44 protein-coding genes (2 of these 44 cut by a window edge) are annotated in these 57,671 nt (G+C 58.0%); 23 read left to right on the top strand and 21 right to left on the bottom strand.

The annotated features are described in order from the left end of the window. The 10 genes from HUV30_RS04510 to gmd all read right to left on the bottom strand — a co-directional run. Window positions 1–167, bottom strand: the start of a protein-coding gene (locus tag HUV30_RS04510) for a GNAT family N-acetyltransferase (RefSeq protein ID WP_174404238.1). Its footprint begins 604 nt before the window's first position; only the first 167 of its 771 coding nucleotides appear in the window; it begins with the start codon at window positions 165–167; its stop codon lies beyond the left edge, outside the window. 5 nt (window positions 168–172) lie between these two features. Continuing rightward, the gene (locus HUV30_RS04505) at window positions 173–1,219 is read right to left on the bottom strand and encodes an NAD-dependent epimerase/dehydratase family protein (RefSeq protein WP_174404237.1); all 1,047 of its coding nucleotides are present in this window, start codon (window positions 1,217–1,219) and stop codon (window positions 173–175) included. Continuing rightward, window positions 1,216–2,364 carry a DegT/DnrJ/EryC1/StrS family aminotransferase gene (locus HUV30_RS04500; protein WP_174404236.1) on the bottom strand — a complete coding sequence of 383 codons (1,149 nt, stop codon included), beginning with the start codon at window positions 2,362–2,364 and terminating at the stop codon, window positions 1,216–1,218. The genes HUV30_RS04505 and HUV30_RS04500 overlap by 4 nt, the downstream gene beginning before the upstream one ends. 29 nt (window positions 2,365–2,393) lie before the next feature. Next, window positions 2,394–3,407, bottom strand: coding sequence for a Gfo/Idh/MocA family protein (locus HUV30_RS04495; RefSeq protein WP_174404235.1), 1,014 nt, complete (start codon window positions 3,405–3,407; stop codon window positions 2,394–2,396). Beyond that, window positions 3,404–4,090: a cytidylyltransferase domain-containing protein gene (locus tag HUV30_RS04490; protein WP_276512308.1), complete on the bottom strand. Its 687-nt coding sequence runs from the start codon at window positions 4,088–4,090 to the stop codon at window positions 3,404–3,406. Before HUV30_RS04490 ends, HUV30_RS04495 begins: the two co-directional genes overlap by 4 nt. 9 nt (window positions 4,091–4,099) lie before the next feature. After that, on the bottom strand, window positions 4,100–5,317 hold the full coding sequence (locus tag HUV30_RS04485; protein ID WP_174404233.1) for an NHL repeat-containing protein: 1,218 nt from the start codon (window positions 5,315–5,317) through the stop codon (window positions 4,100–4,102). 312 nt (window positions 5,318–5,629) lie between these two features. Beyond that, entirely contained in the window at window positions 5,630–7,030 is a 1,401-nt protein-coding gene (locus HUV30_RS04480) for a hypothetical protein (RefSeq protein ID WP_174404232.1), read from the bottom strand. Continuing rightward, window positions 7,027–7,728, bottom strand: a complete 702-nt coding sequence (locus HUV30_RS04475) for an acylneuraminate cytidylyltransferase family protein (protein WP_174404231.1) — start codon at window positions 7,726–7,728, stop codon at window positions 7,027–7,029. The genes HUV30_RS04480 and HUV30_RS04475 overlap by 4 nt, the downstream gene beginning before the upstream one ends. Window positions 7,729–7,752: 24 nt before the next feature. After that, window positions 7,753–8,688 carry a GDP-L-fucose synthase family protein gene (locus HUV30_RS04470; protein WP_174404230.1) on the bottom strand — a complete coding sequence of 312 codons (936 nt, stop codon included), beginning with the start codon at window positions 8,686–8,688 and terminating at the stop codon, window positions 7,753–7,755. A gap of 15 nt (window positions 8,689–8,703) precedes the next feature. After that, a complete protein-coding gene (gene gmd / locus HUV30_RS04465; protein ID WP_174404229.1) occupies window positions 8,704–9,795 on the bottom strand; it encodes a GDP-mannose 4,6-dehydratase in 1,092 nt (363 codons plus the stop codon). 320 nt (window positions 9,796–10,115) lie between these two features. Here gmd and HUV30_RS04460 point away from each other — a divergent pair, with 320 nt between their 5' ends. Then, on the top strand, window positions 10,116–11,285 hold the full coding sequence (locus HUV30_RS04460) for a class I SAM-dependent methyltransferase (RefSeq protein ID WP_174404228.1): 1,170 nt from the start codon (window positions 10,116–10,118) through the stop codon (window positions 11,283–11,285). Between the two features lie 93 nt (window positions 11,286–11,378). On the opposite strand, the gene icd is transcribed toward HUV30_RS04460, so the two are convergent. Beyond that, entirely contained in the window at window positions 11,379–12,527 is a 1,149-nt protein-coding gene (icd, locus tag HUV30_RS04455; RefSeq protein ID WP_174404227.1) for an NADP-dependent isocitrate dehydrogenase, read from the bottom strand. A gap of 428 nt (window positions 12,528–12,955) precedes the next feature. On the opposite strand from icd, the gene HUV30_RS18455 reads away from it, so the two are divergent. The 7 genes from HUV30_RS18455 to HUV30_RS04420 all read left to right on the top strand — a co-directional run bounded on the left by HUV30_RS18455 (window position 12,956) and on the right by HUV30_RS04420 (window position 21,275). Then, window positions 12,956–14,956 (top strand): sugar transferase, encoded by a 2,001-nt coding sequence (locus HUV30_RS18455; protein WP_174404226.1) that lies wholly within the window; start codon window positions 12,956–12,958, stop codon window positions 14,954–14,956. Between the two features lie 102 nt (window positions 14,957–15,058). Next, a complete protein-coding gene (locus tag HUV30_RS04445) occupies window positions 15,059–16,201 on the top strand; it encodes a DegT/DnrJ/EryC1/StrS family aminotransferase (RefSeq protein WP_276512307.1) in 1,143 nt (380 codons plus the stop codon). Beyond that, window positions 16,201–18,090, top strand: a complete 1,890-nt coding sequence (locus HUV30_RS04440) for a polysaccharide biosynthesis protein (protein ID WP_243452069.1) — start codon at window positions 16,201–16,203, stop codon at window positions 18,088–18,090. The genes HUV30_RS04445 and HUV30_RS04440 overlap by 1 nt, the downstream gene beginning before the upstream one ends. A gap of 154 nt (window positions 18,091–18,244) precedes the next feature. Next, entirely contained in the window at window positions 18,245–18,811 is a 567-nt protein-coding gene (locus HUV30_RS04435) for an XRE family transcriptional regulator (protein ID WP_174404225.1), read from the top strand. 9 nt (window positions 18,812–18,820) lie between these two features. Further along, a complete protein-coding gene (locus tag HUV30_RS04430; RefSeq protein ID WP_174404224.1) occupies window positions 18,821–20,473 on the top strand; it encodes an AMP-binding protein in 1,653 nt (550 codons plus the stop codon). Between the two features lie 137 nt (window positions 20,474–20,610). Further along, window positions 20,611–20,769: a hypothetical protein gene (locus HUV30_RS04425; protein ID WP_174404223.1), complete on the top strand. Its 159-nt coding sequence runs from the start codon at window positions 20,611–20,613 to the stop codon at window positions 20,767–20,769. Next, window positions 20,766–21,275, top strand: a complete 510-nt coding sequence (locus HUV30_RS04420) for a class I SAM-dependent methyltransferase (RefSeq protein ID WP_174404222.1) — start codon at window positions 20,766–20,768, stop codon at window positions 21,273–21,275. The genes HUV30_RS04425 and HUV30_RS04420 overlap by 4 nt, the downstream gene beginning before the upstream one ends. Window positions 21,276–21,323: 48 nt before the next feature. On the opposite strand, the gene HUV30_RS04415 is transcribed toward HUV30_RS04420, so the two are convergent. Next, the gene (locus HUV30_RS04415; RefSeq protein ID WP_174404221.1) at window positions 21,324–23,630 is read right to left on the bottom strand and encodes a PAS domain-containing sensor histidine kinase; all 2,307 of its coding nucleotides are present in this window, start codon (window positions 23,628–23,630) and stop codon (window positions 21,324–21,326) included. 333 nt (window positions 23,631–23,963) lie between these two features. On the opposite strand from HUV30_RS04415, the gene ftsY reads away from it, so the two are divergent. Continuing rightward, window positions 23,964–25,472 carry a signal recognition particle-docking protein FtsY gene (gene ftsY, locus HUV30_RS04410; RefSeq protein ID WP_174404220.1) on the top strand — a complete coding sequence of 503 codons (1,509 nt, stop codon included), beginning with the start codon at window positions 23,964–23,966 and terminating at the stop codon, window positions 25,470–25,472. A 284-nt stretch (window positions 25,473–25,756) separates the two neighbouring features. Here the strand turns inward: ftsY and HUV30_RS04405 are convergent, their stop codons facing one another. After that, the gene (locus HUV30_RS04405; RefSeq protein ID WP_174404219.1) at window positions 25,757–26,647 is read right to left on the bottom strand and encodes a pirin family protein; all 891 of its coding nucleotides are present in this window, start codon (window positions 26,645–26,647) and stop codon (window positions 25,757–25,759) included. A gap of 257 nt (window positions 26,648–26,904) precedes the next feature. On the opposite strand from HUV30_RS04405, the gene HUV30_RS04400 reads away from it, so the two are divergent. Then, entirely contained in the window at window positions 26,905–27,237 is a 333-nt protein-coding gene (locus HUV30_RS04400; RefSeq protein WP_174404218.1) for a TraR/DksA family transcriptional regulator, read from the top strand. 129 nt (window positions 27,238–27,366) lie between these two features. Here the strand turns inward: HUV30_RS04400 and HUV30_RS04395 are convergent, their stop codons facing one another. Next, the gene (locus tag HUV30_RS04395; protein ID WP_174404217.1) at window positions 27,367–27,921 is read right to left on the bottom strand and encodes an acetate uptake transporter; all 555 of its coding nucleotides are present in this window, start codon (window positions 27,919–27,921) and stop codon (window positions 27,367–27,369) included. 84 nt (window positions 27,922–28,005) lie between these two features. Between HUV30_RS04395 and HUV30_RS04390 the strand changes: the two genes are divergently transcribed. Further along, window positions 28,006–28,230: a hypothetical protein gene (locus HUV30_RS04390; protein ID WP_174404216.1), complete on the top strand. Its 225-nt coding sequence runs from the start codon at window positions 28,006–28,008 to the stop codon at window positions 28,228–28,230. Between the two features lie 642 nt (window positions 28,231–28,872). Here HUV30_RS04390 and HUV30_RS04385 read toward each other — a convergent pair. Beyond that, the gene (locus tag HUV30_RS04385; RefSeq protein ID WP_174404215.1) at window positions 28,873–30,645 is read right to left on the bottom strand and encodes an AMP-binding protein; all 1,773 of its coding nucleotides are present in this window, start codon (window positions 30,643–30,645) and stop codon (window positions 28,873–28,875) included. A 271-nt stretch (window positions 30,646–30,916) separates the two neighbouring features. Here HUV30_RS04385 and HUV30_RS04380 point away from each other — a divergent pair, with 271 nt between their 5' ends. Beyond that, on the top strand, window positions 30,917–31,225 hold the full coding sequence (locus HUV30_RS04380) for a Dabb family protein (protein ID WP_174404214.1): 309 nt from the start codon (window positions 30,917–30,919) through the stop codon (window positions 31,223–31,225). A 190-nt stretch (window positions 31,226–31,415) separates the two neighbouring features. Here the strand turns inward: HUV30_RS04380 and HUV30_RS04375 are convergent, their stop codons facing one another. The 3 genes from HUV30_RS04375 to HUV30_RS04365 form a co-directional block, all read right to left on the bottom strand. Further along, window positions 31,416–31,616, bottom strand: coding sequence for a ribbon-helix-helix domain-containing protein (locus tag HUV30_RS04375; RefSeq protein ID WP_174404213.1), 201 nt, complete (start codon window positions 31,614–31,616; stop codon window positions 31,416–31,418). 139 nt (window positions 31,617–31,755) lie between these two features. After that, the gene (gene ahcY, locus HUV30_RS04370; protein WP_174404212.1) at window positions 31,756–33,195 is read right to left on the bottom strand and encodes an adenosylhomocysteinase; all 1,440 of its coding nucleotides are present in this window, start codon (window positions 33,193–33,195) and stop codon (window positions 31,756–31,758) included. Between the two features lie 16 nt (window positions 33,196–33,211). Next, a complete protein-coding gene (locus tag HUV30_RS04365) occupies window positions 33,212–34,135 on the bottom strand; it encodes an ArsR/SmtB family transcription factor (protein WP_174404211.1) in 924 nt (307 codons plus the stop codon). A 229-nt stretch (window positions 34,136–34,364) separates the two neighbouring features. Between HUV30_RS04365 and HUV30_RS04360 the strand changes: the two genes are divergently transcribed. Together HUV30_RS04360 and HUV30_RS04355 are read left to right on the top strand one after the other, a co-directional pair. Further along, the gene (locus HUV30_RS04360) at window positions 34,365–35,960 is read left to right on the top strand and encodes a response regulator (protein ID WP_174404210.1); all 1,596 of its coding nucleotides are present in this window, start codon (window positions 34,365–34,367) and stop codon (window positions 35,958–35,960) included. Continuing rightward, window positions 35,957–37,900, top strand: coding sequence for a cache domain-containing protein (locus tag HUV30_RS04355; RefSeq protein WP_174404209.1), 1,944 nt, complete (start codon window positions 35,957–35,959; stop codon window positions 37,898–37,900). The genes HUV30_RS04360 and HUV30_RS04355 overlap by 4 nt, the downstream gene beginning before the upstream one ends. Before the next feature lie 111 nt (window positions 37,901–38,011). Here HUV30_RS04355 and HUV30_RS04350 read toward each other — a convergent pair whose 3' ends face one another. After that, entirely contained in the window at window positions 38,012–38,968 is a 957-nt protein-coding gene (locus HUV30_RS04350) for a hypothetical protein (protein WP_174404208.1), read from the bottom strand. 197 nt (window positions 38,969–39,165) lie between these two features. Beyond that, window positions 39,166–40,458 carry a phenylacetate--CoA ligase gene (locus HUV30_RS04345; RefSeq protein ID WP_174404207.1) on the bottom strand — a complete coding sequence of 431 codons (1,293 nt, stop codon included), beginning with the start codon at window positions 40,456–40,458 and terminating at the stop codon, window positions 39,166–39,168. Between the two features lie 164 nt (window positions 40,459–40,622). On the opposite strand from HUV30_RS04345, the gene purD reads away from it, so the two are divergent. From purD to HUV30_RS04300, 9 genes are all read left to right on the top strand, one after another. Further along, the gene (gene purD / locus HUV30_RS04340; protein ID WP_174404206.1) at window positions 40,623–41,891 is read left to right on the top strand and encodes a phosphoribosylamine--glycine ligase; all 1,269 of its coding nucleotides are present in this window, start codon (window positions 40,623–40,625) and stop codon (window positions 41,889–41,891) included. A 197-nt stretch (window positions 41,892–42,088) separates the two neighbouring features. Continuing rightward, complete coding sequence (gene purE, locus HUV30_RS04335) at window positions 42,089–42,589, top strand: 5-(carboxyamino)imidazole ribonucleotide mutase (RefSeq protein ID WP_174404205.1); 501 nt, start codon at window positions 42,089–42,091, stop codon at window positions 42,587–42,589. Between the two features lie 374 nt (window positions 42,590–42,963). Then, window positions 42,964–45,747, top strand: coding sequence for an ATP-dependent DNA helicase (locus tag HUV30_RS04330; protein ID WP_174404204.1), 2,784 nt, complete (start codon window positions 42,964–42,966; stop codon window positions 45,745–45,747). Window positions 45,748–46,074: 327 nt separating this feature from the next. Next, a complete protein-coding gene (locus tag HUV30_RS04325; RefSeq protein ID WP_174404203.1) occupies window positions 46,075–47,541 on the top strand; it encodes a TolC family protein in 1,467 nt (488 codons plus the stop codon). A 43-nt stretch (window positions 47,542–47,584) separates the two neighbouring features. Continuing rightward, entirely contained in the window at window positions 47,585–48,016 is a 432-nt protein-coding gene (locus tag HUV30_RS04320) for a hypothetical protein (protein ID WP_174404202.1), read from the top strand. Window positions 48,017–48,049: 33 nt separating this feature from the next. Beyond that, window positions 48,050–48,325 (top strand): TRASH domain-containing protein, encoded by a 276-nt coding sequence (locus HUV30_RS04315; protein WP_243452068.1) that lies wholly within the window; start codon window positions 48,050–48,052, stop codon window positions 48,323–48,325. A 107-nt stretch (window positions 48,326–48,432) separates the two neighbouring features. Continuing rightward, window positions 48,433–50,685 carry an efflux RND transporter periplasmic adaptor subunit gene (locus HUV30_RS04310; protein WP_174404201.1) on the top strand — a complete coding sequence of 751 codons (2,253 nt, stop codon included), beginning with the start codon at window positions 48,433–48,435 and terminating at the stop codon, window positions 50,683–50,685. Between the two features lie 19 nt (window positions 50,686–50,704). Next, window positions 50,705–54,727: an efflux RND transporter permease subunit gene (locus tag HUV30_RS04305; protein WP_243452067.1), complete on the top strand. Its 4,023-nt coding sequence runs from the start codon at window positions 50,705–50,707 to the stop codon at window positions 54,725–54,727. A gap of 326 nt (window positions 54,728–55,053) precedes the next feature. Continuing rightward, window positions 55,054–57,195 (top strand): diguanylate cyclase, encoded by a 2,142-nt coding sequence (locus HUV30_RS04300; protein WP_174404200.1) that lies wholly within the window; start codon window positions 55,054–55,056, stop codon window positions 57,193–57,195. A gap of 56 nt (window positions 57,196–57,251) precedes the next feature. Here HUV30_RS04300 and HUV30_RS04295 read toward each other — a convergent pair whose 3' ends face one another. After that, a protein-coding gene (locus HUV30_RS04295) for a DUF401 family protein (RefSeq protein ID WP_174404199.1) crosses the window boundary here: on the bottom strand, window positions 57,252–57,671 show its 3' portion. The gene runs 858 nt beyond the window's last position; only the last 420 of its 1,278 coding nucleotides appear in the window; its start codon lies beyond the right edge, outside the window — the gene reads right to left on this strand; the stop codon is at window positions 57,252–57,254.

The following is a 57,671-nucleotide window of genomic DNA, read 5'->3' as shown; positions in this document are numbered from 1 at the left end:
CCGCCCGCCATGTGAGGGTGCAGGGCAGCCTGAACATCCTGCGCGCACAGGGAACAGGCACTCCCGTCATCAGTGGCCAGCTTCACGCAGTACGAGGGAACGCCCAGCATGCCGGACATCCACGCATCGCGTGCGACGCTCACTCCGGAACCGGCGACATCCTGCATGGCCGCTACCCGTACATGACCGACTTGCTGCCGGTGCTGAAGAGTTCCGCAGGCAGCGACTTGTACCACTTGATGTACTCGGGAAAGCCGCGCTCAAGGGGCCACGAGGGGGTGAAGTCGAGCAGCTTCTTCGCCTTGTCCATGCACAGGGTGCCGCGGTCGGGCATGAGTTTGTCCTTGGGCACGTATTTCGCCTGCACGCCGGGGAAGTGCTCTTCAATGAGGTCGGCCATGGTCTTCAGACTGCAGGCGGCGCCGTAGGTCATGTTGAAGACCTCGTTACGGGCGTTGGGTGATTCGATAACCCGCGTCATGCCTGCCACCAGATCGTCGATGCAGGTGAAGTCCAGCTTGTCGGAACCGTCGCCCTGAATGGATATTTCCGTCCCGCGCAGCGCGTTTTCGATGAACACCTGTCCCACGCGGCGGCTCACGCAGCGGGGGCCGTACAGAGCCGAGGGGCGGATGATGGTGTAATCCATGCCGAATGCCTGATTGTAGGCAATGACGAGCTTTTCGCCGCCGAACTTGAGGGCACCGTAGATGCCGAGGGGCTCGCAGTGGGAGTCCTCGGAAACCATGCCGCCCTCGAAATGCCCGTATACAAGCGAAGATGAGAAATAGATGAAATGCTCAACCGTCTTGCGGCAGGCATCAAGGGCGTTTTCCAGCGTGCGGAAGGAATGGTCGAAGGTGGAATACGGGTCCTTGTTCGACTTGTTGGCATGCGAAACTGCCGCCAGATGCACCACAACCTGCGGATTAACCAGCGCCACAAGACGGGAGAGCGCGTGATAATCACGGGCATCCTGAATGAGCACCTGAATGCCTGCCCTGCGCAGCATTTCCTGCCGCTGGTTGAGGAAGTGCAGATAGAGCTCGCGGTTGACCACATCGTGCTCCATGGACGAGAAGGCGAGCACGTTGTTGATGGACAGGCCGTCAATGACGCTCACTTCCGCCCCAAGCTCCTTGAGGCGCAGCGCCATGTTGTGTCCGATGAATCCGCAGCCGCCGATGAGAAGGATTCTTCTGCCCTTGATCTGGTTCATTTTTCCTCCGAAATAGCTTTCTTGAGAGAGTCAACAATGTACCGCATGTCGTCAGGTGTAAGATGAGGCCCCACGGGAAGCGCCACCGAGCCGTAGCTGATGGACGCGGCCACCGGACAGCAGGAACGATCGTAACCGTATTTTTCTCTGTAATATGTCATGTGCGGAACAGGCGCGGGGTAATAGACGCTGGTTCCCACTCCCATTTCGCCAAGGCGCTGCATGAGTTGCGGGCGCTTTTGTGCAAGCCCGTCGCCCAGCATGACCGACATGCAGTAATAACTGCTCTGATACCCGCCCTGGGTGGAGAGGAACAGGCCAACCTCTTCAATGGTCTGCAGGCCGCTGTGCAGGGTTTCGTAGTTTTCACGCCGCCGTTCAAGGATCATGGGCACCTTCTTGAGCTGCTCTTCACCTATGGCGGCCTGAATTTCGTTCATGCGGTAGTTGTAGCCGAGCATGGTCACGTCATACACGCCGGGAACCTTGCGCTCGCCCACCACGCGGTCCACGCCGAAGGCCTTCATGCGGTTTACCTTTTCCGCAAGCTCCGCATGGCGGGTTGTCACCATGCCGCCTTCGGCCGTGGTCATGTGCTTTACGGGATAAAAGGAGAACGATCCGGCATCTCCCAGCAGACCGGCATGTGTGCCGTTCAGGGTGGTACCCACGGCAAGGGCGCAGTCTTCCATCACGAACAGGCTGTGGCGCGCGGCAATGGCGTTCACACGATCCATGTCCACGGGCAGGCCGAGATAATGCACAATGCAGATGGCGCGGGTGCGTTCCGTAATCAGGCCTTCCAGCAGGTCGATATCGATGTTGCCTGTCTTCGGGTCCGCATCGCAGAATACCGGAGTTGCGCCGACAAATTCCACGGCATGGGCCGTTGCCGCATGCGTCTGGGCCGGAACGATGATCTCGTCGCCCGGGCCGTAGCCAAGGGCGAACCAGACCAGATGCATGCCCGCAGTGCAGGAAGAGACGGAAACCGCATGCGGAGCACCGGTATACGCTGCAAAGGATGCCTCAAAAGCCTTGGCGCGGGGGCCATGCACCAGCATGGGGCCATCCAGCACCTGCAGCACAGCGTTTTTTTCCTCATCGCCGATCATCGGTTTCCCGAAAGGAATGGTACGAGTCATATGCAAGCCTCTCCAGAATTAGGGATTGCTCAATCAAAATATCGAATGGTCGTGGCACGCCCGGTCCGCATGGATTCTTCCGCTGCGTAGCATACCGACATAACATCAAAAACATCGGCCTCGCCGACCAGCATGGGGGAGCCCGGAGCAACAATTGCCTGCACAAAGCTGTCTACCAGCAGCGGCCTTTCCTCCCGCGCGGGATATGCCTCCGTGCAGGGAACAGCCTCTTCTTCCCCGTTCCTGCGCATCACCCATTCGGCTCCGCCGGGGGTATGCCGGAACGTCATATCCGTTCCGAACACCGTCAGGGCATGAAAATGCGGATGCACACAGCCCCCGTTTGCGGCAACACGGGCGATGCAGCCATCGTCAAAACGCATGGTCAGAACGGCAAAATCGTTGGCACGAAGGGCGCTGTCCTGCGTACAGATGCGGTTGCCCCACGCATGTACCTCGACCGGCCTGTCACCCCGAATCCACATAATAAGGTCAACCATATGCACGGCTGCCCCGTGGATGATGGAATAAAAGGGCATATCCGTCCGCCAGCCGTTGGTCAGCTTATGCTTGCGGCCCCAAAGGTATTCGCCGTCCATGCTGTAGAGCTGCCCCATGCTGCCGGAGCGCACCCTGTCGCGCACCACGGCAAACCGGGGGCAGGTGCGCAGGCTGAGGTTGGATGTCAGCCGCAGGCCGGGGTGCTTGGCAAGCATGGCGTAAATATCGCGGGCCTCGGCTTCGTGCAGGCAGAGGGGCTTTTCGGCCAGCACATGCTTTCCGCCTTCCAGTGCGGCCACGACCTGCCTGTGATGATCGTCGTCATGGGATGCGACCACCACAATATCCACGGCAGGATCATCCAGCACGCTTCGGGCATCGTCCGTCAGACGCGCAGCGGGAAAGGCCGTTGCCGCTTCCTGCAGTTTCTCTGCGGAAAAATCGCACAGCACCCGCAGTTCGCAGTGCCTGTTGGCGGCAAAAGCCGCAGCGTGCGCACGGCCGATACCCAGGCCGATTATGCCGACACCCAGTGTTTTCATGCGTGCACCGAGTATCCCTGCATGGCCAGAATATCCGCATAGCCGTATTCCCAATGAGGCCGCCGCATGGCAGCGATCAGGCTGCCGAAACTGTTCATGTCGTCCACGGTATCCACGGACTGCTGCACATCACCCCACTCGCCGCCCGATTCAAAGGAGGCAATATCCGAAGGCGGCAGATGGGTGTAGCAATACGGCGTAACGTGCTCCTGCTCGGCAGTACTCACCATGCGGTCCACATGGTTCAGAAAAAATTGTGCATCAAGCATTTCAACCGACTGCCCCTTGGGGAAGGTGCGCCTTATCACGTTGGAAACCATACGCACGCCGCCGGCCTCGAATATGGTCATGGCCCTGTCTACCAGCCGGAAGTCCATGAGCGGACTGTCTCCGCATATCCGCACAAAACTGTCGAACCCGAAATGTTCCACGGTGCGGGCAAAGCGCAATGCCACGTTTTCCAGCGGCCCTGTATGACAGGGAATTTCCAGCGATTCGCAAAAGCGCACAACGGCTTCATCTTCGGCACGATCCGAGGTGGAGACCACCAGCATTCCGCCGCAGCAACGGGTGAGGCGCTCAAGGGTATACTGCAGCATGGGCTTGCCGTGCACCTTGTGCAGCACCTTGCCGGGAAACCTTGAGGAACTCATCCTGCATTGAACTATGATGCCGGTGTGCACAGTCGTCCCCTATATCGCAAACACAAAAATGTTGCCTGAAATGGCGTCGGAAACAAAGAGCGCGTCATTCCCGCCCCACCGGCCCGCTGCCATGGACAGGGCGGAACAACCCGATATGCCGAGCACTTTTTCCAGCGAATAGGCAAAAACCTGAACGCCGTTTTCGTCCAGCTTGATCACCTGATTCTGCGCCAGAAGATATCGGTATCCCCCGACAGCAACCAAGCCGCGCACCTGGGGATGGAGATATCCCTTTGCCACCGGAACACGGCGACCGGCATGGATACGCCCTGCCTCCGCGCCGGGCCAGCCGAACATGAACAGATCGTTATCCCCCCTGAAAAGGCGCAGAGGCTGGATTGAACCTTTACGCTGCACAAACTGAAGCTGCGGCTCCGCTTCATCCAGATCAAGCATTGCCCTGAAGCGGGCCTTGGTCTTTTCGTTCGCAAGCACGAGATGCACCGTGGAGCCTATAGTGCAGCCGGAACGGACTCCGGCGCCCTGATGGATTCCGGTGCAGAAGGGATTCAGTTCGATTACCCGGTCAACGGCATCGTCCTGCCCCAGACGAAGGAGGCGGTTGTTGCCGAAATCGCATACCCACAAGCCACCCTGCTCATCGGCGAACAGGTCGTGCGGCAGTGTGCAACCCAGCGCAAGGGGAGCCATAATTTCGCCGTTCTCTGCATACCGCCGGATGAGGTGATTTCTGAAATCAGCAACATACAGCACATTGTTGGAAGAACGATGGTGCAGGGCCATGGGAACGGCCCCTTCAGAGCAATCCAGACGGGCCTGTGGTGCAAAACGATAGCGGGCAAGCAATGCCGCAGACGTTGCGGCTGTTCCGGAGCCTTCAACTGCGGCACAGGCAGCGGCCACAGTCCCGTCATCAGGGGCATGGCAGAGCAACTCGCCCATGGCATACTCAAGCATGGCGGCATCGTCACGCTCAAGAGCCCCCTGCAGCAGCGCCATGTGCCTGAACATCATGGATTCCGGCAAATGCTCGTTCATCTCGGTCTGCAGGCCGGTCACGCGCCTGCGCACCCCGTCAGACAATGCAGAATGCATCTGCTGCGTGGCCTGCGGCAAACCGGAGAGCACGTGCAAGAAAACAGCATGATCTTCAAGAGCATCGGCCATATACCGCAATGCTCCGCGATATCGTCGTGTGATGTTGCGGGAGTAGGAGTCCGTCGTATTTTTGACAGCCTGTTGCATGCAATGCTCCCCGACGTCACCAAGGCATAACGCCAAGGACGACACCAACGGGCCGGATGGGCCATCTGTTCTTTCGAGCGGATAATCTGACATGGCTACCTCAGCCTTCATATCGGTCCCCTCGAAAAAATGTTTAGCAACAAAGTGATCAAAACACATCTCACGATATGGGTCAAGACCGTTCGGTCAATAACCACGTTTACTCACTGAAGATTTAGAGAACTCACCCTGATCGGACGAGGTCTTTGGCAAGGGGGGTGCATCACCTTTTTGAAGGCGATGAGGGGGTGGGGAAATCTGTAAGGAACAGAATCAGATGCAATTGCACCCTTCTGACATGCTCTTGAAAACCAGCATGTCAAATTCAGAAGCAATGCGCAGCGACCTTTCCAGAGGCAGTACCCAACCCAGACACATTCCTTGAGCCAATTCGCTATCATATGTCTCATAGGAACATGCAGAAAGGATACCAAGACAGCTCATGGGGGCATACACATCGGGAAACAGCTGCCGGCCGGATATGTGCTCTCCCGTTGTCAGCGTGAGCTTTCGGCCGGACCCTTTTTCGGTATGCCACAGGCCCCCTTCTCCGGGGTAATCCAGACGCAGGTCATATCCGCCCTGATCTCCCACTTCCTTGAGGAACCAGAATGCGAATCCGTCTACACCATCTGCACTGCATTCAAACACAAAGGATCTGCCGCCTTCCATGAAGCCTTCCGCAACGGGGCTGGTGTCTTCACGCCGGCCTGCGCCGCAGACGGGTACCAGATGAAGCCTGTCGTTTCCCATATCCGTACTGGCATACAGGCACCATCTTCCGTCGGGAAGACGGAAAAGACGATACGGCACAGCTGCCCCGCCCCGACGCACGCAGCCCCCCGCGAGCTCGGTTCCTGCCGGAAGCAACGGCGGAACCTCCTGCCGGAAATGCCCCATAGACGAGGCCACAATCCGCGCCTGCTGTTCCGATTCATACAGCCACAGACAGGCTGGCGCCTCGGAAATTTCTGCCGTTTGGTGTTCATTGTACGAAAGGTATTCTACCGTTCTGTCGGTAACATGGCTGCGTCTGAACAACACCGCCCCGCTCTCTTCCCTGCTTTCCGCCGCGATACCTCTGGCGGCCCAGTCAAACGGGAATGGACGGGTGACATGGCGGCCGGACCACGAAGCTGGCAGATGCGCAAGCACTCCGGCTGACTGCAATACGGCATCGCCGGATTCGGCTGGCTCGAATATGTGCACCATGCCCACGTCTGCGACAGTATAGTACCCTTCAAGCTGGCAGGGATTATCCCGCAGCGCGGTTACCGAAACCATGGAAGCACGACCGGAAGCGGCAAACTCGCCCTGTGCCGACGACACATCGTCAGAAGTTATGAACGGACACCGAAAATCGGCCACCATAACGGGCATATCCGCCTCATCCGCCATTGCCTGCACGGCATCAAGAGCGGCCCGCGTGCCATAGGGCAGAAAGCGTGAAATCTCCCTTTCCCTGTTTGCTTCCCGGACGATGCAACGCACTCCGGCAGCATCCGGCGGCCACACATCGTGCAGCACATCGGGTTCATCCGTTACCACGACAACCTGATCCACTCCCTCAACCCGAAGAGCCGCATACAGACGGGCGGACAGAATGGCCCTTCCGGCATCGCTGCACCACAAGGCCTTCTGTTTACCCAGATAAATGGGAAAAACGAGAATCATGAGATCTCCGGATCAAGTTGAAAATCGAACAATCCGTTGCCGATAACATGTTCGGCGAGCCGGAAGTCGCTCAGGGTATCGATGTCGATGAGAGAAACCGGATCGTTGACCACCTTGAAATAGGGATTGTCCACCGAAGTACGATTGCGCCCCGCAAACAACCCATATTTTCTGTAGTAATGCCTGCGTGCCTCCTCCGGCGCCTCGGAAGTCTTCTGGACGGGAAACACCGTTCCATCCGCACGCCGCAGCATCACGGAAAGCGGATCATGCACAATGCGGCGCACGGTATTGACCGGGGAATAGCCCTCGCACAGCTTTACTGCCAGTTCATCCACAAGGGGGACCGTTCTGAAGGGATGGGTGGGATAGAGTTCCACCACGGCATCGGGATGATAGCCCTCTTCGCGCAGGGCATCGAGAACATGAAAGACCGCCTCGCTTATCAGCGATGCATCGCCTGCAAGAGAAGGCGGCCGCAAAAAGGGCACCTCAGCACCGAGGCTGCGCGCCACTGCGGCAATTTCCTCGCTGTCTGTGGAAACGATGACGCGGTCGATATTACGGGCACTCAGGGCCACGCGGATGGAATAGCCGATGAGCGGCAATCCGCACAGTTCCCTGATGTTCTTGCCGGGCAGCCCCTTTGAGCCGCCACGGGCCGGAATGACGGCAAGCACCTTGGCTTTCTGATGCATAATAATTCTCCGCCACCTCAGGGGTTAACTGCTTCCGGCATGCTCCGCATACCAACGGTACGTCTCTTCCAGTCCCTGCCGCAGCGGGATGGAAGGTGCCCAGCCCAGCGAATCCAGCAGTGACGTATCAAGCAATTTTCTGGGGGTACCGTCCGGTCTGGAATCATCAAAAACAATCCTGCCCCCGAATTCCGTAACGTCTGCCACAAGCCCTGCAAGCTCCAGAATGGAAAGATCTTCGCCACACCCCACGTTCACACAGCCCTCAGCCGAATAGTTCTGCATCAGGTGCAGGCAGGCGGAAGCAAGGTCATCCACATGCAGGAACTCGCGCCTCGGAGCTCCGGTCCCCCACACGACAACCTCTTTTTCCCCATGCATTTTCGCGGCATGGAACTTACGCAGCAGGGCGGGAATGACGTGCGAGGTTTCTGGATTGAAATTGTCCCCCGGCCCGTACAGGTTGGTCGGCATGGCGCTTATGGCGTCAAACGCGTACTGGCGGCGATAGGCCGCACACATTTTCAATCCTGCAATCTTGGCTATGGCATAGAATTCGTTGGTCGGCTCAAGCGATCCGGAAAGCAGGCTCTCTTCCCGTATGGGCTGCGCGGCAAACTTGGGATAGATGCAGGACGATCCGAGAAACAACAGCTTTTGCACACCGCTACGATACGCGGCATCAATCACGTTGGTCTGTATCTGCAGATTGTCACGGATAAAGTCTGCCGGGGAGGTCTGGTTGGCCCATATGCCACCTACTTTTGCAGCAGCGAGAAAGACGTATTTCGGACGTTCCGTGGCAAAGAACTGACGCACAGCAGCCTGTTCGCGCAGGTCCAGTTCCGCGCTGGTTCTCAGCAGCAGGTTGGTGAAACCGGCAGCGCGAAGCCCGCGAACAAGCGCGGCTCCCACCAGCCCCCTGTGACCCGCTACAAAAATGGAATCAGAAAATTGCACTTCGTAACTCCGCTATTATTCGTGGCACAAAGGCACTTCAAACCCGTTGCCGAGACAAAGCTTCTCGCGCTGCGCCTCGCGTAAATCCTCCGAGGCCATTTCTTCCACCATTTCGTCGAAGGAAATTTCCGGCTCCCAGCCCAGTTCTTCCTTGGCGCGGGTGGCGTCGCCGAGCAGCGTTTCCACTTCCGTGGGCCTGTAATAGCGCGGGTCAACGGCAACGATGCAGGCTCCAGAATCAGCGTCATAGCCCTTTTCGTCCACCCCGCTGCCGCGCCAGTCCAGCCGCATATCCAGCTTGGAGGCCGCCGCTTCAACAAATTCCCGCACGGAATGCTGCACGCCGGTGGCAATGACATAATCCTTGGGTTCGTCCTGCTGCAGCATGAGCCACTGCATGCGCACATAATCCTGCGTGTGGCCCCAGTCGCGCAGGGCGTTCATGTTACCGAGATAGAGCCTGTCCTGCAGGCCCAGCTTGATGCGGGCGAGCGCACGGGTGATCTTGCGGGTGACAAAGGTTTCCCCGCGGACGGGGGATTCGTGGTTGAAGAGTATGCCGTTGCAGGCAAACATGCCGTATGCCTCGCGGTAGTTCACGCATATCCAGTAGGCATAAAGCTTGGCCACGGCGTAGGGCGAGCGGGGATAGAAAGGCGTGGTTTCCTTCTGGGGAATTTCCTGCACCTTGCCGAACAGCTCGGAGGTGGATGCCTGATAAAAGCGCGTTTTCGATTCGAGCCGCAGAATGCGGATGGCTTCAAGCAGGCGCAGAGTACCCATGGCGGTCACGTCGGCCGTATATTCGGGGCTTTCAAAGGAAACAGCCACGTGGCTCTGTGCTGCAAGGTTGTATACCTCGTCCGGCTGCACTTCCTGCATGACGCGCAGCAGGTTCGAGGAATCGGTCATATCGCCGTAGTGCAGAAAGAAACTTCTGTCCGGTGCCTGAGGCCCTTCATACAGATCGTCAACGCGGCCGGTATTAAACAGTGAGGAACGACGCTTTATGCCATGCACCTCATAGCCCTTTTCAAGCAGCAGGCGGGCGAGATACGAACCGTCCTGCCCTGTTATTCCCGTAATCAACGCAACTTTTCTGGACATACACTCCCCTCGGCACGACTATTTTCAAAACTATTGCCCGCCGCCGGAAGAAAAGGCAACCGGCAGGCTGGTGAGGGGGCAGACGGAATATCGTCAGCCCTCCAGACCTATTAGCAAATATTACTCCAAGAGGATATACCACCCCCATGCGGAACCGCCCATGGCTGTGCAGGTTCTGCGAGTGTTCTGCAATCCCAGGCACGTGGATTGCCAGGCACGTGGATTGCAATGACGCATCACGTTCAGACGCAACCGCCTGCCAGAAACAACCGGCTGCATGTTCCGAACCTGCAACAGCCCATATACAAGGAGACCCCGCAATGCACCCAGCCTGCTCCATCTGCGGCAGCCCGGACATAGAAGATCTCGGCACCATACAGCGCCGCTCCGTGACCAAACGGGGCATCATGACCTTCACCATGCCAGTGGGCATATGCAGCAACTGCGGCTTCTCCTTTCTGCACCCCACGCCCACGGATGAAGAGTTCATCCGGATTCACCAGAACGTCTACTACCCCAACTGGGGAGACAACCGCAGCGTCATCGAACATGCCCGCAAGGTCTTTGAAAAAGTGACGCAGGCCATTACGCTGCCGGAACAGTGCGCCGTGCTGGACATAGGCTGCGGAGAAGGAAACCTGCTGGAGGTCTTCCGCGAACACGGGGCGGACTGCACAGGCGTGGAGATACGGGAAGAGATCGACATCCGCAGGCTTGAGGCGCAGGGAATAACCATACTGCGCCAGCCGTTTCAGGATATCCGCTTCACCCGCACCTTCGACCTCATCATCATGGATAACGTGATGGAGCATGTTCCCGATCCATCCGTCTTTCTCGCGGGAGTTCGCAACATCCTTGCACCGCAGGGGCATCTGGTCGTTCTGGTTCCCTACGTCTCTCCCACCTCGGACGAGGTGTTCATCCCCGAACACGTGAACTTCTTCACCCCCGCAACGCTCAGAAACCTGTGCGAGGCGGGCGGATTTGAAACCGTGGAACCGCCGGACGAACGCAAGGCCCTGAGCATCTATCGCCCGAATGCTACGGCAGTAAAACGAGAACTTTCCAATCAGTACCCCGCAGTAAAAGACCTCATCAGCGACTACATGATGCGCAAGGATGCGCGGGATGCCCTGATACGCAACGGGGTGCAACAAAAAATTGACGCATTCTTCGCGCAGGGCAAATCCGTCATGTTCTATGGTGCCGGTTCGTACGCCCTTTACATGATGGAGCACCTGAATCTGAGCCACGAACGGTTTCTTGGATTTGTCGAAAGCAATCCGCTGAAGGTGGGCAAGCCCTTCCTTGATCATACCGTGCGTGGCCTGGACGATCTTGTCCGGCTGCAACCCGATGCGGTGTTCATCTGCACAGAGAATTCCCACTTCATCAATGAGATTACAGAACTGCTCCGCAAGGCCATGCCCGAAGGACAACACACCGTCATTACCATGCATGACATCCGCGCCGAAGCCGCTGCCAGCTGAAAGAGCAGCAAACGCACCGCGCCCGCAGGTACAACATAAGAAAGCCCCCCTGTCGTACGACAGGGGGGCTTTTTTCATTACAAACAGATACGGTTACAGTGCTGCGCCCAGCAGGTCGCCGAATTCGGTGGTGCCCACGGTGCGTGCGCCTTCCATCTGGGTGGCAAGGTCAACGGTCACGGTCTTGTCCGAAATAACCTTGTTCATGGCGTTGTGGATCAGGGCAGCAGCCTCGTGCCAGCCGATGTGGTCAAGCAGCATGGCACCGCAGAGAATAAGGCTGCCGGGGTTGGCCTTGTCCTGACCGGCAATGGTGGGAGCCGTGCCGTGGGTGGCTTCGTAGAAAGCCAGCGTATCGGACATGTTCACGCCGGGAGCAAGACCAAGACCGCCCACCTGTGCGGCAAGCGCATCAGAGATGTAGTCGCCGTTCAGGTTGGTGGTGGCGATCACGCTGTACTGCTCGGGACGGATGAGCACTTCCTGGAACATGGCGTCCGCAATACGGTCTTTGACCACGATCTTGCCGGTTACGCCCGCAGAGTCCTTTTCGGTCACGAACTGGTCGGCAAACTCGTCACGGGCCACTTCGTAACCCCATTCGCGGAAGCCGCCTTCGGTGTACTTCATGATGTTGCCCTTGTGCACCAGCGTCACGCTGGACTTGCCCTGCGCAACAGCATGCTGCAGCGCCTTGCGCACAAGGCGCTTGGAGCCTGCGGGGGTCATGGGCTTGAGGCCCACACCGGCAGAAAGGTCAACATTCACACCCAGCTGGTCGCGGAAAAACTCGATGATCTTCCTGGCCTCAGGAGTACCTGAGGCATATTCGATACCGGCGTATACGTCTTCGGTATTCTCGCGGAACACGATCATGTCCACAAGATCGGGGCGCTTGACCGGCGACATGATACCGTCGAAATAGCGGATGGGACGGATGCAGGCATACAGGTCCAGCGTCTGACGCATGGTCACGTTCAGACTGCGGAAGCCCTTGCCTACAGGCGTGGTCAGGGGACCCTTCATGGCAAGTTCCGCACCGCGCAGAGCATCAAGCGTGCTCTGGGGCAGATATTCGCCGGTTTCCTTGAACGCCTTTTCACCGGCGAGGAGTTCCTTCCATTCGAGGGCACGCTCCTTCCCGTAGGCCTTTTCAACGGCCTTATTGATGATCGGCTGCGCAGCCCGGGTCACTTCCGCGCCGATACCATCGCCTTCGATAAACAACACAGTCTTCTGCATGAGAGCGTCCTCCGTTCATGATAACCGGAACCTTCAGGTCCTTCGGGCAACGACAGCCTCTTGCGGTTTGTCGCCGCGCCCCCCCGTAAAACGGGGATTAAGGCTTCCACACCCTGCCCGCAGGCCTGCCGGAAACCGGGTCACGGACCCTAGCAAAGCTTGCCTTTTTTGTAAAACGAAGAGATGTGGCCTAGCCCCCGTTATCTATGTTAAAGAGTGAGTTCCAAAGTGCAGCCTTGCATGGTGCTCATTGCCTTTTTCAAGGCAAAGGAGTAAGCAGCGAAACACGTGTGACCGCGCTGCAGCGCGGTTTTTTTCCGCCCCGATCAGGGTTCTGAAGTCGGCAGGCCATATGCCCGGCCGGACGTACCCGTTGCGGGGTCAGCACAACCAAACCGCCTCTGCGAAGGTTCTTACGGAACACAGACATGCAAGTGGTACTTACGGGCCAATGCGCCCTCTCCATACTGACGGAAATGGGTCCTCTCCTCCGCGCCCTGAAGGAAGCAGGCCACGATGCGACCGTGGTCGCTCCCGAACTGGACGACGACACCCGTTTCGCCCTGCATTCCCTGAACATCCGCGTTATTAAATATGGCTCCCCCGCAAAGGGACCAGCCCTGCTGAGAGACGCCGCAGAACTTTTCAGTCTCTGGCGCACTCTGCGCGTTCTCAAGCCAGACCTTGTGCTCTGTCAGGGGTTCCGGCAGACCGTGGCCGGTTCGCTGGCCGCATGGCTCGCCGGTGTGAACCGCATATACGCCCAGCCCGGCTCGTTTGCCTCCATGCAGAAAAAAGGGCCTTTCCTGCGCAGGCTGCGCGCACGCATGAACCGCATGCTGTGCAAGCTCGCCCTTTCCACCTGCCGCATCGTATTTTTCCAGAGTCCGGACGAGCGTACATTTTTCCGCGACAAGGGCATTCTGCCTGCGGAAACCGCCAGCAAACTGCTTAACGGCGCAGGCGTAGACCTTGAAGCCTACCCCTTTGCGCCGCTGCCTGAAACCGGCGGAGATTTTGAAGCACGGGAACGCCTCGTGTTCCAGTGCATCTCACCCATGGACAAAGACAGCGGGCTTGAGGAATTTGCCGAAGCCGCACGGCAGGTGCGTCAGGACTATCCCATGACCCGCTTCCGCCTTGCCGGTACGCCCGAATCGGGAGCCAATCCCCTTTCTTCCAGCGACCTGAGCCTGTGGAAGACGTGGATGGAGATTCTGCCTTCCGCCGCGCATCCCAAGCAGCTTCTGGAAGAGGCTTCCGTCTTCGTGCTGCCCTCGTGCCGTAACGGGCTGCCCCACGCCGCCCTTGCCGCGCTGGCTACCGGACGCCCCGTCATCGCTACGGACGCCCCCGGCTGCCGCGAGGTGGTGCTGGACGGTGTGAACGGGTTCAGCGCAACGGCAGGTAGTGCCGCATCCATGGCGGATGCCATGCGCCGCTGCATACGCGAACACGAAGAACTGCCCGCCATGGGCAAGGCTTCCCGCCGCTATGCTGAAGAACGGTATGACGCGCGGCAGGTCTGCCGCTCGCAGCTCAAAGCCATGCATCTGGCCCACGCAGGACAGGAAGCCGTGCTTCCGCAGACAGTGCTCGGCAGCCTGCTCAAGCGCGGATTCGACCTTGCGGTCACCCTTCCCGCCTTTGTGCTTCTGCTGCCGGTGATTGGCCTGCTGGCTTTGCGTGTGCGCTCCGGCATTTCAAAGGACATTTTCTTCCGCCAGACACGCCCCGGCAAGGCCGGCAAGCTGTTCCGCATACTCAAGTTCAAGACCATGACAGACGCCACGGATGAGAACGGCAAGCCCCTGCCGGACCATGAGCGCCTCACCCCGCTCGGTTCCAAGCTCCGCTCCGCCTCGCTGGACGAGCTGCCCGAGCTCTGGAATGTCATCACCGGCGAGATGAGCCTTGTGGGACCGCGCCCGCTGCTGCCCCAGTATCTGGACCGCTACACCCCGCGTCAGGCCCGCAGGCACGAGGTGCGCCCCGGCATTACCGGCTGGGCGCAGGTTAACGGCCGCAATGCCGCATCGTGGGAAGAGCGCCTTGAGATGGATGTATGGTATGTGGACAACCACAGCCTGTGGCTGGACCTGAAAATCCTGTTCCTCACGGTGTGGAAGGTCTTCCGCAAAGAGGATGTTTCCGCCCCCGGCCATGCCACCTGCCCCGAGTTCATGGGAACAGCGGCTGCGACAGCTCAGGCTGATTGCACGGCAGACGATATGTCCGCAACACAGGGAAACGGCACGCCTCCTGCAACCGGTGACGCGTCGGGCCTGACAACGGAACACGTATCTGAACACGTATCTGGACCGGTAGCTGAACCTGTATCTGGACAGGCGGAACAGGCTGAACGGGCTGAACACACTTTTGAGAAGTCCCCGGAAGTCAGAAAAGACGGGGCTTCCGGTAACGATTGAGATATTTCTGCAAGCCGGATATCATAGGCAGCATTTTTTCGACGTCGTTCCCCATACCGAGCGGAACGCCGCCAAGACAATTCAACACGGATTGAATACGCTGTGAGCACACAGAATCGCATCTACCTCTCTCCCCCTCACATGGGCGGGAAAGAACTCGAATTCGTTCAGGAAGCTTTTGCAAGCAACTTCATTGCCCCGCTCGGCCCCATGGTTACGGGCTTTGAAAACGACTTTGCCGCGCTTTCCGGCATTCCCCACTGCGCAGCCCTTTCCAGCGGCACTGCGGCACTGCACATTGCCATGCGTCAGCTCGGCATTTCTGCAGGCGACATAGTGCTCGCATCAAGCCTCACCTTCATCGGCAGCGTGAGCCCCATCACCTTCATGGGGGCGGAGCCCGTGTTCATAGACAGCGACCATGCCACCTGGAACATGGACCCGAACCTGCTTGAAGACGCCGTAAAGGACTACTGCAGAAAGGGCAAAACGCCCGCAGCCGTGGTGGTTACCGACCTGTACGGCCAGTGCGCGGACTACGACGCCCTGCGCTCCGTGCTCGACCGCAACGGCATTCCGCTCGTCATTGACGCGGCAGAATCCGTGGGCGCAACGTACAAGGGCCGTCATGCAGGCAAGGGCGGCGCGTGCGCTGCATTTTCCTTCAACGGCAACAAGATCATCACCACTTCCGGCGGCGGCCTGCTCGCTGCCGAAGATGAAGCCTTCATCACCCGCTCCCGCTGGCTTTCACAGCAGGCACGGGAAACCGCACCGCATTACGAGCACCGTGAAATCGGCTACAACTACCGCATGAGCAACATTGTTGCCGCCATCGGCCGCGGCCAGCTCATTGCCCTGCCCGAACGTGTGCGCCAGAAACGCGCCCTGTTCGATAAATATGTCGCCGCGCTCGGCAATCTGCCCGGCATCCGGTTCATGCCTGAAGCCGCCTACGGCGAGGCAAACCGCTGGCTGACCGTCATGCTTGTGAACGAAAAAGAATTCTGTGCTTCGCCGGAAACCATCCGCCTTGCGCTTGACCGTGAAAACATAGAATCCCGCCCCGTATGGAAGCCCATGCACATGCAGCCTGTTTTCAAGGACTGCGACAACTACGGCGGAAGCGTCTGTGAATCCCTCTTCGCAGAGGGTCTGTGCCTGCCTTCCGGCACGGCCATGACTGATGCGGATTTTGACCGCATCATCGCACTGATCAAAGGCTGTGCGGGAGATAGAATCTAGTGAGTAACAAGATTTCCCGTTCCAAGAATCTCTACACCATGGCGGCGATAGACCTCGCCTGCTTTGGTGCGGCGTTGCTGTTCTCGTACTGCGTCCGGTTCGATTTCAAGATTCCGGCCAACTACGTCATGCAGTATCTGGAACTTGTCATCCCCGTTCTTGCCATCAAATTCGGCGTGTTCATGACCATGGGGCTGTATCGCGGCATGTGGCGCTATACCAGCCTGCATGATGGCTGGGCCCTGCTGCAGGCCATTGCCATTCAGTCGTGCATCGTACTTTTTTTCATCGTCTACGCTTATGGCGCGCAGGGGTTCCCGCGTTCGGTGTTCATTCTCGACCCGCTGGTGACCTTTGCCCTCACGGGCGGCATACGCATGGGCATTCGCGCCTATTACTGCCTGTTTGATAACGGCACCATACCCTTCTCTTCCACCAAGAGTCTGTTCTCAAGCGGTAACCGCAAACGCGCCATCATCATCGGCGCGGGCCGTGCGGGCGAGCGCCTTGTCCGCGAACTGCAGGCGGAAAGCACCCTCGGGTACGAGATTCTCGGCTTTATCGACAAGGAACCCACGCTCCACGGCAGGACCATTCACGGCAAGCCTGTGTTCGGTTCGCTGGATGCGCTTGAGAGCATCGCCAAGACCATGCGGGCAGACGAGGCCATCATCGCCCTGACCGAGGCAAGCGGTGAATCCATTCTGGAAATCGTGAACACCTGCAAAGAGATAGGTCTCTCGCACAAGATCCTGCCTTCCATGCATGAAATGCTGGACTGGAAGCGTGGGGTAAAAGCACTGCGCGAGGTGAACTACCTTGACCTGCTCGGGCGTTCGCAGATCAATCTGGATACCAAGGCCATTGCAGCCTACCTTGAGGGACGCACCATCCTTGTTACCGGATGCGGCGGGTCCATCGGTTCCGAACTGGTGCGCCAGATCGTGCGTTACAATCCGGCCAAGATCGTTCTTCTGGATGCGGGCGAACACAACCTCTATCAGATCGAAATGGAGCTGCTGCACCGCATAGGCTTCAAGAATTACGTGACCGTGCTCGGCAATATCCGCGATGCACACCTCATGCAGGCCGTCTTTGCCATGCACAAGCCCCATGCCGTGTTCCACGCTGCGGCCTACAAGCATGTTCCCATGCTCGAACGCAACCCGTGGCAGGCGGTACACAACAACATCGTGGGCACGCGCACGATCATGCAGGCTGCCGTTGATGCCGGTGTGGAACGCTTTGTGGTGGTTTCCACCGACAAGGCAGTTCGCCCCACCAACGTCATGGGCACCTCAAAGCGCATAACCGAACTGCTCATGCAGACCTTTGCCGGCTCCGATACCCGCTTCATGGCGGTACGCTTCGGCAACGTGCTCGGCTCGTCCGGTTCGGTCATCCCCCTGTTTCTCGACCAGATAAGCAAGGGCGGTCCTGTCACGGTCACCCATCCGGAAGTCACCCGCTACTTCATGTCCATTCCGGAAGCTGCCCAGCTCATTCTGCAGTCCGGCACCATGGCACACGGCGGCGAGACCTTCGTGCTCGACATGGGCGTTCCCGTCCGCATAGCCGACATGGCGGCGGACCTCATCCGGCTGGCCGGTTTTGAACCGGACAAGGATATCGAGATCACCTTCACCGGTCTGCGCGAAGGCGAAAAGCTCTATGAAGAGCTCATCACCGACGGCGAAGGCATTCTGCGCACGGAACATGACAAGATCATGGTGCTGGGCTGCTGCGACCAGAAGGCCATGGCAACGGGCCGCGAGCAATTCGCCGCCGACCTGCAAGATCTTGAAAAAGCTGCAGATGCCTATGACCACGTGCAGATCAGAGCGATACTACGCCGCATGGTACCGGAATACGTTCCTGCTGAGCATTAAGCTCTCCGGTCGGAAGCGCCCCTCTCCCAAGCGAGTGTGTACCCGCTCAACATGTTGAGTTTTCTGGAATTCCCCTCTTAGGGCTTGAGTATTTGCGCATCCTTGTATACCTCTTTTTTACGTTTTCACATCATTGTTCAAATCAGGAGGCGTCATGTCTGTAGAAAAGCTTGGAGTCCGAATCCGTAAATACCGGGAAGAGCGTAAAATGACCCGCGAAGATCTGGCCGCCGCAGCCGACGTGCAGCTAGCGGTCATCACTGCGCTTGAGGACAGCGACCTTTGTCCCTCCATTGCTCCGCTACAGAAGATTGCACGCGCCCTGAACGTACGCCTTGGCACCTTCATGGATGATCAGGTTTCCACCGACCCCCTTGTGGTCCGCAAGGCCTCACGCGAGGCAGACCTGACCATGCAGAAGGCGGACGACAAGCGTCCTGCGTTCCGTTTTCATTCCCTCGGCAAGGGCAAGACCGACCGCAACATGGAGCCCTTCTTCGTGGAAATTTCTCCGGAGCCCGAAGAAGACCGCAAGCTCTCCTCCCACCAGGGTGAAGAGTTCATCGTTGTGGTTTCAGGCAAGCTGCAGATCATCTACGGCAAGGAAGAATATATTCTGGAAGCCGGTGACAGCATCTACTACAACTCCATTGTACCGCACTATGCCGGTGCCGCCGGAGATGGTCCTGCCGAGATTTACGCCGTCATTTACTACCCCTAGGAACGCACGATGGAACAGTTCGAGATCCGAGAAAAAACGCTCGGCCAGATTCTGGACGAGACCATAGCGAAATATCCCGATAACGATGCCGTCATTTACGTGGACCGTGACTACCGCCTCACCTACAAGCAGTTCGGTGCCGTGGTGGACGATCTTGCGCGCGGCCTTATGGCCCTTGGCGTGCAGCATGGCGAAAAGGTGGCCGTATGGTCCACCAACGTGCCCTACTGGGTGGCCCTGCAGTTTGCCACGGCCAAAATCGGTGCGGTGCTGCTCACCATCAACACCAACTACCGCAAGAGCGAGCTGCAGTATCTGCTCACCCAGTCCGAGTGCGAAAACCTGTTCATCATGGACGGGTTCCGCGACCACGACTACGTGCAGACCATCTTCGACATCATTCCGGAGCTGAAGACCCAGCCCCGGGGCAAGCTGCAGTGCGAATCGCTGCCGCACCTCAAGCGGGTCATGTTCCTTGGTGTGGAAAAGCACCGCGGCATGTATTCCGTGCCGGAAATCATGGCCATGAAGGCCATGTGCACCGAGCAGGAATACCTTGAGCGCCAGCAGGCGCTTTCGCCCCACGATGTGGTGAACATGCAGTATACGTCCGGTACCACCGGCTTCCCCAAGGGGGTCATGCTCTCTCACCTCAACATCGGCCTGAACGGATACTGGATCGGCAGGAACCAGAACTTCACCAGCAAAGACCGCCTGTGCCTGCCGGTGCCGCTCTTCCACTGCTTCGGCTGCGTGCTGGGCGTGCTGGCGGCCGTGAACCACGGTGCCGCCCTTGTCATTCTCGAGAGCTTCAGCCCCGTGCATGTCATGGCGTCCATTGATCAGGAAAAGTGCACCGCGCTGTACGGCGTGCCCACCATGTTCCTTGCCGTGCTCGAGCACAAGATTTTCGACAAGTTCGACTACAGCTCGCTGCGCACAGGCATCATGGCCGGTTCCGTCTGCCCCGCACCGCTCATGCGCCGGGTCATCGAAAAGATGAACATGCGCGAGATCACCATCTGCTACGGCCTTACCGAAGGCTCGCCGGTTATGACTCAGACCCTGTGCGACGAAAGCTTTGAACGTCGCACCCAGACCGTTGGCAGACACATGCCCGGTATTGAAGTGATGGTCATGGACCCCGAAACCGGCGAAGAGTGTCCCCGCGGCGTGCAGGGCGAAGTTGTCTGCCGTGGCTACAACGTCATGAAAGGCTACTACAATATGCCCGAGGCCACGGAAAAAGCCGTGGACCCGCAGGGCTGGCTGCATTCCGGCGACCTCGGCACCATGGATGAGGAAGGCTATGTGGTCATCACCGGCCGCATCAAAGACATGATCATCCGGGGTGGCGAGAACATCTACCCCCGCGAGATCGAAGAATTCCTCTACGGCATGCCCGCAGTGCAGGACGTGCAGGTAGTCGGCGTACCCAGCCGTAAATACGGCGAAGAAGTGGGGGCCTTCATCATTCCCAAGGAAGGATGCGAGGTTACTCCGGAAGACATACGCGACTTCTGCCGTGGCCAGATTGCATGGCACAAGGTGCCGCGTCACATAGCCTTTGTGACGGAATACCCCATGACTGCGAGCGGCAAGATACAGAAGTTCAAGCTGCGCGAGATGGCCGGGGAGCTGTTCCCCGAAGCGATGAAATAGTTGCTTTCAACACAACGGTAAAGGACGGTTCCGGCGGAACCGTCCTTTTTTTTCTGGCACCCGGACAATGGAATGCACTTTGCATATAGATAGCACCACTGACGTTTTTTCACTAAAGCGCTTTAAGGAGCAGATGTATGTTCTTCATTGACCAGGAAAAACTGATTCAAGGCGATCTCGAAACTTGGGCCATTGGCTACCACAAGGTTCTGCTGCACGGCACCTTGACCCGCCAGACGTATCCTTACCCGATCATGCAGTATGACTATAGCAAGCGACACCTGATGCCTATGTGAATGACCGCATTCTCGCAGATGTGCCGGTGGATTATCTTGAATTTGGTGTAGCTCAAGGAGACAGCCTTCGCAGGTGGGTCAATATCAATCAACACCCGCAGTCGCGCTTCTTTGGCTTCGACACGTTCGAAGGTCTGCCCGAGGCTTGGTTTGACAACAAGGTGGGCGCATTCAGCAACAATGGAGCTTTCCCGTCCATTAACGACGCACGTATAACCTACCACAAAGGGTTATTTCAAAAGACGTTGCGTCCCTTCCTCAGCAGCTATCGCCAGCAAAATCGCATGGTGATCCATCTTGATGCCGACCTTCACTCTGCAACGCTCTACACCCTCATGAATCTGGATCCCTACATCAAGCCCGGAACCGTCCTGATTTTTGATGAATTCATAGCGGAACATGAATTTGCCGCATTCTATCAATGGAGCACAAGCTGCTACCGGGACTGGAAGATTGTAGCGGCGCGGAACGATTATCTCAAATTAGCCATAGAAATTCTTCGCTAGCACGCAAAACGCCGCCCTCGGGCGGCGCTTGCGGTATCTGCGACAAACTCACTTTCCTTCCAGTGGCAACAGAATGGTGAAGGTAGTTCCCCTTCCCACCTCTGCATCCACTGTGAACTGCCCGTCATGATTGGTGGTGATGATGAAGTAGGAAACGGAAAGCCCGAGGCCCGTGCCTTCGCCCACCGCCTTGGTGGTGAAGAAAGGCTCAAATACGCGCTTACGGGTTTCTTCATCCATGCCGGGACCGTTGTCCGCCACGTCGATACGGGCGCGCCCTCTGTCATAACTGGTGGATACAATAATCTGCGGCGGGTCTTCGCGCTCTCCCCGTTCGGGCATGGCCTGCGCCGCGTTTTTGAGCAGGTTGAGCAGCACCTGCTCTATTTCCTGCGGCGAACAGAGCACCTGCGGCAGGGCAGGGTCGTAATTCCGCACGATATCAATGTGGCGGAAGTCATATTTCTTTTTCAGATCATAGTCGTTGGCGGCAAGCTCTATGGTCTTGTCCACCAGCTCACCGAGATTCACAGACGTTCTGCGGGCCTCGCTGCGGCGGCTGAATTCCAGCATGTTGCTCACGATATTCGCAGCGCGTCTGCCTGATTCGTGAATGCCGTCAAGGAAGCGGATAATGCCGCGATTTTCAAGATACGTGCGGACACTCTCCATGCTGCAGCCCGCTTCTTCGGCCGCCTTGTGGTTGGCCGGAAAATCGAGTGACACGCGGCGGCGGATGTTCTGGGCGCCCTGCAGAATACCGCCCAACGGGTTGTTGATTTCGTGTGCCATGCCTGCGGCAAGCCCGCCGACGGAAAGCATTTTCTCCGTCTGCACCATCATTTCCTCGATGCGGAAACGGTCAGTCACGTCGTCCAGACGGACAACTGCGGAGAATTCGCCCCGCGTGACCACGGGGTAGATGATGATGTCGAAGTAACGGGTCCGCTCGCCTTCGGTGACAGGCTCTTTCTCCATGGAGATGTTTGTACCCGTGGCAATGGATTCCTTGATGTGGGAAAGCAGCATCTTGTAGCCGGGCAACACCTCGGTGAAGGGACGGGAATAGGCTTCTGCTGCCAGAATGCCCGTTGCCTCCTCGGCAGTCTTGTTCCACTGGGTGATGCGTGCATCCTTGTCCACACTCACAATGATGGAGGGCATGGAGTTGAGGATGTTGTCCAGCGTGTTCTTGGTTTCCCACAGCTCGCGTTCGGCAAGCTTGCGCTGTGTAATATCGGTGTGCGCCCCCGCCATGCGGTAGGGGTCGCCGGAATCGTCGCGCACGCAGATACCGCGTCCCAGAACCCAGCGATATTCACCGTCTTTGTGACGCAGACGGTATTCCACCTCAAACTGTTCCGTCACTCCGGCCAGATAGTCCTCGTGCGCACGCAGCACCCTGTCCAGATCGGCGGGATGCATGCGTCCCTGCCACTCATCAAGATCGTTGGGAATCTCGCTGTCCTGATAGCCGATAATGGCCTTCCAGCGGGGAGAAAAATAGACTTCGTCGGTATTGAGATCCCAGTCCCAGATACCGTCGTTGGTCGCCGTAACAACAAGGGAGTAGCGTTCTTCGCTCAGGCGCAGCGCAGCTTCCGCACGTTCGCGCTCACGAATCTGCCCCTGCAACTGGCGGTTTATCTCCACCAGCTGTTTTTCACGGGCCGCCACTTCCTTGGCCATGACCGAAAAGTTTTCCGCAATCATGCCCAGTTCAGCGTTCTGTATCACGCTGAAATCGAAGCCGAAGTCACCCTTGGCAACCTGATTGACCCCTTCCAGCAGCACTTCGAGCGGGCGGCGCAGATAAATGCGCAGCAGAATACCCGTTGCCACAAGGATAACGGTGAGCACACCGCCGAGCGCCAGCAGGTTTGTGGTGACCAGACGGCCCAGATCGCGCTTGTATTCGGCAAGGGAAAGCACCACGGTGGCATGGCCGATAATCTCGCCTTCGTACATGACATCGCGCTCGCGAAAAACACGTGCGTCGGGATCATCACGCTTTACCGTGGAAAAGAGCACCTTGCCCAGCGGGTCGAGAATGCGCACCTCGTTCACCAGATCATACTGCGCGAACACGGTGCCTATCTGATCTATGGTACGGGTATCAAAGTTCCAGATGGGAACAGAAAGGATGTCGGACAGGCGGGTAATGTATTCATCGGCCTTTCCTTCGACTTCATGCAGCATTTCCTGCGAATTTCGCATGTATTGCCAGGAAAGGGTCGTTGCAACGACAAGCAGAATCATGACCATGAGACTGACTGTCAGATCGCGCGAAATGGATTTACCCTTAAAAATACTCACCGGAGAGTATGCGCGTTTGGAAATGAGTTTTTCCTGCATCGTTCGTCCGTACAGATAAGAAACTTCAGAATCGCGGAGGGAATTCCATTTCCATCCACCCAGCCCCGAGATGGTTGATAGCACACTATCGTATAGACTTAAATACTTGAATAGTATTTTTTCCCCGCCCTCCCCGCAGGTATTGAGTTCTGCATCTATCCTGCTTTACCGGACACTTTACCGGTCACGCCGTTCACTTTGCGCCCCCCCTCCGACACTTGACTCCGCTGCTGTTCTGGGCAAGAAAAACGGGGTTCTTGCGTACTCGGCGCGCGCACCTTCCTTTTCAAAACCATGCTGCACTCAGGCAGCCACATATACCCGGGAGCACTTATGGGCTTTTTCTCCAAGATCAAGCGTCTCTGGTCCGGTACGGAAGAACCGGCTGAAGCACCTTTGACGGAAACTCCGGCGAGTAAGCCGGAACATGCTGCGGAACAAGGTTCTGAACTGCCTTCCGAACCGGATGCAGCCGGCCCGGCCGTTGCTCCCGAAGAACCCGAGGCAGAACCGGCACAGTCCGTACAAGCCGAACAGCCAGTCCCCCCCGAACAGCCCGTTCACGCGGAGCCGGTGCACGCCCCCGCAACGCCCGAACCTGCAGCAGCGCAGCCCGCGCGCCCCGCAGCCGATGCCGACAAGCCTCAATGGCAGAGGGATCTCACCCTTGCCCTGCGCAGCGCGGAACCGCGCCTTTCCGTCTGGCTGGAACATGTGCTCAAGGACGTGCAAAAAGCCGATGACACACTCTGGGAACGCCTGCGTTTCTTCTTCTCCGCGCTTGATGCACCTGCCGACGAAGCCGACAAGTTCATCGGCAACTTTGCCAGCTGGCTCGACAGCATGGAGTATGAATACGTCAACGACTTCCGCTCCGAACTGCAGTACCGCCTTGCTCTGGCTCTGGAACTGGAGGACGAGGAAGACGAACGCTCGCGCCTGTTCCTCAAGCTTTCCGAAGGTCTTTCCAAAACCAAGGAACAGATCACCAAGCAGATAGACGGCCTGCTCTCTTCCCACAGCACCATCAACGAAAAGTTCTGGGAAGAGCTGGAAGAAATTCTCATCATGGCCGACGTGGGCTTTGAGCCCACCATGAAGCTCGTCAACCGCCTGCGCGAACGCGTGCGCAAGTCCGGCTCAGACGATCCCGAACAGTTCAAAACCCTCATGCGCGAAGAGCTGGAAGACATCTTCAAGATGCCGCCGCGCATCAAGGCCGTGAACCTGCCTGAGGTGGTGCTCATGGTCGGCGTAAACGGCGTGGGCAAAACCACCACCATTGCCAAGCTTGCCTACCGCGCACAGGTGCAGGGCAAGAAGGTGCTCATTGCCGCAGGCGACACCTTCCGCGCGGCAGCCATAGAGCAGCTGCAGGTGTGGGCCACCCGCGTGGGTGCCGGATTCTACGCCAAGGCACCCAACTCCGACCCCGCCGCCGTGGCCTATGAAGCCGTGGAACTGGCTGTGAAGGAAGGCTACGATATCCTCTTCGTGGACACTGCAGGCCGCCTGCAGACCAAGGTGGACCTCATGGCTGAGCTGCAGAAGATTCGCAATGTGCTCGGCAAAAAGCATGAAGGCGCACCGCACCGCACCATTCTGACCATCGATGCAACCACCGGCCAGAATGCCCTGTCGCAGACCAAGATATTCAACGAAGCCTGCAAGCTGGACGAGATAATCCTCACCAAGCTGGACGGCACCGCCAAGGGCGGCATTGTTGTTGCCGTGGCCATGGAGTTCGGCATTCCCATTTCCTACATCGGCCTTGGCGAAAAGATGGAAGATCTGCGCCCGTTCAACGGCACAGACTTCGCCAGCGCCCTGCTCGGCAGCTAGCCGCACAGGCCAGCCTCACAAACAGAAAAAGCCGCGTCATCACGACGCGGCTTTTTTTAAGACGAAGTATTTTCTGGTATTTTTTGGCTCCGCCGGGCAGGAACCTAACGTTCCTGCACCTCGTATAAGCGACGAAAATCCGTTTTTGAACCTCAGTTCCGGCTTAACGACAATACGGTTTTACTGAAAACGAGAGCTTGTCATCAACGTGAAGCCGCGTCATCACGGCGCGGCTTTTTTGCCGCTTAAACCTGACACGGGCAAGGCTGGCGGCTGCCATCAACTCAGGGCTTACCCACCTTCACAAAGGTTCCGTTACGGTATTCCTCGAAAGCCAGACGAATTTCATCATCCGTATTCATGACAATGGGGCCGCGCCATGCCACAGGCTCGTTCAGCGGCGCGCCGGAAACCAGCAGAAAGCGCAAAGGTTCCGCGCTGGCGCGCACAATGAAGGAATCGCCGTCGCCGAACAGCACGAGCATGCGATCTCGCACCACAACAGAAGGTGCTCCGGTATCGCCGCCGAGCACTTCACCGCTGCCGCCGATCACATAGACAAACGTCGTATGCCCCCGCACGGTGCGATGCTCGAATACCACTTCAGCCGGAACAGATACATCCAGATATTCCGGAGAAATAACCACATCCCGCACCGGCCCGCTCACACTGCCCACCTCGCTGCGCACGTCCTGCAGGGTTCCGGCGATCACCTTGGCGGTAACCCCGTCCGGCAGTTGCACAGTAGGAATCTCCGCAGCCGTCACCCCCCTGTATCTGGGGTCCATCATCTTCTGCGCGGCGGGCAGGTTTGCCCAGAGCTGAAAGCCGTGCATGGAGCCGTGTGCGTCCCCCTTGGGCATTTCCTGGTGTACGATGCCGCTTCCCGCCGTCATCCACTGCACATCACCAGAGGATATGACACCGGCATTGCCCAGGCTGTCCCCGTGTTCCACGTCGCCGCGCAGCACATAGGTTATGGTTTCTATGCCACGGTGCGGGTGCCACGGAAAACCCTGCACAAAGTCCTCCGGCGTATCGGAACGGAAGTCATCCAGCAGCAGAAAGGGATCGAACATGGGGGCCTCATAATAACCGAACACCCTGCGAAGGCGCACACCCGCCCCTTCTGTCAGCGGTTCGCCCTGAAAAACGTGCTGTATTGAACGACGCATATTCCCTCCCAAATTTTGAACAAAGTATCCTACGTCTATACCATTCTCAGATCTCTGCCTACATTTATTACAAAAATTATACGCGTCTGCCGTCTGCAGCAGTATACCATGAAATTGCAAGGGTACCTGTGTGCAACGGGTTGGCGAAACAGGCAATGTGCTATAGGGTACATAGCTTCGCCGAAGGGATTCACGCCACGATTCCCGCTGAAACGCCCTGCCCGGGGCAACCATACCAGACAGATACAGGATGCCAGATGACGGAAGTTGAAAGAGACACCATCCGCCGGAAAATAGTGCAGGAAATAGAACGCCTGAAGCCGGAGATTGAACGCCTGAAGGAAATCACCAAGCCCGTTGCGCCCGACGATGCCATAGGCCGCATTTCCCGTATGGATAATATCGTGAACAACAGCGTGAACAAGGCCGCGCTCGGCAAGGCTGTCTCGCGCCTTGCAGGGCTTGAATACGCTTTAGCCCAGTGCGGTAATCCCGACTTCGGCACCTGTATCGAATGCGGGGCAGCCATTCCCACGGCACGCCTGCTTGCCATGCCAGAATCTGCCATGTGCGTTGCCTGCGCGGAATAAACTCAGTTCATTCGCCATGCCGCATGCTTGCGGCAGCACCTCACCATATTTCGACACAGAAAGGGGCCGCCGCCGGATATGCTTCCGGCAGCGGCCCCTCCATTACCTACGGGGTTAGGCAATGGAAAACTAGCCTATGGGCAGCACGGTTCTGCCGTACACCTCGTTCAGAACGTCCGCCATGGCGAGATATATCGCCGATGCACCGCACACTATGCCTTCCCACCCTGCCAGCGTGCCTATGGCCTCGCTGCCGGTGAAGTCGCGTGCGGCCAGCAGAAAGAACAGCACCGTCAGTGAAAAGAAGATGAACTTGAGCACGGTGTTGCTCCTGAGCGTACCAAGGAACATGAAGAAGGTGAACACGCCCCACATGACAAGATACCAGCCCATGTAGCCGACGGGAGTAGCTTCAGCCAGCCCTGTCTTGGGGAGTACGATAAGGACAACCAGCGACAGCCAGAACAACCCGTAGGATGTGAAGGCCGTAAGCCCGAAGGTATTGCCTTTTTTGAATTCCATGATGCCTGCAATAATCTGCGCGATGCCGCCATAACATATCCCCATGGCCAGAACCATCGAGCTTATGGGGAAAAATCCGGCGTTGTGGATATTCAGCAGAACAGTTGTCATGCCGAACCCCATCAACCCCAGCGGTGCCGGATTGGCCAGTTTCTGATCCATTGCCTCTTTCCTCCGCCTGATCTCCGGCGCACCGCCATCACAACAGTTCCGGTTCAGGTGTGCTGTGCCCTTCGTGAATGAAGGATGCTGTTTGTAAAAAATGGCGAGGCGTGCCCGAACGCCTCGCCGCCCAACATATGTCGCGGCATTCTGCCGCATGCGCGCATGACGGATGCACGGCTGTATCCCAGTAAAACGACCGTGCAGGAAGAAACCGCCACATGGCTGCATGAGGAGCATAGTATGCATGCCGCACGCTTTGTGACAGGCATTTTCGGTGAGCGGCAAACTGCCGTCGGCAAACGGTGAACGGTAGCCGAGCGCGCGGTGAAGGGAAAAACGCCGCATACGAACAGAAGTGAGGGGGGGGGAGTGACCGGACGGACCTGACGGATCGGACGGCCTGCTGCGTCATGCGGAAGCGCCTGTGCAGGAGGTGGTTCACATACCGGTACAGGCGACAGTTCACAGACCTGCTCAGATGACTTTGAACATGATGGTGCAAAGGATCATGCAGACAATGGGTCACCCCTTGGCGGTAACACGCAGGCAGAAATACACAGGCCCAGAAACGCAGAAACGGCTCAGGTGCCACCCTGAGCCGTTCCGGAAATTTGTGAAAAGAAAGAAGGTAACCAGACTATAGCAACTGACGTGCCAACCCACGGAAACACAACACCAATTCTATTTATTATTTAAATATCGTATAGTTATACAAACGAGACCGTATCACGCCGTTTTGCCGGAACGTACAAGATTTTGCACTTCTCCTGCTCTTGCGCAGCGGTGCCGGTGGTCAGGTTCAAATTTCTGCACAACCGCACACAGTCCATAATCATCTATTTTCACTAGATAAAATACGCAAATTACCCCCCGGCCACCCAACAGAAAACGGGCCGGCAAGGGATGCATCCCTCACCGGCCCTGATTGTCCAAGATTTTACACTGCGCTTAGTCCACGTAGAGATAGCGCTTGATCTTGTGCGTGGGCGTTTTTTCAAACGGCTCGGTCTGCTCGATGATCTTGTGCAGTTTGGAGAAAGCGGAAACCTTATTGTTCACCTGCTGCCGCAGGGATTCGAGCACATCGTTGATCTTGGCCTGCATCTTGGCCGCAGCCAGACTGCCGAATTCTTCATCCGTCTTGGCGTAATCTATGTGCACGCGGGCAACCAGCTTGCCGTCCATCTGATAGACGATGCTCTCAAGCACCCATGCGGACTGCATGATCACGCCCTCGATTTCTTCGGGGTAGATGTTCTCCCCGCTGGGACCGATGATCACGTTCTTGAGCCGTCCCTTGATATACAGGTGGCCGTCGCTGTCCAGCTTGCCCAGATCGCCGGTGCGGAACCAGCCGTCTTCCGTGAAGGTGGCCTTGGAAATTTCCGGAGCCTTGTAATACTCGCGCATCACGTTGGGGCCTTTCACGGCAATCTCGCCTTCGCCGGTGGCAGGGTCCTTGTCCAGAATGCGGATTTCCACACCGTGCAGGGGCTTACCTATGGAATAGAGCTTGGCCCTGCCCGGTGCATCGCCAGCACACAGGGGGCTGGTTTCCGTCAGGCCGTAACCGAGGCCATAGGGAAAGCCCGCCTCGCGCAGAAAGAGCTCCACGTCGGGCGCCAGCGCCGCTCCGCCGATGCAGAACATGCGCAGGCGTCCGCCAAAGGTTTCCAGCAGCTTCTTGCCTGCAACGGCGTTGAGCTTTTTACGGACGGCAGGAATGCGATAGAGATTGCGTTTGAGCCATGTGCCGGTGAGCTTGGGCAGAATGGCCGTCTTGAATATCTTTTCTATGACCAGCGGCACGGAGAGCATGATAGAGGGACGCACCTGCGCAAGAGCAGGCAGCAGCGCGCGGGCCGTGGGCGGCTTGTCCATGTAGTAGATGTGCGCGCCGTGAGCCAGCGGCAGCACCATGCCGAGAGTGCATTCATAGGTGTGCGAAAGCGGGAGAATGGAGAGCATCCTGTCGCCGGGGGCAACTTTGATAATGGTTTCCACCACGGAGATGGCGTTTGAAACGATATTGCCGTGCGTGAGCACCACGCCCTTGGAATGGCCTGTGGTACCGGATGTATAGATGATGGCGGCCACGTCGTCGGGCTTCACCTCATACCGTTCTTCATCGAACAGACCTTCCACCACTTCAGAAAACTCACTGGGATTTTCTTCGCCCAACTTGTGGCTCACGCGTTCGGAAAAACGCTCCGCCATGCGCCATGCCTTGTCCTTCCACTTACGGAATTCGCGCATGCCGGTTTTTTTCAGTTCCTTGAGCCTGTCCTTGCCTTCGTCCAGCCCGACGGGAGAAAACGTCTCCATGAGAATGCACTGGGGCTGCTCGTCAAACTGGCCGTCTTCAAGCTTGGTGTAGAGCCTCTCGGACACGAACACCACGCTCGATTCGGAATGGCGCAAAATATGATGAATAGCGTCGGGATGAAAATCCGGCAGAATCGGGACGGCAACAGCCCCCATACCGGTAATGGCGAAATAGGCCATGGACCAGTGCGGGCAGCTTTCGCTGAGAATGGCAACCTTGTCTCCGCGTACCACGCCCTGTTCCGCAAGCAACCGGCTCAAGGATTCCACCGTTTCGGCAAATTCCCCGTAGGTTATGATCTCCCCGCCCACATACGAGACGGCAGGATCATTCGCAAAATGGGTTGCGCTTCTGTCCAGCACCGCCTGAAGCGTCAGCTTCTCCAATGGCTCCATGTTCCACTCCCTGATAGTAATCCGCCGGGTACCCCCTACCGCAGCCATTTGGGTTTACGGCAATATGAACAATCGCGCAATATCGCGGGGATGCCGGATTAGCGACAAAATGCACACATACACAGCGCCATGCGCTCCCCCCTGAGCAACCGGCATTGTCCGCAAGGCTGCCCGCCATGCCCCCTTGACCGGGAGCAGCAGATGCCGCATACCTTCTGCACAGGCACAGGCCCGTACCCGTCACACCGTATAACCACACAAGGGAAACGCCATGATCAAGCATATTGTATGGTGGTCGCTTAAGGAAGAGGCAGCAGGCGCAACCGCTGCGGAAAACTGCGAAAAGATGGTAGCCATGCTCCGCGCCCTGGAAGGCAAAATCCCTTCTCTGGACAGCATTGAAATTTCCACCACCTTCCTCGGCTCCACCACGGAAGAACCCATTCAGGTTATTCTGCAGTCCACCCACAATGACGAAGAGGGCCTGAAGGCATACGCAGTGCACCCTGAGCACATGAAGTGCGTTGAGTTCATCAAGCAGATCGTTGCCACCCGCAAGGCCATCGACTACGTGATCTAGCCCAGCATTTTTCTGCAAAAAAGAAGCCCCCGCCGGAATTCCCGCGGGGGCTTTTAACTTTCATTGCATGCAGGCAACCTTCGCCCGCTGGCGCGCGGCTCGCGACTGTGCCGACTATCTGGGCTGCCGTAAGGAACTAGACGGGACGGAACTACACCGGACGGGTCTGCAGGGGCTGCCGGAGCTGCGGTTAATCCACATCTATACCCATTTCTCCGAAGATGGCGGCATCGCGGCTGCCCGTGCGGGTCTGCAAGCGCGCCTCTTCATCCGCAAGGAACCGCGTTACCGCCTCGCCAACCAGAGAGGACACGTCACAGCCATTGGCATTAGCCAAGGCATGCAGCTTATCAGCGACTTTCTTCGGAATGGGTATTGAAGTTTCCGGCATTATTCTGCTCCCTTTTCAGTGGATATGTGCAAAGGCTACCCCGAAGCGGGAGCAAAACCAAGCAATAAAGCCGCCCCCGTAATGGAGGCGGCTTTCATAGTATCCGGCAATCCTTTCGGGCCTTGCAGCCCGAAAGGGATTAGTAGCGGTAGTGGTTGGGCTTGAAGGGGCCGTCCACGGAAACGTCGAGGTAGTCTGCCTGTTCCTTGGTCAGCTTGGTCAGCTTCACGCCGAGACGGGCGAGGTGCAGACGGGCAACTTCTTCGTCCAGCTTCTTGGGCAGGGTGTACACCTTCTTTTCCAGAGCCTTGTTGGTGGCCAGTTCGATCTGGGCCAGCGCCTGGTTGGTGAAGGAGTTGGACATAACAAAGGAGGGGTGGCCGGTGGCGCAGCCAAGGTTCACAAGGCGGCCTTCTGCCAGCACGATGATGGAACGGCCGGATTCCAGCGTCCACTTGTCCACCTGCGGCTTGATGTTCAGGCATGCGCACTTGGGGTTGCGCTCAAGGTACGCCATGTCGATTTCGTTGTCGAAATGGCCGATGTTGCAGACAATGGCCTCGTTCTTCATCTTTTCCATGTGCGCGCCGGTGATGACATTGAAGTTGCCGGTGGCTGTAACAAAGATGTCAGCTTCTCCAACGCAATCGTCCATGGTGGTTACTTCATAGCCTTCCATGGCGGCCTGCAGTGCGCAGATGGGGTCAATTTCGGTGATCAGCACGCGGGCACCCATGCCGCGCATGGACTGGGCGCAGCCCTTGCCCACGTCGCCGTAACCCAGAACAACAACCTTCTTGCCCGCTACCATCACGTCGGTGGCGCGCTTGATGCCGTCCACGAGGGATTCACGGCAGCCGTAGAGGTTGTCGAACTTGGACTTGGTCACGGAATCGTTCACGTTGATGGCGGGGAAGAGCAGCTTGCCTTCCTTTTCCATGTGGTAGAGACGATGCACGCCGGTGGTGGTTTCTTCGGAAACGCCCTGCACCTTGGCGGCAATGCGGGTCCACTTGGTGGAATCGGTCTTGTGGGACAGCGCAAGGCGGTCCATGAATATGCTGAATTCCTTGTTGTCGTAAGACTTTTCCAGCATGGAGGGGTCTTTTTCCACTTCCACGCCCTTGTGGATCATCATGGTGGCGTCGCCACCGTCGTCCACGATAAGGTCGGGGCCGGAACCGTCAGGCCAGGTCAGGGCCTGCTCGGTGCACCACCAGTATTCTTCGAGGGTTTCACCCTTCCATGCGAACACCTTGGCCATGCCGGAATCGGCAATGGCGGCGGCAGCGTGATCCTGCGTGGAGAAAATGTTGCACGATGCCCAACGGATATCCGCACCCAGTTCGTACAGGGTCTTGATGAGCATGGCGGTCTGGATGGTCATATGCAGAGAGCCCATGACCTTGAGGCCCTTGAGGGGCTTCTGGGGACCATACTTTTCAATGGTCGCCATCAGACCGGGCATTTCAAGCTCGGAAAGCTGCATTTCCTTGTAGCCGAGGTCGGCGTCCTGAATATTACGAACCTTGTTTTCCAGGCTCAGGTCGAGCGGGATGGCGCGGGTTGCGTCAGTCATGTGGTTGCCTCCAAATCTATTGTTGTGAATTTTCTGCCACTATCAGGTGAATGGACAGCCCGCGCTCAACGGGGTGGGACTTGCTGGATTTCAGCGAAAACCCTGCTTCCGTGAGCTTGAGCGCCAGTGTCGTCATATCGAATCCGAGCCAGCGGTCGCCGTATTCGGACCGCATTTTCTCGTTATCGTGCCTGTCAAAATCCGCCAGTGCCAGCAGTCCGCCGGGACGCAGCACGCGCCGGATTTCCTTGAGGGCCTCGCCGGGGTGCGAAAGGTGGTGCAGCACCATGTTTATGGCTGCAAAATCCGCCTCACCATCACGCAGGGGCAGGTGCTCAAGCTCGCCTATGCGCAGGGATACGCGGTCCGCATCCTCCACAAGGCGGCGCTTTGCAAGCTCCAGCATGCGGGGCGAACCATCCACCCCGATGACGGAAAGCGCCTTTTCCAGCATGCGCTCAAGCAGCGTGCCGGTGCCGCAGCCAAGGTCCAGCGCCACCTTGCAGCGGGGCATGTGGCCTATGATGGCTCCGGGCAGGTCAAAGTCGCCTATCACATCGCGGTTGAGCTGATCCCAGTCCTCCGCAATGGAGTTGAAGAATTGTTTGGTCTTTCGGGCGCGTTCTTCAATGATTTTCGCCGCCATGTCCGCATCGGCCTGCAGCGTATGGTCGGCGTTGATGAACGGAATGAGCGCGTCTATGAACTCGCGGCCCGGCCCTTCTTCCGGTGCGGAATAGAAGACCCACAGCCCGTCGCGGCGCGAATCGAGCAGCCCCGCTCCGGTCAGGATTTTCAGATGGCGCGACACACGCGACTGGCCCATTTCCAGAATGGAAACCAGCTCGTTCACGCTCAGCTCAAACCTGTTCAACACATGCATGAGCCGCAGACGGGTCTCGTCCGCCAAGGCTTTGATAAGGGGAAGTGCCGTTGTCATACTCAGTGCTCCTGCGCTATTTCCGACTGGCTTGATATTTCTTCATCAAGAAAAGTTGATATGGGCTTATCCCCAATCACGGATATAGTCAACACTCACCCGTGATAATTCCCCCTCTGCCACAACCTGTTATCTACCGGCTACGCAACGCATTTTGTGATTATAATACCCGCTCACCGCTCCCTTGATATCATGCAGTATCGCATGAACGTAAACAGAAGGGACACACATGAGCGATGACGACCTCCTCTTTCCTGAAGACGCCCAGCCAGACTCTCCGGCCGCTCAAGGCAAAACAGAACCCCGCAGCCATGTTCATCTGAAGCCGTGGAAAATTCTCATCGTTGATGATGAGGTCGAGGTGCACAACACCACCAGACTGGTGCTGACCGATTTCACCTTTGAAGGGGCTGAGCTGGAAATCCTGTCTGCCTACACCGGCAAAGAAGCGCTGGAGCATCTGCGCCAACATGACGACATAGCCGTGGTGCTTCTGGACGTGGTCATGGAAACGCCCCATGCGGGGCTGGACTGCGCACGGGCCATACGGCAGGAACTGAACAACCGGCTGGTGCGCATCATCCTGCGCACGGGGCAACCCGGGCAGGCGCCGGAACGCAAGGTCATCGTCGAATACGACATCAATGACTACAAGCACAAAACAGAGCTCACCTCGCAACGCCTGTTCACCACCATCTACACGGCCATCCGTTCCTATCGGGACATGCGCTCCATCGAGAAGCAGCGTGTGGGGCTCAAATACATCATTGATGCCTCGGCGAGCTTCTTTCAGGAACGCTCCATCCACACCCTTTCCAAAGGGGTGCTCACCCAGATTGAAGCGCTGTTCCGCCTGCAGAATTCGCTCTACATGAGCAGCACAGGCTTCACCGCGCTGGCCGAATCGCTGAATGCACCCAGCTGGAACATCATTTCCGCCACAGGAAAATTCGAAGAATGCGAGGGCAGCACCAGCTGCCAGTCTCTGCCGCAGGATACCGTGCAAAAAATCAACGTGGCGATTCAGGAAAAAAGCAACCTCATAGCCGATGACAAATACATCGCCTACCTTCCTACGCAGAACAAGAAATACCACATTCTGTATGTTGAAAAGGGCTCACCGGATAACTGGGAAGAACTGAAGGAGCTGCTGGAAATATTCACCACCAACGTGGGTATCGCTTTCGACAACATCTATCTGAATGACGAGATCATAAAAACCCAGAGCGAAGTGCTTTTCCGGCTGGGTGAAGTGGTGGAAACACGCTCAAAGGAAACGGCCTACCATGTTGTGCGCGTGGCGGAATACACCCGCATTCTCGCATTGGCCCACGGCGTATCCGAACAGGATGCGGAGCTCTTCAAACAGGCATCGCCCATGCATGACATAGGCAAAATAGGCATCCCTGACAGCATTCTGCTGAAACCCGGCAAGCTCACGGACGACGAATTCACCATCATGAAGCAGCACACCACCATAGGCCATTCGCTGCTGAAAACATCCGACCGCCGCATGCTGACCACGGCTGCCGACATAGCCTACACGCACCACGAGCGCTGGGACGGAACAGGATATCCGCGCGGCCTCAAGGGAGAGGACATTCCCCTGGAAGGCAGAATTACCGCCGTTGCAGATGTCTTTGACGCGCTGAGCCATGAGCGTGTCTACAAGAAGGCATGGCCCATGAATGAAGTGCTGGCCTTCTTCCACGAACAGAAAGGCAAAATGTTCGACCCTGTTCTTGTGGACCTTCTGCTGCACAATCTGGATGCCCTGCTCAAGGTCAAGGAACACTACACAGACAACATTCCGAGGGCGCTATGAGGCGATCCGGCGCCCTGCGCACATTCATGCAGACCACGTGGGTGAAGATTGCCATACCCATTGTCCTGTCGGTGGTGCTCATCTTCGGCGTCATCTTTGCCGTGCAGATTCCCAACACCTACAACGCCCTGCTGGAAAGAAAAAAATCCGCGCTGCAGGACAACGTCATGGTTGCGTGGAACCTCGTCCAGTCCTGCTACACAATGGAACTTCAGGGTCTCCTTGCGTCTGGCGAAGGACAGGAAATGGCCATTCAAATGCTCGCCCGCATGCGCTTCGGGCCGGAGCTGAAAGACTATTTCTGGATCAACGACACACGCCCCTTCATGATCATGCACCCCTATCTGCCTGAGCTGAACGGTATGGACCTCAGCAATTACAAGGACGCCACAGGCAAAAACCTGTTCATGGAGATGGTGCGCAAAAGCAGCGCCACAGGCGGCAGCTTCGTCGATTACCAGTGGCAGTGGCAGGACAACAGCGAACGCATACTGCCCAAAATTTCCTATGTAAAACGCTTTGAGCCGTGGAACTGGATCATCGGCACCGGCGCCTACCTTGAGGACATCAAGCAGGAAACCATACGCCAGACCAGAGAGATGCTTGTGGCAAGCTCCATTGCGCTGGCCTGCATCATCGCCCTTTCGCTCCTTTCCATCGCGCAGGCCCGCAAGGCATCGCAGCGCCTTACGGAAAGCGAAGCAAAAATGCACAAGATATTCAGCCAGGCCAACGAGGCTCTCTTCATTCTCGACACCAGAGGGAACATTCTCCAGTGCAATCAGGCCGTGACCGGAGTCTTCGGGTACACACCGCAGAAGACCGCCAGTTTCGGCAACATTCCATGGACAATCAGAGATGATGACGGAACGGAAAAACGTGAATCCATGCTCGAAAATGCCAGATCAGGAACGCCGGTCCGTTTTGAAGCCATCGCAGTAAACAAGGACGGCGAGAACAGATATCTGGATGCCGCCATTGTGCCCATCGCAGATGAACAAAACGTCGTATTCCACATTCTTGTCAGCGCCATGGATGTTACCGAGCGCATAGAGTCGCAGTTGCGTCTGGAAAAGCTGAACGCAAGTCTTGAACAGCGCGTTCTCGAACGCACGGAGGATCTTGAACAGTCCCTGAACACCCTGAAAAAGACCCGGGACCAGCTGGTCATGACGGAAAAGATGGCAGCACTGGGACGGCTGGTCGCAGGCGTGGCGCACGAGATCAACACCCCGCTGGGACTGGGGGTGACAAACGCCACCTATCTGCAGGAACGGCTTGCCGCCATCCGCGAATCCTATGAAACAGGCAAGTTCACCAAGGGTGAATTCGAGACATTTCTCAAAGCCGCAGACAGCGCAGCAGAGTCGATGATGCTCAACCTTACGCGCGGTGCAGAAATCATCCGCAGCTTCAAACAGGTTGCCGTGGATCAGGAAGTGGAACAAACACGCGACTTTAACCTGCACGAATACCTGCGGGAAGTGCAGCTCAGCGTGCAGCCCAAATTCAAACATTCCCCGCATACACTGGAGATTGTCTGCCCCGCAGATATTACCCTGAAAACGTACCCCGGTGCGCTCACACAGGTGCTCACCAACCTGATCATGAATTCCCTGATTCACGCCTTTGACGACACCACACCCGGCGTAGTCACCCTCTCGGCCCGAAGCATCCCCTCCGGCGTGCAGATAACCTACAGCGACAACGGCAAAGGCATGAATGCCGAGCAGTGCTCAAAAATATTCGACCCCTTCTTCACCACCAAACAGGGGCAGGGCGGCACCGGCCTTGGCATGCACATCACGTACAACCTGATTACCCAAAAACTGTGCGGCAACATCCAGCTGGAGTCCGCGCCGGGCAAAGGCACCACCTTCCGCATCTCCATTCCTCTGGAGCACCCGGACTCAGCCTGCCCGCTACTGGAACACACCTAAATGATCTGCGCCTTGTACAATTGCATACGACAAACAGAAAGCTGACAAACCAAAACCCCGCCGCCGGACTGCTCCGACGGCGGGGTTGTTACATGCGAAAAATGGGGGGGGCTAGAAATCCGGCAGGCCCATGGGCTTGGGGTATTCGTTCTCGTCCCAGTCGTTGGATGGCAGGGCATTGATCACAGGCACCAGCGTGCGCATGATTGCATCATCCCACGGCAACACATCATATATCTCCCCTGCTGCCGCCACGGTCTGACGTTCCACCTTTCCTGTGGCCTCATCCAGCAGATACAGCGACATGGGCGACTGATCCTTGAGTCTGCGCACGGAACTGCCGCCGAGCAGCCAGCGCTCGCCGTCGTGCAGGGCGCCGCGCACAAAATGGTCGCCGGTTATCTTCCAGCGTGCCGACTCATAGAGCAGGCCGCTGGGCTGCGGGGCATATTTGAGAAACTCCCCTCTTGATGACGAGCAGCAATACACCGCCCCTTCATGCTCCACCAGAGAGTGCGGGCAGTTCAGCCCGCTGGCGAGCACCTTGGATACGGTCATGCCGTGTGCGCGGTGCATGCCGAGAATCAACCCGTGGCCGCCGCCATGCCAGTCATATCCCTTGGTCTTGTAGTGGCCGAAGGGATGGTAGTGGAAGCAGGAGGCAATGACACCCTCGCCCCACGGCATGAAGTCGTTGAGGTGTATGGCATCCATGGGCCGGTCAGGCCAGCCTTCCAGCGGGTCCAGTGTGAACACGGCCCCGTCGGAGTCCGGCGGCTGGATGAGGATACGTGAGTTGCCCGTATCCACCACGCCGATCATGCCGCCGATATGATGGACGCTGTGCGCAAGGTTGGTATGCGGTCCGGGCAGCTTATGCTGACGCACGCCCTGCGGCGTGATGCGGGTGACAAATTCATCCGAGGCAAGCAGCAGGTCGTGGCCGTCGTAGCAGGCTCCGCAGGCGCGCAGCATGTTGCCGGGACAGTACCAGAATGCCTTTGCCGCCTCGGTATCGTAGCCCACCAGCGATACCAGCGAGTTCACGCAGCTCAGTAAAACCCTCATACACTCTCCGTAAGGCACATGGCCGGTTGTGTAACGAATAGACGGAGATAGAACTACCATCGCCCCCCGCATCAAGGCAACGTCAGATACTAAAAAAAGCCGCCCCGGTTACGAGGCGGCCCAGAATACTATTGTTCTTTCTGTTCCCGTATAGCCGAGACGGGCGGGAACAGCGAGATGGTACAGATACCGGACGGCTATTCCTGATCGCGCAGATCAACCACACGCTTGGACTTGCCGAAGGAACGCGGCAGCACGCCGGGGTCCACAATCTCCATCTCCACGCGGGCCATGAGCTTTTTATGCAGCTCGGCACCCACGGCACTGGCAAGCGCGGCATTGTTGCCGTCTGCGGATTCCGCATTACGCTCCAGACGCAGGGTCAGGCTGTCCTTGCCCTCCTTGCGGGTCAGCACAATCTGATATTCCGCTCCCGCTTCAGGGAACTTGTGCAGCACGTCCGCAATCTGACCGGGGTAAATGTTCACGCCACGGAAGATGATCATGTCGTCCGAGCGGCCGAGAATATGATCGTGACGGGGAATCTCCCGTCCGCAGGAGCACATGCCCGGCAGCATGCGGGTAAGGTCGCGGGTGCGGTACCGCACGAGGGGCGCGGCCTCCTTACGCAGGCTGGTCACCACCATTTCGCCCACTTCGCCATCCGGCACGGGCTGCAGGGTCTCCGGATCAAGAATTTCGATGATGAACAGGTCGGCCCAGTAATGCAGGCCTTCATGCGCATCACATTCCAGCGCGGTGCCGGGGCCGTACATCTCTGTCATGCCCGCAATGTCGTAACTGCCCTCAAGACCCAGCTTTTCCTCGAATGTCTTACGCATCTTGGCGCTATGCGCTTCCGCGCCGAAAATGATCTTGCGCAGTTTGCACTGGTCGCGCAGGCCGTTGCGCTCCACTTCTTCCGCCATGAGCAGCGCCATGGACGCCGTGGAACACAGGCAGGTGGTTCCCACATCCGTCATGAGCTGCAGTTGCATTTCAAGGTTGCCCGGTCCCACCGGCACGGTGAGCGCCCCGAACTTCTCGCAGCCCAGCTGAAAACCGGCACCGGCAGTCCACAGGCCGTAGCCCACGGCAATCTGCACGCGGTCCAGCGTGGTCAGTCCGGCAATCTCGTAGCAGCGCGCCATCTGCAAGGCAAAGGTATCAATATCATTCTGCGTGTAAGCCAGAATCTTGCGTTTGCCCGTGGTGCCTGAAGAAGCGTGAATACGCACAACCTGCTCCTCCGGTACGGAAAGCAGGGGAAGCGGATACCCTTCACGAAGATCCGCCACCGTGGTAAAGGGGAGCAGCCGGATGTCGTCAAGGGTGGTAATATCGTCAGGGTGCACCCCTGCCGCATCGAACTTGGCCCTGTAGGCGGGGCTGTTCGCATAGGCATGGCGTACCGTCCATCGCAATCCCTCAAGCTGAAGCGCCGCCAACTTCTCCGCAGGCAGATGCGGCAAAAAACGATGAGTCACCATACGCACTCCCAACGAACTGAAATAGTAGTATAAATATGTTTCTTGAACCAAACGGCAAAAGCATGTATCAGGCGCACACCACAACACGCAAGCCACGTGACTGAACGTGCTATCACGAAACAGGACGGGGGAAAACCCTGTCTAAAGCCATACGGAGGCCAGACGTGCGGATTCTGATCGTCGGAAATGGCGGACGCGAACATGCTCTTGCATGGAAAATGCGTCAGAGCCCGAAAGTTGACGAGATTTTCATTGCCCCCGGCAACGGCGGCACCGCCCTTGAAGGCACCAACGTGCCCATCGCGGTTGATGACATTCCCGCACTGGTTGCCTTTGCCAAAGAACAGAAGATTGACCTCGTGGTTCCGGGTCCGGAACTGCCCCTCGTGCTCGGCATCAAGGACGCTCTTGATCTTGCCGGAATCCCCTGCTTCGGCCCCAATGCCTTTGCCGCCCAGCTGGAAGGCTCCAAGGCGTTCGCCAAGAACATCATGGATGAAGCAGGCGTGCCCACTGCCGCATTCGGCGTATTCGATGAATTCGAAGATGCCCGGGACTATGTTCTGGAAGTCGGCGCTCCCATCGTGGTAAAGGCCGACGGCCTTGCCGCTGGCAAGGGCGTTGTGGTTGCACAGACCACGGACGAAGCCATTGGCGCGCTGGAAGAAATCATGATCCAGCAGGCATTCGGCGCATCGGGCAAGCACGTTGTCATTGAAGAGTGCCTCATCGGTGAAGAGGCATCGTTCATCTGCTTCTGCGACGGCAAGACCGTAAAGCCTCTGCCCTCCTCGCAGGATCACAAGGCCGTATTCGACGGCGACACCGGCCCGAACACCGGCGGCATGGGCGCATACAGCCCTGCCCCTGTTCTGCCCGCCGAACGCTACGACGAGATCATCGAACTGGTCATGAAGCCCGTGTGCAACACGCTGGGCAAGAAGGACAAGCCTTTCGTGGGCATCCTTTACGCCGGTCTCATGATGACCGCCAAGGGCCCCTATGTGCTCGAATTCAACGTGCGCTTCGGCGACCCAGAATGCCAGCCGCTGCTCATGCGTCTGGACAGCGATATCGTGGACGTGATGATGGCCTGCGTTGAAGGCCGCCTTGCCGAAACCCCGCTGAACATCAAGCAGGAAACCACCCTCGGTGTGGTCATTGCGGCAGAAGGCTACCCCAACAGCTACCCCAGAGGCATGGAGATCAACGGCATCGAAGAGGCGGAAGCCATCGGCGATCTGAAGGTCTTTCAGGCCGGAACCACCCTTGAAGACGGCGTTACCCGCGCCAACGGCGGCCGTGTGCTGTGCGTTACCGCGCTGGGTGCCACCCTTGCCGATGCCCAGAAGCGCGCCTACGAAGGCGTTGCCAAGCTGCGCATGGACAAGGCGTATTACCGCCGCGACATCGGCTTCAAGGGTCTGAAATAGGATACGTTTCGTTCCGCTGCTGCTGAACGCCGAAGCGTGGCTGCCGGACCGGAGAACAGTTCCGGCACTTCCGGCCCCCTTTGGAATGGCTGCCCCCTGCCTGCACACGTTATCGTAGGCACTAGAAAAGCGCGGACGAAAGACCATAACAACGGCTCTGGCAACAACCACCCGAACCCCTTTCAGGAGTAATGAACATGCCTCAGGTCGGTATATTCATGGGAAGCCTTTCCGACGAAGAAACCATGCGCCCCTGCACGGAAGTGCTGGAGCAGCTGGGCATCAGCTACCTTTTCACGGTCAGCTCCGCCCACCGCACGCCGGAACGCACCGAGCATCTGGTGGACAAGCTGGAGAAGGAAGGCTGTCAGGTCTTCATCTGCGCCGCCGGTATGGCCGCACATCTTGCAGGCGCAGTTGCCGCTCGCACCCTCAAGCCCGTTCTCGGCGTGCCGATCACGGCTTCCAAGCTGGGCGGCATGGATGCGCTGCTGGCCACCGTCATGATGCCCCCCGGCTACCCCGTGGGCACCGTGGCGCTGGACAAGGCCGGAGCCAAGAACGCTGCATGGCTTGCCGCGCAGATCATCGCGCTGCAGGATGCCAAGGTCGCTGCAAAGCTCACTGCCGCACGCGAAGAATTCAAGGCGCAGGTCATCAAGAGCGCCGAGGATCTTGAAGCACGCATGGCAAAATAGCCACGCCTGCCATACAACAAAACATGAGGCCGCATCCGTCAGGGTGCGGCCTTTTTTCATCTGCCCTGCCACGGTAACCGCAATTCATGGGCCTGATGCGACGGGGAGGTCAGACCTGGCCCAATTGGACCAAGCCTGAGCGGACTTGATAGAGCTGATCCGACTTGATCGGCCTGATCGGAACTGATCAAAATTGCCCCGCACTGACCGGAGCTGGCAGGGCATGGGCGGACACGATCTAAACGAACCAGAAGTAATCGGAAGTAATCGGAACCAATCAGAACGGGTTGAATCTGGCCGGAACGGGTCGGAACTGTCCGGAACTGCGCCATATTCAGACTGACAGCCACCCGCCCTTCTGATACCAGAAAGCCATGTTCCAGCCGTTGATGCACCCCATCCGCGACATAGGGTTTCTCTTTGTCCACATGGCCGCCCCGCCTGCCGGAGCGGTTGCGCCCTATGCCGTGGCCGCCATCCGCATTACGCCGGAGGGCAAGCGCACCAGCTACCATTCGCTCATCCGCACCAAGGCCACCCGCGCCCGCGACTTCATGCATTCGCATGTCAGCCGCAAGGCGCTTGGGGGGGCACCTGAGCATGCACAGGTGCAGGATGCCCTGTGCGACTTTCTGGCCGGACTGGAATTCGTGTTCTGCTACGATCCGTACGATGCCCTGCCCGCGTTGCAGGAGCTGCTGCGCGGTTTGCGCGTGCTTGATCTGGGATTCGCGGCAGACTACTTCATGCCTTGGGGGTCCAGCGCCTCGCCACGGCAGCTGTGGGAAACAATCCACGGCCAGCCCCGCGACAAGGTCAGCTTTTCCGCGGAAGAAGGTGCGGAACTCGGCCTTGCCTTCACGCGGCATCTGTTCGGTTCCGTACTCGCAGACACCCGATTCCCCGGGGCACGGGCCCTGCGTCACTATCTGGCGCACAGCGACACCCTGTTCGGCGATGCCTGCTGCCACCTGCTGCACCATTTTTCCGGATACTTTGACGGCGGTCTTGTCACACCGGTTACAGCGGATGACACGCCGGACTGGCGGCAGTTTCTGGAAAAAGCCCCCACCATCGAACCGCGAGACGCGCAGGGTACCGGCTTTACCGAGGTGCCGGAGCGGGACATAAGCCAGCTCTATGAACAGCTTGCCCACCGTCGCAAGGGCTACCGCGTGCGCGAGCCGCAGGTCACGTATGCCGGACATGTGGCCCACGCGCTGAACACCAACGCAGTCGCCTGCATAGAGGCAGGCACAGGCACGGGCAAAACGCTGGGCTATCTGCTGCCTGTCATGGAATTTCTCAAGCGTAATCCCCAGCAGCGCGTGGCCATTGCCACCTACACCAAGAGCCTGCAAAACCAGCTTTACGGCAATGAGCTGGAAGCCTGCCGCGAGCTTTTCGGGCAATACAGAAGCATCCCTGCCGCCCTCATCAAGGGCAAGAGCAACTACGTGTGCGCCCACAAGCTCGACGATGTGCTCTCGCCCGACATGGACGGCGAAGAACTGCTCGCGTGGCTGTTCTTCGTGAACATCTGCTACCGCTACCGTCTTGCAGACTGTGAAGATATTTCGCCCCGCCTGCGCCGCAGGCTGGACGGCAACCGCCAGCTCACAGGCCTGATGCTGGAAGTGAGCGCAGGAAGCGGCTGCCACGCCACCCACTCGCACTGTCCCGCACAGGTGGTGACGGCAGAGGCGGCCAATGCGCGCCTCATCATCACCAACCACAACAAGCTCATTCTCATGGAGAAGGACGGCAAGCTCAACGGGCTGTTCCGCCACTGCGTCATAGACGAAGCCAACCACTTCGAAGACGCAGTGCGCAGCGCCATGAGCCCGGAAGTTGCCACCTCGGATGTGCAGGGCCATGCCCGCTACCTGCGTGAGCAGTGCCGCAAGCTGGTGGCTTCTCCCTCCACTCCGCCGCTGGACAGGGACAGGGCCGAACGCGGCGTAGATGCCATAGGCGTGCTGCTGCGGGCGCTGGACACCATGCGCGACCGCTTTCTCGCCATGGACAGGGGAGCGCTGGGCGGTGCCATTGCCGTGACTCCGGCACACAAGGCCTTTACCAACGGCCACATCGCCAACGACCTGAAGCATCTGCACGGGCTCATGGAAGCCGTGCACGAAAACACGGCCTTCTTCAACGGCAAGGAGGCCGGACGCCTGCCCCTGCCGTTCAAGACGCTCTCGCGCTGCCGCACCATGCGCATGCTGGTGCATGAGGCCATGTTCAACCTCGCGCAGCTGCGCACGGGTCTGGAATCAGAAGGCACGTGGCAGTCCGTGCAGGTCTTTCCGCGCAACTGGATTCTCGGCGGCGGACAGGTCTATGTGGGTCCGCTGGTGCGCAACCACATTCTCGCACGCCGCGATACCGTGGTGTTCACCTCGGCCACGCTCACCCATCAGGCCAGCTTTGCCCCCTTCCGCCGCAGCCTCGGACTGGGCAAGGGGCAGCACATTCTCTTTGACGACACGGAAGCACCGCCCAAGCCCTGCTTCGTCACCCGCGTGTCCCCGCCGTTCGAGCCGGATTTCGCCCTTGTAGTGCCATCCGGCACGCCCACGGCCATGTTCGAGCACAAGGCCACGTGGCTGAACTATGTTTCCAAGGTCATTCCCGATCTCATAGAGCTGAACCACGGTGCCACGCTGGTGCTCTGCGCCAGTTACGAGGACCTTGAAGCCCTGCGCGAACGGCTGGAGCGCGAATACGACGGGGAATACCCCCTGCTGTTCCAGAAAAAGGGCGAGCCGCCCGCAGCGCTGTGTGACGAGTTCCGCGCCGCAAAGGAAAGCGTGCTCTTCGGCGTGGAAACCTTCTGGCACGGCGTGGATTTTCCCGGCGACACCCTCACGCAGGTCATCATCACCCGCCTGCCCTTTCCATCGCCCTCGTCCCCGCTCATGGACGCGCGCAAGCGCTGCCTGCCGGACGCAGCCTACTGGGACCGATACCGATACGAAACCGCCATCAAGTTCCGTCAGGGCGTGGGCAGACTCATCCGCCGCGAAACAGACAAGGGCATCGTGGTGGTGCTGGACAACCGCCTGCTCAAAAATCGCAAGTTAGCCCCCTGTCCCGTAGTGGAAGGCATGCAGAACCTGCCTGAGCACCTGCGCCGGGGTAAACGCCAGCCCTGACCCGACAAAATTCCCCCTGATCCAACAAAATACTCCCCCCTCCGCCTGCATAGTGTAAATTATGATCAGGCTCTCACCTGCTGCCCCCCTGCTCCCTTTCCTGCTGCGCTCCTGTTCAAAAATCATACACATGACAGGGCCAAGGCAGGGCAAAATCGTCCATTTTTTATACGATATGACACGATGTGCACCATCATGCACTTCTTATTCGGACTAATCTAGTCCGAAATAACTTGCTTTTTACGTGATGGTACGCATCTTGTTTAGTGGAGCTACAGCATAATGAAAGACAGTGCAGCCACATCTTCAACAGGAACAGGAAAATCAATGCAGCGTGAACATCCAATCCAAGTCAGGCAGACCCGGCTTCCCCGCCAGCAGGCAACTGCCGCAGCCATTGTCCATGCGGGCGCAAACGCCATGCATTCTGCACCCTTGCGCCTTCTCGCATTGTTCCTTCCGGTGGCAATCATCATGGCCGCCCTTGCAACCCTTGCCATGCACGGTGTTGCAAGAGCACAGGAGCCTGTATCCATTGCCCCCCTTCCCGCCTACCTGAAAACAGCCGCCGAAAACAACGGGGAGCTGCAGGCAGCCTTCGCCCGCTGGCGCGCAGCCGTGCAGAAGGCTCCGCAGGCTTCGGTCATGCCCGACCCCGAACTGCGTTTCGGCTATTTCATCGAGCCTGTGGAAACCCGCACCGGTCCCCAGCGCTGGCGATACGGCATTTCACAAAAATTTCCCTGGCCCGGTAAACTGAGCGACAAGGAACAGATAGCCCTGCACGAGGCAGACACCCTGCGGGCGCAGGCGGAAGGCACCAAACTTGCGCTCTACCGTGACGTGAAGAATGCCTTTTACGAATACGCCTATCTTGAGCGCGCCATAAACATTACCCGTGAAAATGAAGAACTGCTGCAATATCTGGAAGACGTGGCCCGCGCCCGCTATGCGGCGGGAGGTACGCCCTATTCCGATGTGCTGCGCACGCAGGTGGAACTGGACAAACTGGGAGAACGCCTGCGCTCGATGCAGGACCTGCGCACCCCGCTTGGCGCACGCCTGAACGCGGCCATGGGGCGTGAAACCAATGAGCCGGTGCAGGTTCCCGATGCAGTGCCGGTCATGGAAATATCCATGAATGACGACATCCTGCGCACGGCACTCAAGGAAAACAACCCCGCGCTGCACGGCTATGATGCGCAGGCGGAAAAAGCCAAATCAGCAGCCTCGCTGGCAGAACGAAACTATTTCCCGGACGTAACGCTCGGTCTGGAATCCATATATACCGACAGGCCCCGCAACAATGCCGACATGTTCAATAAAGGCGACGACCCTCTCATCGCATCAATCGGCATAAACCTGCCCATCTGGCGCTCGGGACGCGATGCCGCAGTAATCGAAAGCAAGGAGATGCTCCTTGCCGCCCACCGGGGAAGGCAAGGCAAGCAGGACTCGCTTCTTGCCGACCTTGAGCTGGCCCTGTTCCGCTACCGCGATGCAGGACGGCGCATAGAACTGTACAAGGATACCCTGCTCCCCCGCGCGGAACAGGCCATAGAAGTATCACTGCAGGCCTACCAGAGCGGCAAGGCATCGTTCAGCGACATCACCGAAACACAGAAAAGCTATCTTGAACTGCATCTTGCCTATGCCCGCGCCCTGACGGACCAGGCCCAGCGCATCGCCGACATGGAAGCCCTGACCGGCGGTGAAATCCCCTGCAAGTATCACGGTTCCGTGCTGGAAAAACCCTCCCTGCCGGAATCTGATCTCAAGACAACCATTAAATAGCTGAAGCAACGTTTCTGCTTCAACGAAACAAGGAGTTACCACCATGACACGTACCACTTCCCTCAAAACCGCCCTTTTTGCTTTCGCGCTGGCCCTTTTTGTATCGGCAGCCCCCATTGCCGCATCCGCACAGGATACGCCCGCCCATACCGAACACGCGGCGGCAGACACCTCTGCAGCCCCTGCCATGAACGATAAGGCTGCCGGCCATAATATGATGATGAACGGCAAGACTACCGGCGGTGATATGATGATGAACGGCGCCCATAAGATGATGGGTGATATGTCCGACGGTGAGTCCATGATGATGATGGGCAAAGAGAAGATGAAGGCCCACGGCAATATGTCCAAGGGTGAAATGATGATGATGAATGGCCAGGACATGATGATGAAGGGCAAGAAGATGATGATGGACGGCCATTCCATGATGATGAAGGGCAAGGCCATGCATGACTCGGAACAGGGCAAGCAGTAACAAAAGCACCTGAAGATTATTGGAGAAATGTCAATGAGCACACTCATCAAATCCCTTGCAGCCCTTGCAGTAATGGCCATGCTCGGCATTGGCACCGGTCTTGCCACGGGTGCGGCATATGCAGCCGAACCCCAGACCAAATGCCCCGTCATGGGCTACGCCATCAACAAGAAGCTGCACGCAGACCATAACGGCAAGCGTGTCTACTTCTGCTGCCCTTCCTGCGAAAGCGAATTCAAGAAGAATCCTGAACAGTACATCAAGAAGCTGGAAGAACAGGGCGTGGAACTCGAAAAGACCCCTGCCTGACAACACCTCTGAACGCGCCGGAAGCACTGTTCCGGCGCGTTCTCCTGTTTCCGGAACCCCGGCCCTCTCACTGCATAATTTTTTGACACACCCGGCAGGAGCCCGTCATGCCTTTGCTCACCACCATCAGACGTTACAAATGGATTGCCCCTCTTCTCGGCGGTCTGATCATCATCGTTGCCGTTGCCCTGTATTTCAGGGGACATAAGCAAGCCCCCGTCACAGAAAAGACGCTCTCCGAACACAAGGATCACGGGCTTGAACGCAGCACGGATGCTGCCGGCAGGGTGGTGTGGACCTGTTCCATGCACCCGCAGATACAGCTCCCCGAACCCGGCAAGTGCCCCATATGCTTCATGGACCTGATAAAACTGGAGCTGGATGCCAACAGGGCAGCCGCCCAGAGTCTGCGTCAGGTGGAAATGAATGCGGATTCGCGCAAGCTGGCGGAAATAGTGGTCACGCCTGTCCGCAAGCAATCCGTGGCTCTGGACGTGCGCATGGTGGGCAAGGTCGAATATGATGAAACCCGCGTGGGCTCCATTACCGCATGGATGGGCGGCCGCATCGACAAGCTGTATGTGGATTCCACCGGCAGCGTGGTGCAGCGCGGGCAGGCCATGGCTTCCATCTACAGCCCCGAACTGCTCACCGCGCAGGCGGAACTGCTGCAGGCAGCCAAGGCCATGAACGATGCGCAGTCCACCAATCTTGATCTCGTGCGCAGAACGGCACAGCGCACCCTTGAAGCGTCCAAGGAAAAACTGCGTCTGCTCGGCCTTTCCAAAACGCAGGTTGATACCGTGGTCGCCAACGGCAAACCTTCGGACCACATAACCCTGCATGCCCCGCAAGGGGGCATCGTGATCAGAAAGGACGTGGTGGAAGGCATGTACGTGCAGACGGGCATGCCCATATACACCATTGCCGACCTGAGCCACGTATGGGTGGTGCTTGAAGCGTATGAATCCGACCTGCCGTGGATAAAGAAGGGGCTGGAAGTCACCTTTGCCGCAGAGGCATACCCCGGCCGCAACTATCAGGGCCGCATTGTCTACATAGATCCGATGGTCAACCCCAAGACCCGCACGGTGGATGTGCGGCTTGAAGTACCCAACGGCGACGCCAGCCTCAAGCCCGGCATGTTCGTGCAGGCAGTGCAGCGCATAGGCGGCAAGCAGGCACAGGCCACCACCGGCAAGGAAGACCCGCTGGTCATTCCCGTCTCCGCGCCGCTCATCACGGGCAAACGTGCCGTCGTGTATGTGCAGGCCAAGGACAAACCCGGCACGTTCATCGGCCGCGAAGTGGTGCTCGGTCCCCGCGCAGGAGAGACCTACATTGTCCGCAGCGGCCTTTCGGAAGGTGAACTCGTTGTCAGCAGGGGCGCATTCAAGATCGACAGCGCACTGCAGATTCAGGCCAAACCGAGCATGATGAACCCCGGCAGTGCCGAGGCCCCCATGCAGCACGCCCACGGACTGGCACCCGGTTCCCTGAACAGTCCCATGACGGATTCCATGCCGCAGCCCACGGCCATATACGAAGCACCGCCGCTGCTGCTCTCCAAACTTTCGTTTATCGGCGGCCAGATCGGCAAGATAGATGCTGCACTGCGTGCCTCTGATGTGGACGGCGCCAAGGCCCTGTATACGGACATGAACGCCAACCTGCTCTCCCTGATGGATTCCGTGGAACAGAATGCCATGCTTGAAGGCGACGCAAAGCTCGCGTGGAAGGAATTTTCCATGCTGCTTGCCAACGACGCCGTTCTGGGCAGCGAGGCCAGAGATTTCAAACGCCTGCACGAAGTACACGCGCTGACGCACACCCATTACGCCAATCTGGCCAGCGAATTCGGCGTGCCGGAAGCCGCAGGCGGCATGGCACCACAGCCCTTCCGCCAGCAGATAGGCGGGGTATTCAATGCCTACACGCCCATAGCCGAAGCACTTGGCAAGGATGATGCCGCAGCAGCGCAAAAGGCCCTTCCGGCACTCACAGCCGCTCTTGCCGCCGCAGACAGTTCCCTGCTGGACGAAGCAGGGCTCGCCACATGGAACAAGGCCCTTGGCCGCATGCAGGAAGGCATGAAGGCCATGACAGAAGCCGATGGCACCACCCCTGAGGGCATGAATGCCCTGCGTGCCGGATTCGAGAATCTTTCCCTCGGCCTTACCGCCGCTGTCATGCAGCTCGGCATACGCGCCGACGGACCAGTGTATGAACTGTACTGCCCCATGGCCTTTGACAGCAAGGGAGCTTCATGGCTGCAGAAGGATGAGGACATCCGCAACCCCTATTTCGGTGCGGCCATGTACAAGTGCGGCGAAGTGACCCGCCAGCTCAAAGACAAGTAGCGGCAAGGCGGAACACACCATGAACGAACAGCAACAGCACCCTCTTTCCGCGCCCCCAGATATGCCCTCGGAAAACGCAGAAGACACGTCCGCAGAAAGCTCCAACGCCGTATGCGTGATAGAAGAACAGCCCGAGGTTGTTCCCGTAAGCCTGACCGACAAGATCATCCACTTCTGCCTCAAACGGAAGCTGGTGGTCTTTCTGCTCGCCACCATGATCATAGGCTGGGGTGCCATGGTGGCCCCCTTTGACTGGGACATAGCCGGACTGCCGCGCAACCCTGTGCCGGTGGACGCCATTCCCGACATCGGCGAGAATCAGCAGCTCGTGTTCACCCAATGGACAGGCCGCTCCCCGCAGGACGTGGAAGACCAGATAACATACCCGCTCACGGTTTCCCTGCTGGGTATTCCCGGTGTAAAGACCGTGCGCAGCTATTCCATGTTCGGGTTCTCGTCCATCTACGTCATCTTCAACGAAGATGTGGAATTCTACTGGTCGCGCTCGCGACTGCTTGAAAAGCTGAACTCGCTGCCCCCCGGCACCTTGCCCGAGGGCGTGCAGGCCACGCTCGGGCCGGATGCCACCGCGCTCGGACAGGTATTCTGGTACACCATTGAAGGCAGGGACCCGGACGGCAATCCAACCGGCGGCTGGGATCAGGATGAACTGCGCAGCGCACAGGACTGGTATGTGCGCTATGCCCTGCTGGCTGCCGACGGTGTTTCGGAAGTGGCCTCCGCAGGCGGTTTCATCAAGGAATATCAGATCGATGTGAACCCCGATGCCATGCGCGCCCACGGCGTGACGCTGGAACAGGTGGTAAACGCGGTGCGCATGTCCAACCTTGATGTCGGCGCGCGCACTATAGAAGTGAACAGCGTTGAATACCTCATCCGCGGCATCGGCTTCATCAAGAAGCTGGAAGACATTGAAAAAGCCGTGGTGCGCGTTGCGGACAATATACCCATAACCGTACGCGACGTGGCAACTGTCGCGCTCGGTCCGGCCACCCGCCGCGGCATGCTGGACAAGGACGGCGTGGAAGTGACAGGCGGCGTGGTCGTGGTGCGCTATGGCGAAAACCCGCTGCAGGTCATTCAGAACATCAAGAAGAAGATCAACGACATAGCCCCCGGCATGCCCTCCAAGGTGTTGCCGGACGGCACCGTCTCCAAGCTGACTATTGTGCCTTTCTACGACCGCTCGGGGCTCATTCAGGAGACGCTGGGCACCCTTGATACCGCGCTTACGGAAGAAATCCTGATCACCATCATCGTGGTGCTCATGGCGGTCATGCATTTCCGCAGCTCGCTGCTCATCTCCACACTGCTGCCCATTGCCGTGCTCATGTGCTTCATTGGCATGAAGGCGTTCAAGGTGGATGCGAACATCGTTGCCCTGTCAGGCATAGCAATCGCCATCGGCACCATGGTCGACATGGGCATTATCATCTGCGAAAACATATTGAAAAAGCTGGAAGATGCCCCCCCGGGTGCCAGCGTGTTCAATCTCATATTCTCCGGCGTGTCAGAGGTGGGCAGCGCCGTGCTCACCGCAGTGGCAACCACAGTGGTCAGCTTTCTGCCGGTGTTCGTCATGGACGGGCCGGAAGGCAAGCTCTTCAAGCCCCTTGCCTATACAAAAACCTTTGCTCTCGGGGCCTCCATCATCGTGGCGCTGACCATTCTGCCCGCCCTTGCCCATGTGCTCTTCAAGAGCGGCAAGCTGAATCTGGGCAGAGGCATACGCCGCTTCATGCTGCCCGCCGTCATGGTCATGGCAGGGCTGTGGGCAGGCATGCGCATTTCATGGTGGGCGGGACTGCTCATCGCGTACATAGGTGTGCACCGGCTGCTGGTTTCCGCACTGCCCCCGCTCTGGCAGCGTATTATTGCGCGTGCGGAGAACTGGGCCGTGATCATTGCCGTAACCGTTGTGCTTTCCAGCCACTGGCTCCCGCTCGGACCGGAAAAGGGCGAGCTGAGCAACCTGCTCTTCGTGGCCATGCTCATCGGCGGGCTGATGGGCTTTTTCCAGCTGTTCCAGCGTGGTTACCCCACTGCGCTTGCATGGTGCCTGCGCCACAAGCTGCTTTTCATACTCCTGCCCGCCACCATCACCACGGTGGGCATGACCGTGTGGCTCGGCTTCGGCAATCTCATGGCATGGGCTCCTGCATCCGTACGTTCTTCGACCCCGGTTGCGGCGCTCAGCCACGCATTTCCAGGCCTTGGCAAGGAATTCATGCCGCCGCTGGACGAAGGCTCGTTCCTGTATATGCCCACCACCATGCCACACGCGTCTATCGGAGAAGTGGCTGACATACTGGCCAAGCAGGACCACGCCATAAACGCCATACCGGAAGTGCAGACTGCCGTGGGCAAACTGGGCCGAGCAGACACGCCCCTTGATCCGGCACCGGTTTCCATGATCGAGACGGTAATAAACTACCACTCGGAATATCTGCTCGGCGCAGACGGCAAGCGCATGCGCTTCCGCTTTGATCCTTCCCAGAAGGATTACATGCGCTCGGCAGCAGGCGACTTGCTGCCCGCACCGGATGGCATTCCCTATCTGGTACAGGGCCTCTTCGAGCGTGACGCCGCGGGGGCACTCATCCCTGACGACAACGGCCAGCCGTTCCGTCTCTGGCGTCTGCCCCTTGATCCCGCCATCAACACTAAGCGCGAGGCGTGGCACGGTGTGCGCAATGCCGACGACATATGGGATGCCATAGTCATGGCAGCGGATGTGCCGGGTGTAACCAGTGCCCCCAACCTGCAGCCCATTGCCGCACGCATAGTCATGCTGCAGTCGGGCATGCGCGCCCCCATGGGCATCAAGGTCAAAGGCCCCGATCTCAAGACCATAGAATCCTTCGGCATGCAGCTGGAACGCTACCTGAAGGAAGTGCCTTCCATCATGCCTGCGGCTGTTATTGCAGACCGCATTGTGGGCAAACCCTATCTGGAAATCGTGGTGGACCGCGATGCCATCGCCCGCTACGGCATTCAGCTCAACAAGGTGCAGCAGGTCATAGAGGTGGCTGTGGGCGGCATGCTCACGACCACCACAGTGGAAGGGCGCGAGCGCTACCCCGTGCGCGTGCGCTATCAGCGTGAACGCCGCGACTCCATGGAAGATCTTGAAAGCATTCTGGTCGCCGCCCCCTCGGGCGAGCAGATTCCCCTTACGCAGCTTGCGGACATACGCTACGTGCGCGGCCCGCAGGTGATCAAGAGCGAGGATACCTTCCTTGTCGGCTATGTGCTCTTTGACAAGCGCGCAGGCCATGCGGAAGTTGACGTGGTGGAACAGGCCCAGAACTACCTGCAGACCAAGATAGCCTCCGGCGAGCTGAAGGTGCCCACCGGGGTCACCTACGAGTTCGCAGGCAGCTACGAAAACCAGATACGCGCCCAGAAGAAGCTGGCCGTCATTCTGCCGCTGGCCCTGCTGGTTATCGTGCTCATTCTTTATCTGCAGTTTAACGCGGTTTCCACCACGCTCATGGTCTTCTCGGGCATTCTGGTTGCGTGGTCGGGCGGCTTCATCATGCTCTGGCTGTACGGGCAGGACTGGTTCCTGAACTTCGACATGTTCGGAACAAGCATGCGCACGCTCTTTCAGGTGCAGCCCATCAACCTTTCCGTGGCGGTCTGGGTGGGCTTTCTGGCGCTCTTCGGCATTGCTTCGGACGATGGCGTGCTCATGGCAACCTATCTGGACGAATCAAAGGCCCAGCAGGCCATCTGCAGCAAGCAGGCAATACGCGATTTTGTGGTGCAGGGTGCGCAGCGGCGCATACGTCCGGCCCTCATGACATCTGCCACCACCATACTTGCCCTGCTGCCGGTGCTTACGTCCACGGGACGCGGATCGGATATCATGGTTCCCATGGCCATTCCCTCATTCGGCGGCATGACCATTGCGCTGCTTACCGTATTCGTGGTGCCGGTGCTCTACTGCTGGGTGGAAGAAATAAAACTCACACTCCGCCAGAGGGAAGACTCTTCTCCCCCCGTGCTGACAAACTGACAGGCGGAGCAGCAGTCCTGATATGCAGGCGGCGGCATAACAGAATGCACGACACACAACCGGTGGCGTGACATAATTCCGGACGCATCAGCGTCGTCATGCATCGCGTCGCAAGCGATAATGCAGGGGGCATCATGAGAAAATGATGCCCCCTGCTGTGTTTCAGACCCGCAATAGGGTATTCTGCCGTGATATCTTACCGAGATATGTAAAAAACGCATGACAAGGGCGCGACTCCGAGGCAAATTAGAGAATAAACTCAACGCGGTTCACTGCTCATCAATACCGGAACTGGCAGCAAAAGGATACAAGCAGCGAAGTACACCATGAAAAGATACGAAAAACTGGACAAACGTCTCGCCTTGGCAGCTTTTCTACTGCTGGTATCCGTCATGGCCCTTGATGTTCTTACCCAGTTACACCTGAAGGAAAAACACCTGCTCGAGCAGCGCGATGATCTGTTCCTGAAGCTCGGCTCCCTGCGCCATCTGGTTGAGAAAGAGCTGACCGCCAACCTGCTGCTCATTCAGGGAACTGCCAACTTTATCGTAGCTACCGACAACCTGACCGACGATAATTTCGACAAATATGCTCGGGAAGCGCTCAGGGGAAACAACGAGATCAAGAACTTAGTCGCCGCTCCGGACTTCGTAATTCGCTATGTCTATCCTCTCAAGGGGAACGAGGCGGTTCTGGGCAAGAACTACAAGGACCTGCCCAACCAATGGGGGCTGGTACAAAAGGCCTATGAAACCGGCAGCCTGGTCGTAGCCGGACCGCTCAAGCTCATACAGGGCGGAACAGGACTCATCGGCCGTGCCCCCGTATTCATCGGGCAGGGGGATGAAAAAAAATTCTGGGGCATAGTGTCCGGCGTCATAGACATGGACCACCTGTTCAGGAGCATAAAGGCAACCTCTCAGTCAGCGGGCATTACCATTGCCATACGCGGCAGAGACGGCAGGGGCCTTTCCGGCGATGTCTTTCTGGGAGATGAAAGCCTGTTCACGGCAGAAGAGCAGTCTGTGCTCATGCCCGTGGTCTTTCCCACCGGTTCATGGGTAATAGCCGCCCTGCCCCAAAAGGGCTGGGACCATGCTCCGCCCCTGTCGTGGATATTCCATCTTGTCTATCTGCTCATGGGTGTAGGGGTCACCATAAGTGTCAGCCATGCCCTCAAACGCAACATGGCACTGCAAACCACGCAGGAGCTGCTCAACGAAGCTCAGCATGTGGCCCGGCTGGGTAACTGGAAGCTGGATACGCAAACGGGCATCTTCTGGTGGTCCAAAGAATTCTACGCCATCCTTGGTGTGGACGAGAGCATAACCCGGCCGACTCTGGATATGTTTTTCGAATGCATCCATCCGGACGACCGCGAAACGGTCAGAACCGCCTATGAACGATTTATTGCCACAGGCGAATCACGCGGGTTTGACTGCCGGATCGTTCGACAGGACGGGACCATACGCTATATCCACGCTGCCAACTCCCGGTTTGCCGGAGAGGGAAAGCAGGCACTTGCCTTCGGCACCATTCAGGACATCACGGCGCGAAAGGTCATGGAAGACGCCCTTGTTGCCGAACAGGACAAGTTCAAGGCCATGGCGGATGCATCATACGACGCCTTCATCATGATAGACAGCAGGGATACCATTCTGTTCTGGAGCGCTGCAGCCGAACGGCTCTTCCGCTGGACCTCGGAAGAAGCCCTTGGCCAGAAGATGCACAAGCTCATCGTGCCCCCCCAATATCATGATGACGCCATGAATGGGCTTGAAAAGTTCAAACACACCGGCACAGGCATGGTAATGAATTCCGTCATGGAATTCAGGGCCCTGCGCAGGGACGGGACAACCTTCCCCGTGGAACGTTCCGTCAGTGCCTTCAAGAGGGGAGATGAGTATTATGCCGTGGGGAACCTGCGCGATATCACCGAACGCAAGTTTGCCGAAGAAAAACTTGAACGCATGGCCACCACAGACGGCCTCACGGGACTGACCAACAGGGCACGCTTCCTCGAAATTGCCGCGCAGGAACTGGAAAGGAGCAAGCGCTACAACCACCCCCTGTCGCTGACCATGCTGGATGCCGACAAGTTCAAAAACGTAAACGACACCTATGGACATGATGCCGGTGACGCCGTGCTGGTGAACATTGCCGAAACAGCAAAACGCACCCTGCGCGAAACCGACACCTTGGCCCGCATCGGCGGGGAGGAGTTCGTCGTCCTCATGCCGGAAACGGAAGAAGGTATGGCCATGCAGGTTGCAGAACGCCTGAGGGAAGCCATAGAGAATCAGGAAGTGGTATCCGCTGACGGCAGAATCATACGCTACACCGTCAGCGCGGGCGTGACAGCAATGCGCACAGACGACACCTCAATAGGCTCAATCCTCAAGCGCGCGGACAACGCCCTCTACACCGCCAAAAGCGCAGGGCGCAACCGCGTCTGCAAGGCCGATTAAGACCCGACAAAAACGGGGAAGGCCCATAAGCCGGATAAGATCAGATACGACCGCAGCTACCGCAGCAGGATAAAGTAGACGATACCGCTGCTGATAAGCAGCACGCAAGGCATCACCAGCTTGCGCCACGTACCGCCGATATCCACCTTGAAATACTGGCAGGAAAGCACAAAACAGATATGCATGGGCGATGACATGATGCCCGTGAAGCCGGAAAAGATGGAAAGCATGACATAGGCTGCCGTCTGATCCTGCAGGCCCGCCTGCGCCAGAAGCCCTGTCAGCAGCGGGAAAGTGGCGCCCACATAGGCAAGGGTGATGCCGGAAACCAGCCCCACCAGATACGGCAGCAGGGTTGCGGAAACCACAAGCGCCGTGGTGCCGCCCGCCAGTTCGGACAATTCGCGGATAACCCCCGCAGCCTGCATGGTGTCCTTGAAGATGAATATGGATGCCACCACCCCGAGCATGACCCA

It is taken from the genome of Desulfovibrio subterraneus, assembly GCF_013340285.1.
Lineage (GTDB): Bacteria > Desulfobacterota > Desulfovibrionia > Desulfovibrionales > Desulfovibrionaceae > Halodesulfovibrio > Halodesulfovibrio subterraneus.
The sequence above is the reverse complement of the archived record's forward strand: the minus strand, read 5'-3'. Positions and strand labels throughout refer to the sequence as shown.

Bases quoted from the DNA above. Each gene is read 5' to 3' on its own strand.
- HUV30_RS04505 (WP_174404237.1), bottom strand. From the start codon at position 1,219: ATGAACCAGATCAAGGGCAGAAGAATCCTTCTCATCGGCGGCTGCGGA.
- HUV30_RS04500 (WP_174404236.1), bottom strand. From the start codon at position 2,364: ATGACTCGTACCATTCCTTTCGGGAAACCGATGATCGGCGATGAGGAA.
- HUV30_RS04495 (WP_174404235.1), bottom strand. From the start codon at position 3,407: ATGAAAACACTGGGTGTCGGCATAATCGGCCTGGGTATCGGCCGTGCG.
- HUV30_RS04485 (WP_174404233.1), bottom strand. From the start codon at position 5,317: ATGCAACAGGCTGTCAAAAATACGACGGACTCCTACTCCCGCAACATC.
- HUV30_RS04480 (WP_174404232.1), bottom strand. From the start codon at position 7,030: ATGATTCTCGTTTTTCCCATTTATCTGGGTAAACAGAAGGCCTTGTGG.
- HUV30_RS04475 (WP_174404231.1), bottom strand. From the start codon at position 7,728: ATGCATCAGAAAGCCAAGGTGCTTGCCGTCATTCCGGCCCGTGGCGGC.
- gmd (WP_174404229.1), bottom strand. From the start codon at position 9,795: ATGTCCAGAAAAGTTGCGTTGATTACGGGAATAACAGGGCAGGACGGT.
- HUV30_RS04460 (WP_174404228.1), top strand. From the start codon at position 10,116: ATGCACCCAGCCTGCTCCATCTGCGGCAGCCCGGACATAGAAGATCTC.
- icd (WP_174404227.1), bottom strand. From the start codon at position 12,527: ATGCAGAAGACTGTGTTGTTTATCGAAGGCGATGGTATCGGCGCGGAA.
- HUV30_RS18455 (WP_174404226.1), top strand. From the start codon at position 12,956: ATGCAAGTGGTACTTACGGGCCAATGCGCCCTCTCCATACTGACGGAA.
- HUV30_RS04435 (WP_174404225.1), top strand. From the start codon at position 18,245: ATGTCTGTAGAAAAGCTTGGAGTCCGAATCCGTAAATACCGGGAAGAG.
- HUV30_RS04430 (WP_174404224.1), top strand. From the start codon at position 18,821: ATGGAACAGTTCGAGATCCGAGAAAAAACGCTCGGCCAGATTCTGGAC.
- HUV30_RS04425 (WP_174404223.1), top strand. From the start codon at position 20,611: ATGTTCTTCATTGACCAGGAAAAACTGATTCAAGGCGATCTCGAAACT.
- HUV30_RS04415 (WP_174404221.1), bottom strand. From the start codon at position 23,630: ATGCAGGAAAAACTCATTTCCAAACGCGCATACTCTCCGGTGAGTATT.
- ftsY (WP_174404220.1), top strand. From the start codon at position 23,964: ATGGGCTTTTTCTCCAAGATCAAGCGTCTCTGGTCCGGTACGGAAGAA.
- HUV30_RS04405 (WP_174404219.1), bottom strand. From the start codon at position 26,647: ATGCGTCGTTCAATACAGCACGTTTTTCAGGGCGAACCGCTGACAGAA.
- HUV30_RS04400 (WP_174404218.1), top strand. From the start codon at position 26,905: ATGACGGAAGTTGAAAGAGACACCATCCGCCGGAAAATAGTGCAGGAA.
- HUV30_RS04395 (WP_174404217.1), bottom strand. From the start codon at position 27,921: ATGGATCAGAAACTGGCCAATCCGGCACCGCTGGGGTTGATGGGGTTC.
- HUV30_RS04390 (WP_174404216.1), top strand. From the start codon at position 28,006: ATGCTGTTTGTAAAAAATGGCGAGGCGTGCCCGAACGCCTCGCCGCCC.
- HUV30_RS04385 (WP_174404215.1), bottom strand. From the start codon at position 30,645: ATGGAGCCATTGGAGAAGCTGACGCTTCAGGCGGTGCTGGACAGAAGC.
- HUV30_RS04380 (WP_174404214.1), top strand. From the start codon at position 30,917: ATGATCAAGCATATTGTATGGTGGTCGCTTAAGGAAGAGGCAGCAGGC.
- HUV30_RS04375 (WP_174404213.1), bottom strand. From the start codon at position 31,616: ATGCCGGAAACTTCAATACCCATTCCGAAGAAAGTCGCTGATAAGCTG.
- ahcY (WP_174404212.1), bottom strand. From the start codon at position 33,195: ATGACTGACGCAACCCGCGCCATCCCGCTCGACCTGAGCCTGGAAAAC.
- HUV30_RS04365 (WP_174404211.1), bottom strand. From the start codon at position 34,135: ATGACAACGGCACTTCCCCTTATCAAAGCCTTGGCGGACGAGACCCGT.
- HUV30_RS04360 (WP_174404210.1), top strand. From the start codon at position 34,365: ATGAGCGATGACGACCTCCTCTTTCCTGAAGACGCCCAGCCAGACTCT.
- HUV30_RS04355 (WP_174404209.1), top strand. From the start codon at position 35,957: ATGAGGCGATCCGGCGCCCTGCGCACATTCATGCAGACCACGTGGGTG.
- HUV30_RS04350 (WP_174404208.1), bottom strand. From the start codon at position 38,968: ATGAGGGTTTTACTGAGCTGCGTGAACTCGCTGGTATCGCTGGTGGGC.
- HUV30_RS04345 (WP_174404207.1), bottom strand. From the start codon at position 40,458: ATGGTGACTCATCGTTTTTTGCCGCATCTGCCTGCGGAGAAGTTGGCG.
- purE (WP_174404205.1), top strand. From the start codon at position 42,089: ATGCCTCAGGTCGGTATATTCATGGGAAGCCTTTCCGACGAAGAAACC.
- HUV30_RS04330 (WP_174404204.1), top strand. From the start codon at position 42,964: ATGTTCCAGCCGTTGATGCACCCCATCCGCGACATAGGGTTTCTCTTT.
- HUV30_RS04325 (WP_174404203.1), top strand. From the start codon at position 46,075: ATGCAGCGTGAACATCCAATCCAAGTCAGGCAGACCCGGCTTCCCCGC.
- HUV30_RS04320 (WP_174404202.1), top strand. From the start codon at position 47,585: ATGACACGTACCACTTCCCTCAAAACCGCCCTTTTTGCTTTCGCGCTG.
- HUV30_RS04315 (WP_243452068.1), top strand. From the start codon at position 48,050: ATGAGCACACTCATCAAATCCCTTGCAGCCCTTGCAGTAATGGCCATG.
- HUV30_RS04310 (WP_174404201.1), top strand. From the start codon at position 48,433: ATGCCTTTGCTCACCACCATCAGACGTTACAAATGGATTGCCCCTCTT.
- HUV30_RS04305 (WP_243452067.1), top strand. From the start codon at position 50,705: ATGAACGAACAGCAACAGCACCCTCTTTCCGCGCCCCCAGATATGCCC.
- HUV30_RS04300 (WP_174404200.1), top strand. From the start codon at position 55,054: ATGAAAAGATACGAAAAACTGGACAAACGTCTCGCCTTGGCAGCTTTT.